The sequence below is a fragment of the Saccharibacillus qingshengii genome (assembly GCF_013185195.1).
In the GTDB taxonomy this organism is placed as follows: Bacteria; Bacillota; Bacilli; order Paenibacillales; family Paenibacillaceae; genus Saccharibacillus; species Saccharibacillus qingshengii.
Genome location: NZ_JAAZWC010000002.1, coordinates 230686 through 288356 on the forward strand (window position 1 = coordinate 230686; position 57671 = coordinate 288356).

Sequence of the window (57671 nt, forward strand, 5' to 3'; positions counted from 1 at the left end):
TTGTACGGAAAATGGCAGGTAACGGTTTAAGAGCCGGGCCTGCGCGATTCGTACGGATTGCATAAGAGAAGGAGCTGGACAGACATGAGCAGTACACAAGGCGGAGGTCTTCCGCCGCGTTCGGGCGGAAGCCGCAGTGCAAAGCCGGCAGAAGCGCCGACCGTCCGCCGCAGTGCGGGAGGTTCGGGCGGCAGCGGAGGAAACGGCGGAGGCCGACCTGGGGGCAAAAAGAAAAAAAGCGGAGCCAAGCGCTTCTGGACAATATTCGTTGTGCTTCTGATTCTGCTGGTCGTCGCAGCCGGTCTGTATTTCGGATGGGTCTATCAGAAGTCCAAAGCGATCGGCACGGGCGGCGAACCGGCAAAACCGGCTGATTCGCAGCCGATTGCCATGGCGCTGCTCGGTACCGATTTTCGGACGGAGACGGATTCGCATCTGACCGACGTGGTCATGGTGGCGGTCATGAATCCGAAAACGAATACGGCCACGGTAGTTTCTCTTCCAAGAGACACGCGTGTCGAACTGGAAGGATACAAAGTTCGCAAAGTCAACGCCTACTACCCGGCTTTCCTGGCTCAGGAAAAGCAGGGAGAAGGCGAAGCCAAAGAGGCCATGCAGCGGATGCTCGGCAAGTATTTCGATATTCCGATCGATTACGTAACGGTCGTCAACTTCCAAAGTCTGCGCGATATCGTAGACGCCCTCGGCGGCGTACAGGTGGATGTCATGATGGACATGTGCTACAAAGACACGGTGGACGAGACGGATATCAATCTCAAAGCCGGTCCGCAGACGCTCGATGGCAAAGACGCGCTCGATTACGTCCGCTACCGGAAAACCAACTGCAGCCCGCCTACGGCGCCTTCCGACGACTTCAGCCGAAATCAGCGCCAGCAGCAGGTGATCGGCGCAATTATGGACAAAGTACAGTCGTTCAATGTGCTGATCAAGTCCGGCTCCCTGATCGATGCGGTAGCGGACAATACGGATACCGATCTGGAAAATAAACAAATTCTTAATCTGGTCAAAACCTATTGGGATATCCCCAAAGAAAATATCACGTTCCCCAAAGTAACAGGAACCTGGAAAAGTCCGTTCGTCCATATCAGCGACTCCGAACTTGCGGCGGCGAAGCAGGCTCTGCAGGACGAACTGGCCGGCAATCACCAGCCTGCTGCGGCCACGGCGGCGCCGTGATTGAATGAGGTTTTCCCGATGTGATATAATCGGGGAAGCAAGACGTTTATTGAATCATTCCGATCAGATGCCGTATAGGAGGCCAGATGATGTCCGAAGCCGTTACGCAGTTGACCGAAACTTTGTTCAACCAGCTTCAGAGCGAGACGTTTGCCCTGTTGGCCACTGTAGACGCCGAAACGAACGGTCCGACCTCGACGGCCATTTCCTGGCTGTACGCCTCGAATCCGGGGACTCTCCGTTTTGCGGTCGACCACCGTTCGCGTCTGGTCCACAATATTTTGAACAATCCGAAGGTGACGCTTACGATTTTCGGAGGCGAAAAAGTGTATGCCGTCAACGGAGCCGCGAAGGTCGCCCAAGACCCGCTGCGCGATGTTCCGTTCAAAATGTGCTGTTTCGATGTCGAAGTCGAAGCGGTGCGCAATGCCCTGTTTTATGGAGCGCATCTGTCTTCACCACCCGAATATACCCGTTCGCTCGACCGCTATGCCGCCGAACTGCTCGACGGACAGGTCATGAGCGCCATGAAAAAAGCCTAGCGGTTCGCCGCGGGCTTTTTTTACTCTTTTTTCTTGTTGAAAGGGGGTGGTCGACGGTTTCGATCGGCTCGTTTGAATCGCATTGCGATTCGGGGAAACTTGCGTTCCATTAAGCCTCGGGAGGGATTTCTCGTGAAAAAGCTCTTTGTTCTCGACACCAACGTTCTGCTGCATGATCCCCGCTCCATTTTTTCGTTTCAGGAACATGAAGTGGTGATTCCGGCTACGGTACTGGAAGAAATCGATTCGAAAAAAAGGCTGGCCGACGAAATTGGACGCAATGCCCGAAGTGTATCACGGGAGCTGGACGCGCTGCGCGAACGCGGGCATCTGCATGACGGAGTGGCGCTCGAATCGGGCGGAATTCTCCGGGTTGAACTCAATCACCGCAGCTTCCAGAGCATGCAGGAAAAGTTCGGCGAAATGACGAACGACAACCGCATCCTGGCCGTTGCGCTTAATTATCATAATGAACAGCAGGGTTTACCCGAAAGAGAGGCCAAGCTCGTCGTGATGGTCAGCAAAGACGTTCTCGTTCGCGTCAAAGCCGACGTACTCGGTGTGCTGGCGCAGGATTATATGACGGACCGGGCGGCGGATCCCGACTCGCTGTATCCGGGTTACATGACGCTGCAGGTACCGGATGAAAAAGTGGACCATTTTTACCGGGATAAATATTTGTTCCTCTCCGAAGCCGGAAGCGAAGCCCAAAAACTCTATCCGAACGAATTTGCGATTCTGAAAGACGAAGCGGGCGGCAAATCGGCGCTGGTCAAAGTGAATGCCGAAGCGAAACGGCTTGAACCGCTTTTTCAAGGACATGATCCTGTCTGGGGAATTACGGCTCGCAACGCCCAGCAGCGCATGGCGCTCGAACTGCTGCTGTCGGATGATATTCCGCTCGTCACGATTACCGGCAAAGCGGGCACGGGCAAGACGCTGCTGGCGCTCGCCGCGGCCCTGATGAAAGTCGAAGACGAGCGCAAATACAAAAAGCTGCTCGTCGCGCGTCCCGTCGTTCCAATGGGCAAAGATATCGGCTACCTGCCGGGCGAAAAAGAAGAAAAGCTTCGTCCGTGGATGCAGCCGATCTACGATAATCTGGAGTTTTTGTTCGATACCAAAAGCGCGGGAGACATCGACAAAATCCTTATGGGGCTCGGCAGCATTCAGGTCGAAGCACTGACTTATATCCGCGGACGTTCGATTCCTTCGCAGTTCATCATTATCGACGAAGCGCAGAATCTTTCCCGGCATGAAGTCAAGACGATTATCTCGCGCGCCGGAGAAGGCAGCAAAATGGTCCTCGTCGGCGATCCCGAGCAGATCGATCATCCTTATCTGGACGCGGCGAGCAACGGACTGACCTATGTGGTGGAACAGTTCAAATCGCAGAAGCTTGCCGGACATATCCATCTGGAAAAAGGCGAACGTTCCAAGCTGGCCCAACTGGCAGCCGATCTTCTCTAAACCGAATACGTACAGTAGATTTTGCGGGAATCCGGGTTTTGCTACCGGATTCTTTTTTTGGTTAGAAAAAGGATCGTTTGCTACAATAGGGAAAGCAGGAAACGGAGGGAACAGACTTTGAAGCGAAAAAATCATTTCGTGCTGTTCGGCATATTGCTGCTTGCCCTGATCAATTTGTCGCCGTCTTTGCCGGAGACCTCCATATCGCGATCGCAGCGGGAGCCGGATGGCGAGTCGGCGGCGCTGCGCGGAGGAAAATCGGAACAACCGCTGCGCGAGATCGAAGTCTATACGATGATGGGAACGGAAGAGTTCAAAGCGCTGCAGGCCGTGAACGAAGAATACCAGAGAAGAGCCGGTACGGTGGTCACTTTGGTCAATATCGCACCGGAGCAGGCGTACAAGACGTATCGTACCGCTTATGCATCGGGACGCGAACCCGATGTGCTGATGCTCGATGGCAGCTGGGTCGCGGACCTGGCTTCCGAAGGCAGACTGCTGCCTGCCGATCTATATGAAACGGGCGTTACGTCGGCGGCCGATTCTCTTCCGCTGCCTGCGGCTTCGGTAGAATGGAACGGTTATCGCTGGGCAGTGCCGCTCGATCTCGATCCCTACGGCGCCGTCTGGAGTCCCGAACGATTTACCGGAGAATCCGGCAGACTCCCGGCAGACGACAAGAGCTGGCAGAGTTGGGAGAAAGGCCTGTCCGAAGAAAAGGCTTCGCCGGACGGGATTGCCGGGCCTCAGCCGATCCTTGGGCTTCCCTCGGGAGATGTACGTGCTTTTGCCGCCCTCTTGGCTTTATGGGAAAGTGCCCTGCAGGGAGAAGAAGGCCCCCGGATAGAACGTGCCCTGCAGCGGGCGGAAGCGCTTCGCGGGAGGACCTATTTGAATGATGCGTCCGTGACAGAAGGACATCTGCCTTCGGAACTTCGGGCCAAAGTCGAGTCCGGCGAACTGGATCTGGCTGTCGATCGATTGTCCAGACTGGGCGCCGAGGATTCGCCGGAGTCGCGCGTTGTTCCTCTGACCTCCGCCGCACATACGGCCGTACTGCGCTGCTTCGGCATTTCGGCGAATACGGAACATGCCCGGGAAGCTTCGCTCTGGATCGCTTACCTCGCCGGACATGAAGCGCAAAGCGGCTGGTATGCCGCTACCGGACGTCTGCCCGTTCTGCGTTCGGTTTACGACGGGTCCGCCAGTGCAGAACTGCTGCGCTGGCTGCCCAACCCTGCGGCCGAACGTTCGGCGGGCGCGGAAGCCGGAGCGGCAAACCCCAAAAAGGCGCCTGCACGGGAAATCGCCTGGAGCCGTTCGCTCGACCGGTTCTATGAAGGGAAACTTGGCGCGGGTCAGCTTGCCGCTTATTTACAGCCGTAATGCCGTCGTCCCCTTCCTCCTTTTTCCGAAAAAAAACTCTGCCGCATGCGGCAGAGTTTTTTTTCGGAAAAGAGGCGAAGCGGATAAACCTTTCGGTCAGAGAAGCAGCTGCAGGACGATTTGGAGATGGCCGTCGACCATTTCGACCTCGCGCACTTCAACCGGAGCCACCTGTTGGGGATAGAATCCCAGATCGTATTTCTGCTCCAATTCTTTGCGGGTGCTGCCCGGCAGTTCCAGACCGTTAAATACCAGATTGTCCACGTGGAACAGAACCGCATTCTGGGGCTCGGTTTCCAGGGTGTATCGGCCTTCGATCCGCAGCGACAAACGGTCCCGTTTGCCTTCGGCAATCACCCGTCCGTTTTCGAAAGTGAAAGAAAAATTTTCGAAATCGGCATTGCGCGAGCGCAGAAAGTCGTTGAGTTCGGTATCGGTCAGTTTGATTGTATAGCGCGTACCGAGTCCGGACACTTTCATTTTTCCGCTTTTTTGCAGAAAATCAGGGAGTTCGTTGCTGGCTGCGGCAAGCTCGGCGAAATATTCGTCCACTTCGTACAGGCCTACATTGTTCCAATACACATTCAATTCTTCGGCAAGCCGGTTCAGACTGCTTGGATCATCGCTGGCCAGAAGGCCGGAATCGATATCTTTCTGCAGAGTGCGCAGACGAAGCCGCTGCTCTTCGATGCCGAGCCTGACTTCTTCCAGACGCGCCGAGTTCGCCGCAAGATCGCCGCGCCGGGCTTCCAGCGTATCCGTATCTTTGCGAAAACCGAGCAGCAGTTCCTCGTCGTGCCGAACCGCAAGGCGGTAATAAGCGAAGAGCCGGTTGAAATCTCCCAGAGATCTTGCATTGAGCAGGGACAAGAAGATCGGCCGCTGGCTCTGCATGTACTGGGCGCGGACTATACTGCCGCTGCGCTCCCTGTTCTCTGCAATCCGGCTTTCCAACTGCTTGATTTCAACGTTCAGAAGTTCGCCCTGACGGGCCAGTTCCTGCTGTTCGCCGACGATCCGTTCGGTGTCCCGCTCCAGTTCGTTCAGCGACAACGTATCCTGCAGCAGCTTGCGCTGCTCGGGCGTCCATTCTTCGGCGGAGGTTTGCGCCAGGGCGGAGCCGGCGGCGGAAACGAACACAAGCAATGCCGCAAGCAGACTTAGGTAGACACGTTTCGACACCGCATATTCCCCGCTTCCCTTATTTTTCTGGTTTATTTTCAAACTTTCGTGTCCGGCATTTTCGGAATTCTTTCCCTGTGCTAAAATGAAACTCCCCAAGCTGTATCAAAAGCGGCGGGGCAGCGAGAAAAGTGGATAAATCGACTGCTTTTTTCGGCGATAACGCAGAATCAGGTTTGATTTAATTATAAGGCTTTGAAGCCGCGAACGTAAACCATAGGGCCATGGAGGAATAAACGTGAATATCGAAGTGATCGGAGGCGGCGCATTGGGGCTTCTTTTTGCCGCCGGAGCCGCTCTCGGAGGAGCGGATACCGTCTTGTATGCCCGAACGGACGCACAGGCAAGAACGATTGCCGACCGGGGCATCTCCTGGAGTCAAGGCGGGCAGGAAGAAACGCAGCGGCGGATCCGCACAAATCTTGAAGCCCGGCCGATAAGCGCCTTCGGCGGATCGGGTCGCGGGAAGTGCGAAGAACGCTGGATCCTCCTGGCCGTCAAACAAAAAGATCTCAGTCCTTCGTTCATCGCCCGTTTGACTTCCGGCGTGTACGAAGGTGACCGAGTGCTCTGCCTGCAAAACGGGATCGGACATCTGGAGCGGCTGGCCGAAGCGCTGCCTCAAGCGGCGATCTATGCGGCGATTACGACAGAAGGGGCGCGCCGGCCGGAACCGGATACCGTGGTGCGCGCCGGTTTGGGCTCGACCGTATTCGGGATACCGGGTTCTCCGGCAGAGCCGGGAGAGTATCGGAACGAGGCGGAGAAAAAGTTGGCGGAGACTTTCCAAGCGGGAGGATTGGCGCTCTCGGCGTCGAATGAAATCGAAACCGCCATTTACAGAAAATTGGTTATCAATGCCGTAATCAATCCGTTGACCGCCATATGGCGAATCGAAAACGGACGGCTGCCGGAGAGTTTGGTCCGCATCGACTTCATGCGCAAACTGTTCGACGAGACGCTTGGGGTGTACAGCGCGGCAGGAGTTCCTGCATCGGAAGAATGGTGGGAAGAACTTCTCGGCGTCTGCCGCTCGACCGCGCTCAACCGGTCTTCGATGCTGGAAGATGTATCCCGGGGAAGAGAGACGGAAGCGAAATGGATCGGCGGAGGAATCGCTGCACTTGCCCGGCGTTCGGGAACCGAAGCGCCCCTGAACGAAATGTTGGTCCATATGATTGAAGGCATGCGCTGAAACCGTTGATGCCCGGATACGGCGGCTTACGCTGCAAAACTTTGCCGGAAAAGGAGACTTGGTATGCTCGAAACGGTATCCGCTTTTCTGATTACACTCTGCGTGCTGCCTTTTTTGCCGTTTGTGCTCGTGTATGGCGCAGGTCTGCTGCGCAAAGAGAAAAGAGGGCTCTCGTTTCGCCGGGCCATGGATCTGACCACGCCTTTTCTGATCATTGCCGTATCTGCTTTGTACAACTATATTTTTGGTTCTTCTTTTGGTTTTTATCTGATTATGCTGATTTTGATCGTGCTTGCCGGACTGCTCGGCAGTATGCAGAACCGCAAACGCGGCCGCGTGGAACCCGGCCGTTTGTTCAAAGGTCTTTGGCGAATGTCTTTTCTGATATTGGTTCCTTTGTACCTGATTCTCGGAATAAGCGGATTTATTGTACATTTCGTAAATACCTAACATGAATATGGTACATAGTCGGCTAAATCGCTTAAAAAGAGCTTTGTTATAGGGTTTTGACCGGCGGTCAAGACAGAAAATATGACAGAAAACGATTTAAATCTGAAAAAAACCGTAAGATTCTGAAAAAAGGTTATAGATTTTTTTTGCGGTGGGGGGTATAATCAATAAAAAAATTAATCTTTTTTTAGGGGGAAAGTTGCAGGATGAAAAAGAAAAGCTGGATGTTGCTTCTTACGCTGGTTCTTGTAATCGGCACGGTTCTCGCAGGCTGCGGAAGCGCCGACGAGAAAACGACCACGGACACGGGTACAAAGACCGAGACCGGCACGACCGATGAAGGAACGGCCACTGAGCCCGCGGCTGATGCAAACTTGGCGGCTGACCAGACTCTGCACCTGAACCTCAGTGCAGAACCGCCGACACTTGATCCGGCACAAGCACAAGACAGCCAGGCCAATACGGCACTGCGCTTCATGTATGAAGGTCTCGCTACAATCGGCGAAGACGGTCAACCGAAAGAAGGAGCAGCCGAAAGCTGGGAAGTCTCCGAAGACGGCCTGACTTACACATTCAAAATGCGTCAAGGCGCAACTTGGAGCAACGGCGATCCTGTAACAGCGAACGACTTCGTATACGCTTGGGAGCGCGCGCTGAGCCCGGAAACTGTTCCGGCTCCGGTATACGCGTACCAACTGTACTACATCAAAGGTGCTGAAGAATTCAACACCGGCAAAACAAAAGACTTCTCGACTGTAGGCGTTCAAGCGGTCGACGAAAACACACTGAAAGTTACCCTCACGAACCCGACTCCTTACTTCTTGGGTCTGACTTCGTTCTACACGTACTATCCGGTTCACAAAGCAACGGTTGAAGCCGGCGAAGCTTGGGCAACAGATCCAGCTACAATGGTTACAAACGGACCGTTCACACTGACGACATGGACTCCGGGTTCGGAACTGTCCTGGACGAAAAACGACAAGTATTGGGACGCAGCGAACATCAAGCTGACTAACGTTACCGCTACTGTCGTAAACAGCGGCGCTACCGAAACCGCTTCGTACCAAGGCGGCGAAATCGATTATGCCGGCGCACCTACCGGCGAAATCCCAACCGACCAAATTCAACCGCTCTCCGAGCAGTTGAAAGACGAGTTCAAACTGACAGACATCGCTTCGACGTACTACTACGAGTTCAACACCAAAGAAAAACCGTTCAACAATGCTAAGATCCGTAAAGCCTTTGCAATGGCTATTGATCGTCAATCGCTGATCGACAACGTAACCAAAGCAGGTCAAACACCGGCTTACGGTTTCGTACCGACTTCGATTGCCGGACTGAACAACCAATCGTTCCGCGACGAGCATCCGGACAGCGAATACTTCAAGGAAGATATGGCACAAGCCAAAACTATGCTTGAAGAAGGCATGAAAGAAGAAGGGTACACTACACTTCCTCCAATCACGCTGCTCTACAACACAAGCGAAAACCACCAAAAGCTGGCTCTGGCCGTAGCTGATATGTGGAAAAAGAACCTTGGCGTAGAGATCCAAACGAAAAACGAAGAATGGTCCGTATTCCTGGAAAGCAGAAAAACAGGCAACTTCCAAGTTGCACGTGCAGGCTGGTCGGCCGACTATAACGATCCGATGACTTACATGGATATGTTCGTAAGCGGCGGTGGCAATAACAACACGGGTTATGCAGACAAAGCTTACGACGCTCTGATCGACGGCGCTTACAAAGGCGGTAACGATCCGGAGAAACGTATGCAGGATATGGCTGCAGCCGAAAAACTGCTTATCCAAGACAACATGGTTATCATGCCTGTCTACTACTACACGCAAGCATCGCTCACCAAGCCTTACCTGAAAGGTGTAACGACTGACTTCTCCGGCGCAATCAACTTCACACGCGCTTACCTGGAAGAACACTAGGATTCACGGTTAGAAGCGATTATGACCAAAGCTAAATAAAGGCTCGGGATATATGTGGGTTCCCATATATATCCCGATTTTTTTGCATGTTCGTCAAACTTCCATTTTTGCTCTTGCTTAACCAGTAAATAGGGTTGAATATAATGGATATGCAACTATACATTTCGAATCACATTTTAAGCAGGATCAGAATGAAGGAGGAGAGGTTCGCAAATGGCACGGTATGTAACCAGCAAACTTCTATATACGCTGCTCTCGCTGTTTATTTTGATAACAGCGACATTTTTCTTGATGAAAGCCATCCCGGGCGATCCGTTTATGTCCGAAAAAGAAGTGCCTGCTCCAATCCGCGCGCGTCTTGAAGCGCAGTACGGTCTCGATAAGCCTCTTATGACCCAGTACGTCAATTATTTGGGCAATATCGTTCAGGGCGACCTGGGTATCTCCATGAAAAAACTCAATCAGGAAGTGTCCCATATCATCGGCCAGACATTCGGCGTTTCGCTGCGCCTGGGTCTGATTGCCGTGGTTGTGTCGACCATTGTCGGCGTGGCGCTCGGCCTGCTGGCCGCTTTGTATCACCGCAAGTTTATAGACAGTACGGTTATGGTTCTGGCTGTCGTAGGCATTGCGGTACCGAGCTTCGTGCTTGCTTCACTCCTGCAGTACGCATTGGGCCTGAAGCTCGGTTGGTTCCCGATTACCGGTCTCAAGTCTTCGCTGGGGTATGTGCTGCCGGTTATCGCTCTTTCGGCGAACCCGATTGCCTATATCGCGCGTCTGACCCGTTCGAGCATGCTTGAAGTGCTGCACGCCGATTACATCAAAACGGCCAAAGCCAAAGGTTTGAAATGGCCGGCCATTCTCTGGAAACACGTAATCCGCAACGGCATTCTGCCGGTCGTCACTTATGTAGGTCCGATGACAGCCAACGTAATTACGGGCTCGGTTGTCGTGGAACGGATCTTCGGCATCGGCGGGATCGGCAAAGTATTCGTAGACAGTATCTCAAACCGCGATTATACGATGATTATGGGGATTACGCTGTTCTACGGCATTATCCTGATGTTGGCACGCTTCATTACCGATATCGTTTACGTCCTCGTTGATCCGCGTATCAAACTCACATCGGGCAAGGAGGGCTAATCAAGTGTCTAACGAAAACAAACTAAATAAACAGCCTCTTCCCGCTTTGACGGCGGCGGATTTCGAGTCTGTTAATGTCAATGAACGCGAATCGGAAGTCATCAAACGCGAGAGCCTGACGGCTTGGCGCGATACCTGGGAACGTCTGCGCAGCAACAAGGTCGCCATGAGCGGACTGGTTGCGCTGGTCGTCATCATTATTGCTTCCATCTTCGGACCTTGGATCGCTTATTGGGTACACGGCTACGATTACCAGACAACCGATCTGATGGCAACCAACAAAAAGCCTTCGGCACTGCACTGGTTCGGTACGGACGATCTGGGCCGGGATATGTTTGTCAGAACCTGGTCGGGTGCCCGCATCTCCTTGATCGTCGGCGTCGCTGCGGCGCTGATCGACCTGCTGATCGGCGTTATCTACGGCGGCATCATGGGCTACTTCGGCGGCCGCGTCGATACGATCATGAACAAATTTTCCGAGATTCTGTATGCTATTCCTTACCTGCTCGTTACAATCCTGCTGCTCGTCGTATTCAAGCCAAGTTTGGGCACGATCATTCTGGCGCTGACGATTACGGGTTGGATCAATATGTCGTGGATTGTCCGCGGCGAGATCATGAAATTGAAAAACCGCGAATACGTATTGGCTTCCCGTTCCATGGGTGCCGGTACGGGCAGACTGCTGTTCCGTCACCTGCTGCCTAACGCAAGCGGCCCGATCATCGTAACGCTGACGCTGTCGGTTCCGAACGCGATCTTCGCCGAGTCGTTCCTGAGCTTCCTCGGTCTGGGCGTACAAGCTCCGATCTCCTCGCTGGGTTCGATGGTCGAGAACGCGCTTACCGGCTGGATGTTCTATCCTTGGCGGATGCTGTTCCCGGCAATTCTGATCAGTGTGATCATGCTGGCGTTCAACCTGCTCGGAGACGGACTGCGCGATGCGCTGGATCCTTCGCTTAAAAACAAATAACTCGCAGATTTCAAAGTAAAGGAGGCGTCAGCCATGAAAGCAGAACTCGGCAAAAACCTGATCGAGGTTGAAGGTCTGAAGAAATATTTTAATGTAGGAAGCGGCAAAGTGCTCAAAGCGGTCGACAACCTGAACTTCTTTATCCGCGAAGGCGAAACGCTTGGCATGGTCGGCGAATCCGGCTGCGGAAAATCGACGGCGGGACGCACCATTCTCCGGCTGTACGAGCCTACTGCGGGAAGCGTGAAATTCAACGGTACGGACATCTACAAACTTTCCCCGAACAAAATGAAAGCCATGCGCCGCGACATGCAGATGATCTTCCAGGATCCTTATGCTTCGCTGAATCCGCGCTTCACGGTATCGGATATTATCGGAGAAGCCCTGGATATCCACAAAATGGCGGGCAGCGGCGGCGAACGCAAAAAGCGGATCGAAGAACTGCTCGATCTGGTCGGGCTGAATACCGACCATGCGACGCGTTATCCGCACGAATTCTCGGGCGGCCAGCGCCAGCGGATCGGGATTGCCCGCGCGCTTGCGGTCAACCCGAAATTTATCATCTGCGACGAACCGATCTCGGCGCTTGACGTTTCGATCCAGGCGCAGGTTGTCAACTTGCTGCAGGAACTTCAGGAACGTCTCGGCCTGACCTACCTGTTCATCGCGCACGATCTGTCGATGGTCAAGCACATCAGCGACCGGGTAGCGGTTATGTATTACGGCAAAATGGTCGAGTTGGCGGACAGCGAAGAACTGTACAGCAATCCGATTCACCCGTACACCAAGTCGCTGCTGTCCGCGATTCCGATCGCGGATCCGGAAATCGAGTCGCAGAAAAAGCGGATTCTGCTGTCGGCCGAAGGCGGCGGCCCGATCCGTTCGGCGGGCGAGGCTTCCGAAGAGAGCACGCTGGTCGAAGTATCCCCGGGACACTGGGTTGCAACTCCGTACTGAACCTTATCATCAAGCGAAAAGGCTTTGAAGGGAACGATTGAACGTTCGATCTTCCCTCCAATGCCGGACTTCCTCCGTGTTCAACCGGAAGAAGGTCGCCGTCTTTCCGAAGCGAACCAGGCTCGGGAAGGCGGCGTTTTGCTTTTTGCGGCATCGGGCTTTATGTCGGATCGGATGAAAGTTATTTTGACGGTTTGAGAACGATTGGGTACAATCAAGAAGGGTTTAAGCAGAACGCAGACAGGAGGCAAGGCCAGACATGAATGTCATTCCGCAGGCGCTTCGCAAGGGTTCGGCCTTGGGAGAAGATTATGTGCGCGATCAACACGCGCGTGAATTATACGAATACGATTTAGAAGACGTCCAGGCGCTTCAGCGGAGGGCCGAATGGTTGGATGCTCCGCACAGGCCGCAGGCCGACCGTCAGGCGCTTGTCGAAGTGCTGGGCGCCTATAATGCCAAATACAATGACCACTCCGCCGTAAGCCGCTCGCTGGAGAAGCTTCGAAGCGTGGAGACGCTTGTCGTGGTGGGCGGCCAGCAGAGCGGATTGTTTACCGGTTCACTGCTTGTCGTCTATAAAGCGGCGACGATAGTCCATGCGGCAAGAGCCGCTTCGGAACGTCTCGGACGCGAGGTCGTACCGGTGTTCTGGATTGCGGGCGAAGATCACGACTGGGATGAAGCGGATCATACGTATGTGCTGACGCCCGAACTTGAAGTTCGGCGTCTGCGTATGGAAGCCTGGCATGACGGACGTTCGTCGGTCAGTGAAGTTGCCGTGCCAACCGAGAAGTGGACAGAAGCCATCGCGGAATTGGAACAGCATCTTGCCGATTCGGCATTCAAAAGCGAGATTTTGGAGCTGCTGCGAAAAGAACTGCCTCATTCATTCAGCCTGAGCGAAGGGTTCGCCCGTTTGATCGGCCGGCTGTTCGGTCATTACGGCCTGGTGCTGGTCGATTCGGCCGATCCGGAGCTGCGCCGGGTGGAGAGCCCGATGTTCCGGCAGCTGATCGAACAAAACGACGAATTCGAAGCCGCTTATCTCAAAGCGGCGGACCGTATTGAAGAAGCGGGCTATGAGCAGCAGGCGCAGGCCGTCGAAGGTGCGGCGAACCTGTTCTATATCCACGAAGGCCAGCGGCTGCTGCTGTATAAGCAGGGCGACAAGTTCGCCGACCGCCGCGGCACCGTTATTTTTTCCAAGGAAGAACTGCTGGAACGTCTGGAGCGATGTCCGGCCTGTTTCAGCAATAACGTCTTGACCCGTCCCTTGATGCAGGATTATTTATTCCCGGTGCTGCAGGCGGTACTGGGGCTCGGCGAAGTGGCTTATTGGGCCGGAACCAAAGACGGATTCGAAGCGGCCGGTATGCAGATGCCGATTCTGCTGCCGCGCATGTCGTTTACGCTGCTCGATCCGACCACCCAAAAGCATATGGAACTGTACAACCTCAGCTTTGAAGATGTGATGGAACGGTTCGACAGCCGCAAAGAAGCCTGGCTGGCCGAGCAGGACAAGCTGGGTACGGATGAGTTGTTCGAGCGGACAAAAGCCGATTTCCAGCAGCTTTACGCACCTGTCATCGAGCGGATCGGCGAACTTCAGCCCGGTTTGGCCGCTCTCGGCGAAACCAATCGCAGCCGGATCGTCGAGCAGATTTCCTTTTTGCAGGAGAAGACCCGCCAGACGATCGCCCGGCAGAACGAAGCGGAACTGCGCCGCTGGGACCGCATCTACAAGACGCTGTTTCCGCTGGATCGGCCGCAAGAACGCGTGTACACGGTCTTTTATATGCTCAACCGTTACGGAATGGACTGGATCGATTCGCTGATGAAGATCGAACCGGATCTGAAGGGCGGACACCGCATTATCGAAGCCTGAACGGACTGAAGCCGCAGATCGGCGGAAACACACAATCGGAGCGGAGGAATTTATATGAGTTCGTTGGCCAAACAAAACAGTATCATCGCAGATATCAATCTGGCACCGGAAGGGCGCCTGAAGATCGACTGGGTATCGGCGCATATGCCGGTACTGAACCGGATTCGGGAACAATTTGAGCGCGAACAGCCTTTTAAAGGACTGAAAGTGTCGGTATGCCTGCATTTGGAAGCAAAAACGGCGTATCTGGCCAAAGTCATTCAGGCGGGCGGAGCGGAAGTGACCATTACCGGCAGCAATCCGCTGTCGACCCAAGACGATGTCTGCGCCGCGCTGGTGGAAGACGGCATTACCGTATACGCCAAATACCAGCCGGCTCCCCGCGAACTCAAAGCCCTGAATATCAAAGCGCTGGAAGCCAAACCGGATCTTATCATCGACGACGGCGGAGACCTTGCGACTATTCTGCACGGAGAACGTCCGGATCTGCTGGCCACGATCCGCGGCGGCGCGGAGGAAACGACCACCGGTATTATCAAACTGCGTTCGCTCGAAAACGAAGGCACGCTCAAACTGCCGATGATCGGCGTCAATGACGCTTTTTGCAAATCGCTGTTCGACAACCGTTACGGAACAGGCCAATCGGCCTGGGACGGAATCATGCGTACGACCAATCTCATGGTGGCCGGCAAAACGGTGGTTGTGGTCGGCTACGGCTGGTGCGGCAAAGGGATGGCGATGCGGGCGCGGGGACTGGGTGCCAACGTCATCGTCACCGAAATCGATCCGATCAAAGCGGTAGAAGCGCATATGGAAGGGTTCCGTGTAATGTCGATGCTGGAAGCGGCGCCGCTCGGCGACTTCTTTATTACCGTGACCGGAAACAAGGCGGTAATTGCGGGCGAACATTTCGACGTCATGAAAGACGGAGCCATTCTCTCGAATGCCGGACACTTCGATGTGGAAGTCAGCAAGCCGGATATGGAAGAACGGTCCGAGTCGATCCGTACGGTACGCAAGAATATCGAAGAGTATCAGTTTAAGGACGGACGCAAGATGTATCTGCTGGCCGAAGGCCGTCTGGTCAATCTGGGCGCGGCAGACGGACATCCGGCCGAGATCATGGATATGACTTTCGCGCTTCAGGCGCTGTCGCTGCGTTACGTCAATGAACATTACGAAGAAATCGGCCCCCATATGATCAAGCTGCCGTACGAACTGGACGAGCAGGTTGCCCGCTACAAATTGGAGAGCCTGGGGATCCGGATCGACGAATTGAGCGATATGCAGAAGACTTATCTGCAAAGCTGGAACGTATAAGGTTTCGTTTTAAGAAAGCGGCAGGCCGTTTATCCCGGACAGATCGGGAGAAATCGGCCTGTTTTTTTGCGGAAAAGGGAGAATAGAACCGGAAAAAACGCAAAATCGGGCGAAAAAACGTGAAATTTGCAGAAGGACTTTGATTTCGTACGTCGAATCTATTATGCTGTAAGTGGTGGAAAGTGGTATGAAGTGGAGGAATACGGGCGAGGAGTGGGTCAAGCGATGTTTATGGGCGAATACAAACATAACATCGATGACAAAGGCCGTCTGATCATGCCGGCCAAATTCCGTGAAAAGCTGGGCACGGCCTGCATCGTTACGCGGGGACTCGACCAGTGCCTTTTTGTTTACTCCGAGCAGGAATGGGAACTTCTTGAACGCAAGCTGGCTAATCTGCCCTTGATGAAAGCCGACGCGCGCGCCTTTACCCGTTTTTTCTTCTCGGGAGCGGCGGAATGCGAATGGGACAAACAAGGACGGGCCCAACTGCCCGCCAATTTGCGGGAGTATGCGCAGTTGGACAAAGAATGCGTCGTGATTGGCGCAGGAAGCCGGGTAGAGATTTGGAGCCGGGACAATTGGGACCGCTACTATAAGCAGTCGGAAGAGTCTTTCGGCGAGATTGCGGAGAAGCTTTCCGATTTCGACATCGACTTTTAACAGGAATATCCAATAATTCGACAAGGTACGTTTGGGGGATACGAGATTGTTTCATCACATTACAGTGCTTAAGGAAGAAGCGGTCGAAGGCTTGAATATCAAGCCGGACGGCATTTATGTCGACTGCACGCTGGGCGGAGCCGGACACAGTTCGCTGATCGCTTCCAAGCTTGGCGAAGGCGGCAGACTGATTGCGCTGGACCAGGACGATTGGGCGCTTGATCACGCACGCGAGAAGCTGTCTGCCTACGCGGATCGCGTAACGCTCGTCAAGACCAACTTCCGCGAGCTGGAAAATGCGCTGCGCGAAGCGGGCGTTCCGCAAGACGAAGACGGCATACCGAAAGTCGACGGCTTTTTGTTCGACCTCGGCGTATCTTCGCCGCAGTTTGACGAAGGTTCCCGGGGATTCAGCTACAATCACGAAGCTCCGCTCGATATGAGAATGGACCAGTCGTCGGAACTGACGGCAAGAACGATCATCAACGAATGGCCGGAAGAAGAAATTACCCGCATTTTGTACCGCTACGGCGAAGAGAAGTTTTCCCGCCGGATCGCAGGCAAAATCGGACAGCATCGCGCCAAGCAGCCGATCGAGACGACGACCGAGCTTGCGGAGATTATCAAGGAAGGCATTCCGGCCGCGGCCAGAAGAACAGGCGGCCATCCGGCCAAACGGAGCTTCCAGGCGCTTCGCATCGCGGTAAACGATGAGCTCTCCGCGTTCGAAGATGCGCTGCATGCCGCGGTTCGCTGCACAGCGATGGGCGGGCGGATCAGCGTCATTACTTTCCATTCGCTCGAAGACCGGATCTGTAAACAGATTTTGCTGGGTTATACGGGCAAAAACGTCGCTCCGCCGGGCTTCCCGGTCGAAGTGTACGAAGGTCCCAACAGTATCAAGTTAATCAACCGCAAACCTGCGCTGCCGACCGAAGAGGAGATCGAGCAAAATCCACGGGCGCGTTCGGCCAAGCTGCGGGTAGCGGAGAAAACGAAATAATTCCAGGAAGAGGAGATTGATCAATGGCACAGACACGCGGAAATCTGGCAATCCGGGAACAGGAGAAGCAGCAGACCTCACAGCAGTACCGGCAAAAGACGACGGTTGTGACCCGCCGGGTCGAGCTCCCAATGCGGGAAAAAATGCTTTATTTGACCAGTGTTCTTATTGCGGTCGCTCTGTGCAGCATCGTCGCTTGGCGGTATGTACATATCTACGATCTGAACCATCAAATCGCAACGGTTCAGAGCGAGACGAATCAGATCAAAAAAGATATCGCACAAGCGGAACGGGACAAGCAGGTGCTGCGTCAGGCGATCGTGCCTACGGCGCTTGCCCAGGGCCTTATTCAGGCGACGGACCACGAACCGATCTTTGTCGACCGCCGCAGCGGTGAAGAAACCAAGCCGGACGCGAACAATTAGACGTGGATAGGAAAAGCTGCGGCGCCGCTTGGCGTCCGGCCCCGCGCCAAGGCGCGGAAGGAAACGGGCAGGAGGTTCCAACGCCATGCTGACAAAAAGAGTGAAAATGCGTACGCTTTTAATCGGAGGGGTAGTCACCCTCTTTTTTCTCGTTCTGGTCGGCCGGATCTTTTTTCTTCAGGTCGTGCAGGGGAATTTCTGGCATGCCACAGCCGTGGAGCAGTGGTCGGCTTCCAAAGTGCTGCGTGCGGAACGGGGAGCCATTACGGATCGCAACGGCAAAGAACTGGCTGTCGATTCGCCTGCTTATTCGGTCGTGGTAGAACCCAATATCATCAATCAGCGCGGCACGGCAGATGAAGTGGTTGAGATTCTGCACGATAAGCTGGGCGTAGACGAATCCAAGCTGCGTGAGCTCGTGTCGCGCACCTATGAGAAAGACAGCGAGGAAGGCAGCTACAAAAAAGGCGATTACAGCGTATGGGTCGAAGTCCGTCCTCAAGGCTGGAAGATCGACGGAGATCTCAAAGCCGAGATCGAAACGGAGATTGTCTCGCTGCGCAAAGAAAAAGGGTTGAACAAAACAGCCGATATCGGCATCGTATTCGACGATCAGATCAAGCGCTTCTATCCGCAGCATACGCTGGCGGCAAACGTGCTCGGTTTCGTCGACAACGACGGCAAGCCGAAATACGGCATTGAGTCCTATTTCGAGAAAGACCTGCAGGGCATCGACGGGAAAATAGCGTACCAAAGAGATGCCAAAGGCGTCGAGCTGCCGGATGCCAAAAGCAAAATCGTAGCGCCGAAAGACGGGACTTCCATCCAACTGACGATCGACAGTACGATCCAGTATTATGCGGAGCAGGCAGCGAAGAAAGTTTTTGAGAAATACCAGCCTAAAAGCGTATCTGTCATCGCTGCCGATCCGAACACTATGGATATTTTGGCAATGGTCAATATGCCGACATTCGATCCGAATAGTTACTCGGACACGAAAGCGCTGGAAGATTTCAACAACCTAGCTGTAACCGCCATGTACGAGCCTGGATCGACATTCAAGATCGTGACGTTGTCCGCAGCTGTACAGGAAGGGAAATTCGATCCCAATGCGCAGTATGAGTCGGGAGCCATCAAGATCGGCAATCGAACTATACATGATGTCAGCCGCGGCTTAGGAACTATTTCTTATCTTGAAGGTTTGAAGCGCTCGAGTAACGTTGCTTTTGTCAAGCTGGGGATGCAGATGGTCGGAACTAAAAAATTAACCGAATATATCAAAAATTTCGGTTTTGGCGAAAAAACGGATATTGAGCTTCCCGGCGAATTGGCCGGTACGATGGATGTGACAGAAAAAAGCCCTGCAGGCGATCAGGCTTCAATCACATTTGGACATAATGTTGCTGTTACACCTATTCAACAAATTGCAGCTATTTCCGCTGTTGCAAACGGAGGTCATCTGCTTAAACCGCATATCATCAAATCGAAAAGCAATCCTTTGACCGGCGAAGTACAGAAGATGAACGATGTGGTTAAAGTACGGGACGTGATTACACCGGAAACGGCGAGAGCCGTCAGCGGTTATCTGGAGCAGGTAGTATCGGACCTGGATCATGGAACAGGACGTAATGCATATATTCCGGGATATCGTGTCGCAGGTAAAACAGGGACGGCAGAAAAAACAGGTACAGGCAATACAAACGGGAATCAGAGTAATTATGATAAAACACGCTCTGTTGTTTCATTTGTGGGGTATGCACCGGCTGACAATCCCAAAATCGCAATCTTTTTCATGGTTGACGAACCTAATGACGTGCATGCGGGAGGCGGCTCGGTAGCGGCTCCTTATGCCAAAGAAGTTTTGTCGCAAACCCTGGAATACATGGGAGTTCCGAAGAAGTTCTCCGATACCGAAATCCAGAGCGAAAGCGAGAACAAGGAAAGCGGAGACACGCTGCTCAAAGTCACCGCTCCCAATCTGGTCAAAATGAATATTCAAGACGCAAAAGACAAGCTGCTGGACGAAGGTCTCGCCTACGAACAGATTGGCGCCGGCAAGGCGGTACTGGAACAGTATCCGGCTGCAGGCAGCGCCATGTACGCGGGGCAGAAAATTTATTTGTTGACCGAGAACAAGGAAGAGATGAACGTGCCCGATCTGACCGGCTTGTCGCTGCGCGATGCGGTGGATATTCTGGCTCTGCTGGACGTGTCGATCAGCACCAAAGGATCGGGCTACGTAGCTTCGCAAAAGCTGACCAAAGATACCGAAGGCAACCGGGTCGTCGTTCTGGCGCTCAAGTCGGCGGAATCTACGGTAACCGGGAAAGACGATCCGGATTTTGAAGATCTCACGATCGGCGGCGAGGCGGTAGCCGAGGATCCGGATACCGATGCCGAGACCACGGAACCGCAGGTCGAAGGCGGAACGGTGGCTCCGGTCGATCCGGCACCGGAAAGCGACGCCGCCCCGCTCAACTAAGGCGACAGCACAGCCCGGGCCTGCCATTGGCAGGCTCGGGCGTTTTGCGGCCCGGGCATGAAGAGATCCGATCGACAACGACTACAATTACAAAGGAGAGAGCAAAATGATGCGACTGCAGGAATTGGCGGCCCAGCTGCTGACCGCCCGATTGATAGGCAGCGGGGAAACGGAATGTACAGGAATCGAGATCGACTCGCGAAAGGTCGCCGCAGGCGATCTCTTCATTTGTCTGCCTGGATTTACGGTGGACGGACACGATTATGCGAAGCAGGCCGAAGAACGCGGGGCGGCGGCTCTTGTGGTTGAGCGGAAACTTGATACGGATCTGCCCCAACTGCTCGTACGCGACAGCCGGACAGCCATGGCCGTACTGGCCAATGTGTTCTTCGATGAACCGAGCCGCAGAATGCGGATGATCGGCGTGACCGGAACAAACGGCAAAACGACCACAACCTATCTGATCGAACGGATCATGCAGGACCATGGAGTCAAAACGGGCTTGATCGGCACGATCCAGATGCGTTACGACGGTGAAACGTTCCCGATGTCGGGCACTACGCCGGAATCGCTTGGGCTGCAGCGCTCCCTGGCGGATATGGCCGGACGCGGAGTGGAATGCTGCATCATGGAAGTTTCTTCGCATGCTCTGGAACAGGGCCGCGTCAAAGGTACGGATTACCGTACGGCGGTCTTTACCAACCTCACCCAGGATCATCTGGATTATCATCATTCCATGGAAGAATACCGGGCCGCCAAAGGACTGTTTTTCTCCCGGTTGGGCAATGCACTGCCGACCGATTCGTCGCAGCGCAAATATGCCGTGCTGAATGTGGACGATGAAGCTTCGGCGGAATATGCCAAAGTAACGGCGGCCGAAGTGGTGACTTACGGCGTCGAGCGCGACTGCGATGTGCGGGCTTCGGCGATCAAGATCACAGCGCAGGGCACTTTCTTCCATGTCGATACATTCAGGGGTTCCGCGGACATTCAACTGCGGATGGTCGGCAAGTTTAATGTATACAATGCGCTGGCGGCCGTAACGGCAGCCTTGATCGAAGGCGTGGAACTGCCGGACATCAAAAACAGTCTGGAAGCGGTAGCCGGCGTCGCCGGACGCGTCGAGGCCGTAGATGCCGGACAGCCTTTCGCCATTATCGTGGATTACGCCCATACGCCGGACGGACTGGAAAATGTACTGCGCACCGTAGTCGAGTTCGCGGAGAAGCGGGTGCTGTGCGTATTTGGATGCGGCGGCGACCGCGATCGGACCAAGCGTCCGATTATGGGCCGTATTGCCGTCAAATACACCGATCTGGCTTTTGTGACTTCGGATAATCCGCGTACGGAAGATCCCGATGCCATTCTGCGGGATATCGAAGCGGGACTGCTGGAAGACGGAGTGGATCCGAGCCGTTATACGCTGGTCGTGGACCGGGCGGAAGCGATCCGCCAGGCCGTAGCGGAAGCGCAGCCCGGCGATGTGGTTCTGATTGCGGGCAAAGGCCATGAAACGTACCAGTTGGTCGGCAAACAAGTGCTGGACTTCGACGATCGGATCGTCGCGGCGGAAGCGGTAAGGGGAGTCGCGAAGTGATCGAACGGACACTCGGCCAGATCGCCGACATGTGTGGAGGGCGTCTGATCGGAACCGCCTCCGCGCAGGAACCCATCCAGGGAGTCGTGATCGACTCCCGAAAGCTCGTCGAACGCTGTCTGTTCGTTCCGCTGGGCGGAGCGAACGTGGACGGTCATGAATTTGTAGAAGGCGCCTTGCAGGCCGGAGCGGTAGCATCCTTTTGGCAAAAAGACCGCGCAAATGCTCCGGCAGGAAACCTGATCGAAGTGGACGATGTGCTGGAAGCCCTTCAGACGCTCGCCGGCGCCTATCTGCAGGCCAGCGGCGCCAAAGTTGTCGGCATTACCGGCAGCAACGGAAAGACCACGACCAAAGACATGGTGTTTTCGCTGCTGAACACTTCGCTGCGCGTGCATAAAACGCAGGGGAACTTCAATAATCATCTGGGTCTGCCGCTTACGCTGCTGCAGATGCCGGAAGATACGCAGGTTGTCGTTCTGGAAATGGGCATGAGCGATCTGGGCGAGATTGCGAAACTCGCGCAAATCGCGCCGCCGGATGTAGCGATCGTTACGAACATCGGCGAGTCGCATCTGCTGAATCTCGGCAGCCGCGAGAATATTGCGCGCGCGAAGCTGGAGATCGCTTCGGGAGCCAAGCCCGGCGCCCTGCTGATCTACAACGGGGACGAGCCGCTGATTCCTCCGATTCTGGAAGAACTCGCAGACAGCCTGCCGGCAGGCCTGCGGACGTTCACTTTCGGTCTGGGAGCAGACAATGACGATTATCCACTTGGCCTGATGCAGGTGAGCGGCGGGATGACTTTCTCGGCCCACAGCGAAGAAGACATCGGGTTCTCGCTGCCCGTGCCGGGCAGTCATAACGTAACCAATGCTCTGGCTGCCCTGGCGGCGGCGCGCGAATTCGGTATCGACGCTTCTCGGATGCAAGAAGGCCTGGCCCATCTGCAGCTGACGGGAATGCGTATCGAGCGCTTGACGAGCGTGTCGGGGCTGACCATTTTGAACGATGCCTACAATTCCAGCCCGACTTCGGCACGTGCAGCGATCGACGTGCTTCAGGGACTTGCCGGCTGCGCTTCGAAAGTGCTGGTACTTGGCGATATGCTCGAACTTGGACCGGAAGAACAGGCGTACCATCGCGAAATCGGCCGTTATGCCGCACGGGCGGGATTCGACGCGATCTACGCCTACGGCCCGCTGTCGGCGTATGCCGCGGAAGGCGCACGGGAAACGCCGACAGCGGGCAGCGTTTATGCGTTTACGGACAAAGCGGCAATGATCGCACATCTGCAGGCTTCGCTGAAGCCCGAAGATGCGGTGCTTTTCAAAGCTTCGCGGGGAATGCGGCTGGAAGAAGCGGCTTATGCGCTGCGTGACGCGACTTTGACCGGGGAAAACGGAGCTTGAGCGGATTATGGACTTACAACTGCTCTTTCTGACCGCCGCCGTTTCTTTTGTTCTTGCCCTGCTGGCCGGGCCTTTGTGCATTCCGCTGCTGCAGCGTCTGAAGTTCGGGCAGCAGGTACGCGGGGAAGGACCGCAGGCCCATCTCAAAAAGGCGGGTACGCCGACTATGGGCGGAATCGTCATTCTGCTTGCTTTTACACTGGCGTTCGCCAAGTTTTCCGTCGTCAATACCGAGTTTTATGTCGTGCTGACGGCAACGTTGGGGTTTGGACTGATTGGCCTGCTGGACGATTGGTTCAAAATTGCCAAAAGGCGCTCCATGGGCCTGACGTCGCTGCAAAAACTGGCCGGCCAGCTTTTTTTCTCGGCGATTGTCTGTGCGCTTCTGATCCGTTCGGGGCACGGCACGGGCTTGTCGGTTCCGGGAACTTCGATCGTTTTTGATGGAGGAGCCGGGTTCTACTATCCGTTTATCGTCATCATGCTGCTGGCCATTTCCAATGCGGTCAACTTTACTGACGGTGTAGATGGCCTGCTGTCTTCGGTCAGCGCACCCGCGTTCGGCGCTTATGCGCTGATCGCGATGCAGGCGACACAGTTTCCCGCGGCGCTTGGATCTTCCGCAATGGCCGGAGCGGTCCTTGGTTTTCTGGTTTATAACGCGCATCCGGCCAAAGTGTTTATGGGCGACACAGGCTCGCTCGGGATCGGCGGAGCGCTTGGCGCCGTAGCGATTCTGACGAAGCAGGAGCTGCTGTTTCTGCTGATCGGCGGAGTCTTCGTGATCGAGATGCTGTCCGTCGTTCTCCAGGTACTCTCGTTCAAAACGCGCGGCAAACGGATATTCAAAATGAGTCCGATTCATCATCACTATGAGCTGTCCGGCTGGTCGGAGTGGCGGATTGTCGCCGTTTTCTTCGGCGTCTCCCTGATTCTGGCCGCGCTCGGACTGTATCTCGGCAAGGGGTTGTAGAGACATGGAACATCCAGAAAAGTACGCGAACCGCGAAGTCGTCGTGCTGGGCTTGGCCCGCAGCGGCGTATCCGCAGCCAAAACGATGCACGCTTTCGGCGCGAAAGTGACGGTTAATGACCGGAAAACCCGCGAAGAAAGTCCCGAAGCGTCCGTATTGGAAGAAATGGGCATCCCGGTGATCTGCGGCGGTCATCCCGACGATCTGATTCATCCCGGGGTTTCCCTGGTAATTAAGAATCCGGGCATTCCTTATTCTTCGCCTCCCGTGGCTGCGGCTCTTGAGCTCGGGATCGAAGTCGTAACCGAAGTCGAAGTGGCTTACCACCTGTCGGCCGCTCCGATGATCGGCATCACCGGTTCGAACGGCAAAACGACGACGACAACCTGGATCGGCACCATGCTGGAAGCGGCGGGATTGAAGCCGATCGTAGCCGGCAATATCGGCACGCCGCTCTGCGACGCTTCGCTCGAAGCGGATGCCGACAATTGGCTGGTCGTCGAACTCAGCAGCTTTCAGCTCAAAGGAACGCGCGACTTCGCGCCGAGAATCGCCTGCCTGCTGAACGTGGCGGAAACGCATCTGGACTACCACGGTTCGATGGAAGATTACTCTTCTTCCAAAGCGAAGATTTTTGCGAACCAGACGCCGGAAGATACGAGTATCGTCAACTGGGACGACCCGTTCTGCCGCGAATTGGTGCCTTATCTCAAAGGAAGCGTGCTTCCTTTCTCGATGACGGAAGAATTGGTGCTTGAAGGCGTGTATGCGAGCCCCGCTTATCCGGGGAACGGGGAATCCGATTCGGTCGACCGCCATATCGTGTATCGCGATGCCGCGGGAATCGTGCACAACATTGTCCGCACGTCCGAGATCTCTATTCTGGGCACCTACAACGTGGCCAATGCCATGGCGGCTTGTGCCGCGGCGATTGCGGCGGGCGTCAGCCCTTCTGCGCTCCGAGAGCCCCTTGTGTCTTTCCGTGGAGTCGAGCATCGCCTGGAAGCATTGGGAGAAGTGGACGGGATTTTCTATTACAACAATTCGAAAGCGACCAATTCCATAGCGACGCTGTCGGCGTTGGCCGAGTTCGAACGGCCCGTTGTGCTGATTGCGGGCGGACTCGACCGGGGTTCCGATTACGAAGAGCTTCTGCCGGGCCTGCAGTCGAAAGTAAAAGCGCTGGTGACGCTCGGAGAGACTCGTGAAGTCATCGCGGGCGTTGCGCGCCGGGCGGGGCTGGAAAAGGTGGCGATCGTCGAACCGGAGGCCGATGCGGCGGATACGCTCCGGACCGCCGTACGCGAAGCGCAGCGCTTGGCGGAAGCCGGAGACGCGGTACTGCTGTCTCCGTCCTGCGCAAGCTGGGACATGTTCGCTTCGTTCGAAGAGCGGGGCCGAGTGTTCAAAGAAGCGGTTCGTTCGACATCCGAATAGACGGGGAGGATATCGTATGCGCGTCGTATTGACCGGCGGCGGGACGGGGGGACATATCTATCCCGCTCTCGCTATCGCCGAACAGTTGAAAGCAGACAAACCCGATATCGAGTTTCTGTATATCGGAGGCAAACGGGGATTGGAAAACACGATCGTACCCGAGTCGGGCATTCCGTTCGAAACGCTCGACATCACGGGATTTCGCCGGAGTCTCTCGGCCGACAATATCAAGACGGTGCTGCGCTTTCTGCGCGGTGTCCAGGCGTCGTCGGAACTGCTCGAGAAATTCAAGCCGGACGTTGTCGTCGGAACCGGCGGTTATGTCTGCGGACCTGTCGTGTATGCGGCGCATAAGCTGCGCATTCCGACACTCATTCATGAACAAAACGCGATTCCCGGACTGACCAACCGCTTCCTGAGCCGCTATGTGAGTACGGTGGCGGTCAGCTTTGACGGGACGCAGCACCAGTTCCCAAAAGCCAAGCGGATCATGTACAGCGGCAATCCGAGAGCGACGACGGTGCACCGGGCGGATGCGGCCGAAGGATTCCGTCTGCTGGGCCTGCCTCAAGGGACGCCGGTTGTGCTCGTAGTGGGCGGCAGCATCGGAGCAAAAGCGATCAACGAAGCCATGCTGCAGATGGTACCCGATATCATGCGGATGCCGGATGTGCATTTTGTCTATGTGACGGGCAAACGCTATTACGAAGAAGCGGTACGAAGCCTGGACGAAGCGCCTTGGGTAACGCCGTCCAATCTTCATGTGCTGCCTTATGTGGAGCGGATGCCGGAAGTGCTGGCGGCGTCGATGCTTGTGGTCAGCCGGGCGGGCGCTTCATTTTTGGCGGAAGTGACTTCGCTCGGGATTCCGGCGGTGCTGATTCCTTCGCCCAATGTGACCAACAACCACCAGGAAGTTAACGCAAGGGCGCTGGAGGAAGACGGGGCCGCGATCGTGATCTTGGAGCCGGAGCTGAACGGAACTTCCTTGTTCGCCGCCGTGGAAGCGGTCGTGCGCGACGAATACCTGTGCAGCGGAATGGGCGAACGGTCCAGAAAATTGGGCAAACCGGATTCGGCGCAGGTTATTGCCGCCGAGCTCCGCAAGCTTGCCGTCCGGGCGCAGGCGATTCGCCGGGGGATGCTGTGAGCCGTCTTGTCTTTGCCATAGGGCGCGGCACGTGTATAATGAACGTAACACAAAATTCCTTCGTTCCATGGACGTTGCGAATTCCGCGTACTGCGCAATTAACCGTTCTGCTCCGATCTTTGTTTGTCGAAGAAAAGGAGACCGGGCGGCCGGATGGAGAATGGCCATGCTTAAAGTAGTCAAACCGAACGAACAGGAAGAGCAGGAAAGTCGCAGACCGCGCCGCCGGGGACGATGGAAACTTTGGTTCGTCCTTATTCTGCTGCTGGCGGCCATACTTAGCGTCGTCTTTTTCCAATCTCCGCTTAGCCGTATCCAGCAGATCGAAGTCGAAGGCAATGTGTATGTCGACCGTTCGGCGGTGATCGAGGCGGCGGGCCTGCGTATCGGAGGACAATTCTTCGCGTCAAGCTCGTCGAATGTCGAGCAGCGAATCGTGTCGAATTTGAGAGCGGTCGAGGGCGCGACGGTGAAAAAGCGGTTTCCCGGGAAGATTCTGCTTACCGTCGACGAATACGATCCGGTGGCTTACGAACTGCTGGAAGACGGCAGCATTCAGGCGCTGCTCGGCAGCGGTGCCGAGATTCCGCTTCGGGATCAGGGACTGCCCGCGGAGAAGCCCATGCTGACCGAATGGGCAGGGAAAGAAGAGCAGAAAGCCGCACTCTGCCGCGCTTTGGCTTCGGTGCCGGACAGTCTGCTGTCCGATTTGTCGGAGATTATGCCGTTTTCGACTCCTTCTTTCCCGGACAAAATCAAGGTGTATACCCGTTCGCGCTTTGAAGTGGAGACTACCATCTCCCTGCTAAAAGACAAGCTCGAAATTCTGGGCGGTATTACGGAAACCCAGAGCCCAGGCAAGATCAAACTGCTCGAAGCCGACGACTTTACTCCATTCATCCAGTCGGAAACCGAAGAGGAAGGCGGAGAGACTCCTTAACCTCCGCTACTCCCCTGACTTAAAAGATGCTATAATGTGTGCTGTATTCTCTCAAAAAGATATACAAGCGCACAAAAAAAATTCAAAACGAAAGAGGGAAAGTTTAAGCCGCGTTGAATTAATGTATAGTAGATACGCAAAATACCCGGCTTTAAACGAACCATGTGAATAATTTTGTAAACGGGAGGTGCCAAGGGCTTGAGCAACAATGACATCATTGTTAGTTTGGACATCGGTACATCCAAAGTTCGTGCTATTATTGGGGAAATAAGCAACGGAACCTTTAATATTATTGGAGTTGGATCGGCCGATTCGGAAGGAATCCGAAAAGGCGCCATAGTTGACGTCGATCAAACCGTGCAGTCGATTCGCGACGCCGTGGAACATGCCGAACGGATGGTCGGCATTCAAATAACGGAAGTTTATGTCGGCATATCGGGCAGTCATATCGGATTACAGGCCAGCCGAGGCGTTGTAACCGTCTCGAACGAAGACCGAGAAATCGGGGAAGATGACATCGAGCGGGTCACCAAAGCCGCCGAAGTTATAGCTCTTCCGCCGGAACGTGAAATCATCGATGTCGTTGCCAAGCAGTTCGTGGTTGACGGCTTGGAGGGAATTCAGGATCCGCGGGGCATGATCGGATCCCGCTTGGAGGTGGAAGCTACGATTGTCACCGGCGCAAAGACGGCTATACATAATCTTTTGCGCTGCGTGGAGAAAGCCGACCTCAAGGTGAAAGAACTGGTGCTGATTTCCCTCGGGGCCGGCCAGCTGGCGCTTACCAAGGACGAAAAAACGATGCGGACGGCTTTGATCGATATCGGAGCCGGCCAGGCGACGATTTCCGTCTTCGAAAGCGGTCATCTTGCAGCCGTCTCGACGCTTCCGGTCGGAGGCGAATACGTAACAAACGATATCGCATACGGTCTGCGTACGGTAACCGACCAGGCCGAAAAGGTAAAACTGAAATACGGATGCGCCATGATGGCGGACGCTGCGGCGGACGTTGTATTCAAGGTCAACCGGATTGGAAGCACAATCGAGAAAGAATATACGCAGGAAGACCTGGCGGCGATCATTGAACCCCGGGTGCAAGAAATCTTCCAGCTTATTCATCAAGAAATACACCGCATGGGCTACCGGGACATCTCCGGCGGCTATGTGTTGAGCGGCGGAACGGTTGCCATGCCGGGCGTCCTGCAAGTTGCCCAAAGCGAACTGACGGCTTCTGTGCGTCTTGCCGTGCCGGATTATATCGGCGTGCGGGACCCTGCCTTCACAAGCGGGATCGGCATTTTGTACAGCGTCATTCGGAAGAACCGCGGCAGAGGAAATGCAGCGCCGGGCAAGAAACCCGTCAATCGTCCTAAATCCAATCCCGCGCCGGAGACGGCTCAGAAAACCGGTTTCCTAGAAAAGCTCAAAAACATGTTTAGCGAATTTATATGAGGAACACAAAAAAGAGCCCATCCAAGGAAAACGAGGGGGAGATGGAGGACTATGTTGGAATTCGATTTCGAAATGGAAAGCCTTGCACGCATTAAAGTCATCGGCGTAGGCGGCGGAGGTAGCAATGCCGTCAACCGAATGATCGAAAATGGCGTCAAAGGCGTTGAATTTATTACCGTCAATACGGATGCTCAAGCGCTTCACCTGTCCAAGTCCGAACACAAACTTCAGATCGGCGATAAACTGACCCGCGGTCTTGGCGCAGGCGCCAATCCGGAAGTCGGCAAGAAAGCCGCTGAAGAATCCCGCGAACTGATCAGCAACACGCTGAAAGGCGCGGATATGGTCTTCGTTACGGCAGGCATGGGCGGTGGTACCGGAACGGGAGCCGCTCCGGTCATTGCCGAAATCGCACGCGAATGCGGCGCTCTGACGGTAGGGGTCGTTACGCGGCCGTTTACGTTCGAAGGACGCAAGCGCGCGGCACAAGCGGAACTCGGAATCGAAGCCCTCAAGGAAAAGGTCGATACGCTGATCGTTATTCCGAACGACCGTCTGCTTGAGATCGTCGATAAAAAGACGCCGATGCTGGAAGCTTTCCGGGAAGCCGACAACGTGCTGCGTCAGGCCGTGCAAGGTATTTCCGACCTGATCGCCGTTCCGGGCCTGATCAACCTTGACTTTGCGGACGTCAAAACGATCATGACCGAGCGCGGCTCGGCACTGATGGGCATCGGCGAAGCGTCGGGCGAGAACCGCGCGGCCGATGCGGCACGCAAAGCGATCATGAGCCCGCTGCTGGAAACGTCCATCGAAGGCGCAAGAGGCGTCATCATGAACATTACCGGCGGTTCGAATCTGTCGCTGTATGAAGTCAATGAAGCGGCCGAGATTGTCATCGAAGCTTCCGATCCGGAAGTGAATATGATCTTCGGTGCGATTATCGAAGAAGATATGAAGGACGAGATCAAAGTTACGGTGATCGCAACCGGATTCGAGCACAAGCCGTCTCCGATGAAACCGATCGTACGCAAGCCCGTGGTGCAGCAGCCGGAGAATACGACCGACCGCTCGCAGCCGCAAAGACCGGCATTTGATCCTCAATCGGGAACGGATCAGTTGGATATTCCTACCTTCCTGCGGAACCGTTCGCGTCAGAACAACGATTAACCTAACCTCATTATCGATCAAGGTAACAGTACCTTTTCAACACTAAAGGTAAGGTTACGCTCCTCTGAATCACACCTAAAGCGTGTGCGTTTCAGGAAACCGTAAACCTCGGATTAAGAGTTGAAAGGGTACCAGCTGCGATTATGGAAGATCCGCTTTCGCTACACGGAAGCGGATCTTTTTTTAACACCAGAGCCCGGATATCAACACGCCGGGATCGAGCAAGGAGGAACCGAACGCAATGACCCTTATACGAGAACCTTTTGTGCGCCGGACGGCGGAAAACGGGGCGGAAATATTCGATATCGAGCCTTGGCGGCATTTCCAGAACGTGAGCGCGGGATTCACGGGGCGCGAAGGCGGAGTAAGCGAAGGCATTTACGGACAGTTGAACTGTGCGCTGCATGTCGGCGACAATCCGGCTCACGTGGCCAAAAATCGGGCTCGGGTAGCGGAGGCTGCCGGATTTCGATTCGAAGATTGGACAAGCGGCGAGCAGGTGCATTTGGCCGAGATCGCGATTGTAACGGAAAAAGACCGCGGACGCGGACGTCTGGACCGGGAAAGCGCGTTTCCGGATACGGACGGACTGCTTACGAATGTTCCCGGCGTGCTGCTGACTTCGTTTTACGCCGACTGTACGCCGCTTTATTTTTACGATCCGGTCCGGCAGGTGGCAGGTCTGGCCCATGCCGGCTGGAAAGGCACGGTTGCGGAAATCGCTGGGCGGATGACGGAGAAGATGACCGAGCATTACGGCAGCCGGCCTGCAGACATTCTGGCCGCTATCGGTCCTTGTATCGGTGAAAGCCGCTACGAAGTGGACGAGACGGTATTGGACCGGGTACGGGTTTTGCTTGAAAAGGAGCCGGGTAATGATTCTTGTTCGCTCTCTGACTTTTCGAAAGATCGCGGAGGCGGCAAAGCGCTGCTGAACTTGAAAGAATTGAACCGACACCTTATGATAAGATCAGGAATACGTCCGGAAAGCATCGCATGCACCAGCTGGTGCACAAGCAGCCGGACCGATCTGTTCTTTTCGCATCGCCAGGAAAAAGGACGGACCGGACGGATGGCAAGCTGGATTGGGCTGAAAGAAGGAGGCACGCTCCGGTGACATTGGAACAACGGATCGCGCATGTCAACCAAACGGTGTCGGCTGCCTGTGAACGTGCAGGACGGTCGCCCGAAGAGATCCATATTGTAGCGGTCACGAAATACGTTTCGACTGAAAAAACGGCGAACGTGTTCGACAGCGGAATCCGGCATATCGGCGAGAACCGCTGGCAGAACGCCAAACCGAAATGGGAAGCGCTCGGCAGCCGGGGAGTCTGGCACTTTATCGGACAGCTGCAGAGCAATAAAGTGAAAGACGTCATCGGGAAATTCGCCTATATTCATTCCTTGGATCGTCTGTCTTTGGCCAAAGAGCTGGAACGACAAGCCGCGGCAGCCGATATAACGGTAAAGGCTTTCGTCCAGGTCAACATATCGGGCGAAGACTCCAAGTCCGGCATGCCTCCCGAGGATGTGTACGATTTTGTTCGGGAGCTGCGGGAGTATCCGCATCTGGACATCGTCGGTCTGATGACGATGGCTCCGCTGGACTCGGATGCCGAGGGAGCGCGTCCGGTATTCCGCGGTCTGCGGGAGCTGCGTGACGAACTCAATGCCCGCGAGGCGACGGCGAAACCGATTGAACATTTGTCGATGGGGATGTCGGGCGATTTCGAAGTGGCGATCGAGGAAGGGGCGACTTGGCTCCGACTGGGATCGATTCTGGTAGGAAAAGAGGAGGATTGAAGATGGGCGTCATGAACCGTTTTATGAATTTTCTCGGCCTGCAGGAAGAAGAAGAGATCGTGGAGCGTGAGAAAGTGACCGAGGCGGAAGACCCAGCGTACGACTCGGCCTCCAATTACGAACCGCGCAAAAATGCAAAAGCAAACAACGTCGTCAGTATTCATGCGCAAAAAAGCGTGAAAGTGATTCTGGTAGAGCCGCGCACCTACGACGATGCGCAGCAAATTGCGGATCATCTGCGTGCGCATCGTTCGGTTGTCGTCAATCTGCAGCAGGTCCGCCGCGACCATGCCAAGCGGATTATCGATTTCCTGGGCGGTACCGTCTATGCGATCAACGGCAACATTTCCAAAGTCGGCGGAGACATTTTCCTGTGTACGCCGGATACGGTTGAAGTCGAAGGCACCATTGCGGACCTGATCCGCGAAGATCACGAATTCAATAATCAAATGAGGTGACAGCAGCTTGGTAGAATTTCTGATTCAGATTTATAACTTTATTCCGTTGCTTTTCCAGATTTATTCCTGGGTCCTCATCATTTATATCCTGATGTCCTGGGTGCCGAACGTTCGCGAAAGCCAAGTCGGCGTTATTCTGGGCAAGATTGCGGAACCGTATCTCTCTATCTTCCGCCGCTTTATTCCGCCGATCGGCGGAATGCTCGATATCTCCCCGATCGTCGCTTTCTTCGTCCTCCAGTTCGTTCAGCGCGGCGTCATGTATCTGTTCCTGCTGCTAATCCAAGCGGTTGCGTAAGCGGACAGGCTGAGTGGAAGGAGTCGAAGGCATGACCAAAAAGCTGTACGAACATGTTCATCCCGACGAACGCGAATTCGTCGACCGCGCCAATGAATGGCTGGAAGGGGCGGCCCGTTATCACGAAACGAAGCTGACCGACTTTCTCGATCCGCGCCAGCTGCAAATTTTGTCGATGCTGGTCGGCGGCGAGCCGGATGTCTCGATTCGCCTTGAAGGCGGCAGTCCGAACGCCGAACGCCGGCGGGCGCTTATTGCGCCCGATTACCGGGAGCTCGAAGACGAGGATATGAAGCTGGCGGTGCTCTCCATTACGCCGGCAGACACCAAATTCACGGAACTCGGACATGGCGATTATATGGGCTCGGTGCTGGGACTCGGTATGAAGCGTGCCAAGATCGGCGATATTCATCCGCGCGAAGACGGCTGCCACATTGTGGTCGCCGCCGAGATCGCGGATTTTCTTAATCTGGAGCTGCGGCAGGTGCATCGGGTGAACGTATTTACCGAACTGCTGCCTGCCGCTTCGCTGTTGGCTTCGGAATCGCAATTGGCGGAAATGGAACTCACGGTCGCGTCTCCTCGTCTCGACGGCATAGCCAGCGATGTCTACCGAATGAGCCGGGCGAAGATTCTGGCTCCGATTAAAGCGGGACGCTGCCGGGTAAACTGGAAAGTGGAGGAAGACCCCTCCAAAACGCTGCGTGAAGGAGATACCGTCTCGCTTCAGGGCTTTGGACGTTTCCGGGTGCTTGAGGTAGGCGATCTGACGAAAAAAGGCCGGTATCGGATCCGGGTCGGCAAATTCGTATAGAATTTGTGTAGAGCCGACAAGGTTTCTTGCAGGAATTCACGTTTCGGCGTCGAAATTCCGATAAAACGATAAGGGACTGCAGCAGGCGGTCCTCTGCACGAACCGGATACAGCCGGCCGTTCGCCGAGGGGTTGGCGGCGTGCTCAATACACTTGGAGGTGCACAACATGGCATTAACACCGCTGGATATACATAACAAAGAATTCAGCCGGCGTCTTCGCGGATACGATGAGGATGAAGTCAACGAGTTTCTGGATCAGGTGATCAAAGACTACGAGAGCGTCATTCGCGAGAACAAAGATCTTCTGCACCGCATGACGTCGATGGAAGAGCGTCTCAACCATTTCATGAACCTGGAAGACACACTGAGCAAGACGATCATCGTGGCGCAGGAAGCGGCGGACGAAGTGCGCGGCAACGCCAAGAAGGAAGCCCAGCTGATCGTAAAAGAAGCGGAGAAAAACGCCGACCGCATTATCAACGAATCGTTGGTCAAATCGCGCAAAGTTGCCGTGGAGATGGAAGAGCTCAAAAAGCAGGCTTCGATCTACCGTACCCGTTTCCGGACACTGATCGAAGCGCAGCTTGAACTGCTCGCCCAGGACGGTTGGGACGCACTGGACCGCCAGAGCCGCGAGCTTGACCGCGAGATGGAGCAGGCCCAGGCCGAACGCCGGCGGACAAGCGAATCGTACTGAGTTGAACAGCCGCCCGAGACGCGTGTCAGCTATTGACAACGTTCGCCGATAGCGCTATAAATAAAGAACGCCGCTGCGGCGTTCAAGACGCAGTATCCCGATTCAATCCATAATCATGACTCAAATTCAACGATGGGAACAGTACGTGATGCCATTCGTTCTCCAGAGAGCCGGGCCTTCAAGAGCTGCAAGCCGGTGTACGAAGCATTAGCCGAAGATCGTCCCGGAGAAGTACGTCCGAATCCTTTGGCCGATAGTGGGCAGGAGAGAGTAGGCCGTATCGGATGCCGACCGTTACAGCGGCCCCGCGTTATTGGACGCGGAAGACAAGGTGTCGCTCTGCTGCGCGATGCCCGAAAAGCGGCGTGCTCCGGCGTTTTTCGGACAGACTGTGCAGGCAGGCGAAACAAGGGTGGTAACGCGAGCAGGCCTCGTCCCTTTACGGGGGCGGGGCTTTATTTGTTTTTAAGACCCTTTATGTTATTTTTACGAGCATTCATTCCCTATACAGAAGGAGCCGACAGACATGCAAAGAGTCGATGTGAAAGAAAAAGCGCGTGCGCGCGACCTGCGGGTATTGAACCGTTGGAATGAAGAGAATACGTTCAAGCAGTCGATCGAAAACCGCGAAGGCAAGCCGAACTTTGTCTTCTACGAAGGGCCGCCGACCGCAAACGGAGTTCCGCATATCGGACACGTGCTGGGGCGCGTTATCAAGGACTTCGTCGGCCGCTACCAGACGATGAAAGGTTTCCATGTTGTCCGCAAAGCAGGCTGGGATACACACGGTCTGCCGGTCGAACTGGGCGTGGAGAAACAGCTCGGCATCTCCGGCAAGCACGATATCGAAGAGTACGGCGTCGAGAAGTTTATCAAAAAGTGCAAAGAGAGCGTGTTTACGTACGAAAAGCAGTGGCGCGAGCTGACCGAAGCGATCGGCTACTGGACGGATCTCGATAACCCGTACATCACGCTGGATAACAAATATATCGAAAGTGTCTGGAACCTGCTCGGTACGATCCATGACAAAGGCCTGCTGTACCGCGGACACCGCGTCAGCCCGTATTGTCCTTCGTGTCAGACGACGCTGAGCTCGCACGAAGTGGCGCAGGGCTATGAAGACGTCAAAGATCTGAGCGCGACTGCCAAGTTCAAGCTGGAAAACGGCGAGTTCATACTGGCTTGGACGACGACGCCGTGGACGCTGCCTTCGAATATGGCGTTGGCCGTTAATCCGAGCATGACTTATGTCAAAGTGAAGCAGGAAGGCGACGTGCTGATCCTGGCGAAAAACTTGACGGGCAGCGTGCTCAAAGGCGAGTTCGAGACGCTGTCCGAGCTGCAGGGTTCCGAGCTGGTCGGTCTGAGCTACGATGCGCCGTTCCACTACTTCACGCCTGAAAAAGGACATATCGTTCTTGGCGCAGACTTCGTCACGGATTCGAGCGGTACGGGGATCGTGCATTTGGCGCCTGCTTTCGGCGAAGACGATTACCGCGTCTGCCGCGAGAATGGGATCAGCTTCATCAACCTGGTTGATTCGCAGGGCCGCTTCGTCGATGAAGTGACCGATTTTGCCGGACGTTTCGTCAAAGACGGCGAGACCGATATCGAGATCGTCAAATGGTTGTCCGAAAAAGGGCGCCTGTACAGCAAAGAAAAATATGAGCACAGCTATCCGTTCTGCTGGAGATGTCACACGCCGCTGCTGTATTATGCAACGGACAGCTGGTTTATCCGCACAACGGCGGTCAAAGACAAACTGGTCGAGAACAACAAAGGTGTCAAATGGTATCCGGAACATGTACGCGATGGCCGTTTCGGCAAATTCCTCGACGATCTGATCGACTGGAACATCAGCCGCAACCGCTACTGGGGCACGCCGCTCAACGTTTGGGTATGCGAAGAAACGGGCAAGGAATACGCGCCGAAGAGTATCGCCGATCTGCGCGAGCGCGCCGTGGACTTCGTGCCGGAAGACATCGAGCTGCACAAGCCTTACGTGGACGCGATCAAGCTGAAGTCCCCGTTTGCCGAAGGCGCGGTCATGACCCGTACATCCGAAGTGATCGACGTCTGGTTCGACAGCGGTTCGATGCCGTTCGCGCAGCAGCATTATCCGTTCGAAAACGAAGAAGCGTTCAAAGCGCAGTATCCGGCCGACATGATCGTCGAAGGGATCGACCAGACGCGCGGTTGGTTCTACAGCCTGCTTGCGGTATCGACTATGATCACCGGCGAAGCGCCGTACAAATCCGTTATGGCGACGGGGCATATCCTGGACGAGAACGGCCAGAAGATGTCCAAGTCCAAAGGCAACGTCGTCGATCCGTGGGAAGTGCTCGAAGAATATGGCATGGACGCGTTCCGCTGGGTGATGCTGGCCGACAGCGCACCGTGGAACACGAAGCGCTTTTCCAAAAGCGTCGTGGGCGAAGCCAAGTCCAAAGTCGTCGACACGATCGTCAACACGCATGCGTTCCTGACGCTGTACGCGGACATCGACGGGTTCGATCCGGCGGAGCATCCTTTTGCAGTGCCGACCGGACGCCTGGATCGCTGGATCTTGTCCCGCCTGCACAGCCTGGTAGCGGCCGCGAACGAAGCGCTTGCCGATAACGACTTCCTGAGCGCTGCCAAAGGCATCGAAGAATTCGTCGACGGCTTGAGCAACTGGTATATCCGCCGTTCGCGCGACCGGTTCTGGGGCAGCGGCTTGACGGACGATAAGCTCGACGCGTACCGCACGCTGACCGAAGTGCTCTCGACGCTCGCGCGCCTGATCGCTCCGTTCATGCCGGTGCTGGCCGAAGATCTGTACGGCAACTTGGGCGGCCAAACGAGCGTGCATCTGGCGGATTATCCGACGGCCGACGCTTCGCTGATCGACGAAGACCTGGAGCGCGATATGAAGACATCGCAGCAGATCGTGGAACTGGCCCGCAACGTGCGCAACGAGAACAGCCTCAAGACGCGCCAGCCGCTGTCCGAGCTGATCGTCTCGATGGACCGCGAGTTCGACCTGACCGATTACGCGGAGATCGTCAAGGACGAGATCAACGTGAAGCAGATCCGGATCGAGAGCGGAGACAGCGACTTCGTCGACTACACGCTCAAGCTGAACCTCAAAGTGGCAGGCAAAAAGTACGGCAAAAACGTCGGCTTCCTGCAAAACCACTTCAAAGGCATGACGGCGCAGGAGACGCGTGCGGTCGTGGACAGCGGACACTTCAATATCACGTCGCCGGAAGGCGAAGAACTTCAAGTGACGGGCGAAGAGCTGCTGATCGAGAAAAAAGCGAAAGAAGGATTCGCGTCCGCGTCCGGCTACGGCCTGACGGTGGCGCTGAACACTGACGTGACGCCGGAACTCGAACAGGAAGGTTGGGTTCGCGAGATCGTCCGGGCTGTGCAGGATACGCGCAAAAAGCTCGACCTCAAAGTCGAACAGCGAGTGGATCTTACGCTCGACGTGGACGCCGAACTGCAGGCTGCGCTTGAAGCGTTCGACTCCGTGCTGCGCGAGAACGTGCTCGTGGACGGCGTATCGTTCGGTTCGGAAGACGACATGGAGAGAATGACGCTGGGCGGCAAAGAAGTCGGCATCAAGATTCGCTGAGACTGAAGGCAAACCGCTCGTCGCCAGACGTTTGTAAAGACTGCGGAAGGCCCCCGCGGACACCGTCCTTATCGACGGTCGACCGCGGGGCCTTGTTCTGCCCGGCCCGTGCGATAGACGCTTTCTTCGGCGCTGTGCTACAATAGACGGGCCGGAAAGGAAGCTTTTGTCGTCCGCCGGTCCCAACTTGAAGGTATGAGGTGACGGATTAACGTGATTTATTATGTGATCGCGCTTGTAGCTTTTCTGATCGACCAAGGCACTAAATATTTGGTAGCTACGCGCATGGAGGTTAAAGAGCAAATTCCGATTATAGGCGACTTCTTTATCCTGACTTCGCACCGGAACAAAGGCGCTGCATTTGGCATTCTGCAGGAGCAGCAGTGGTTCTTTATCATTGTGACGCTTGTGGTCGTTGCCGGTATTGTCTGGTATCTCCAGCGTGTCAAACATGCCAAGGGTTCGGCGCGTCTGCTGCCTGTCGCACTCAGCCTTGTACTCGGCGGCGCACTCGGCAATTTCCTGGACCGTCTTCGCATGGGCGAAGTCGTGGATTTTTTCCTGTTCAACTTCGGCAGTTACAGCTTCCCGATCTTCAATGTTGCGGATGCCTGCATCGTAGTCGGCGTTGCCCTCATCATTATCGACACCCTGCTCGACGCCAAACGCCCGAACGAAACGCAGTCTACGGACAAGCTTGAAGAACGTACGGAGGAATAAACATGGATAACAAGCAATCTGCGGATCTTTCCGCTTCGGCTGAAGAAAACGCGCCGGAAGAAGAAAGTCTGCAATGGAACGTATCTGCCGAATCTCAAAAGCAGCGCCTTGACAAATACGTCACCGAAGCGATGGGCGACGAAGTTTCCCGTTCGCAGATCCAGCTCTGGATCGATCAGGGGCATGTAACCGTAAATGGAAAAATCGCCAAAGCCAATCACAAGCTTACGGAAGGCGAGACCGTTGAAGTTCGTATTCCGGCTCCCGAGTCCGTCGATATCGTGCCGGAAGACATTCCGCTCGAAGTCGTGTACGAGGACTCCGATGTGATCGTCGTGAACAAACCTCGCGGGATGGTTGTGCATCCTGCGGTCGGCCATTCGTCGGGTACGCTGGTGAATGCCTTGATGTTCCACTGCAAAGACCTGTCGGGCATCAACGGGGAGGTTCGTCCCGGTATCGTGCACCGTATCGACAAAGATACCAGCGGCCTGCTGATGGCCGCCAAGAACGACAAAGCCCATACTTCTTTGGCCGACCAGCTCAAAGAACACTCGGTCAGCCGGATTTACCGGGCTTTGGTTCACGGCAACATCGGGCACGATCACGGCACGGTCGACGCCAATCTGGCCCGAGACCCGCATGATCGCAAGATGTTTACCGTCGTCTCAAGCGGCGGCAAGCATGCGATCACGCATTTTAACGTGATGGAACGCTTCGGCGATTACACGCTGCTCGAGCTGAAACTCGAAACCGGACGCACCCACCAGATCCGTGCGCATATGAAGTTTATCGGTCATCCTCTCGTAGGGGATCCGATGTACGGCCGCACCGGCGGTTTGAAGCTGCAGGGCCAGGCCCTGCATGCGGCATCGCTCGGCTTCACGCATCCGGCGTCGGGAGAACGGCTTGAGTTCTCCGCTCCGATCCCTGCGGACCTCGAAGAGCTTCTGATCCATCTGCGCAGCCGCTGAGCTTTAAGCCTTGTCTTTAGGCTCTTGACGATTCGCGAAGCGGAGCCCGTCTGCCGCTCTTGGCGCACCGCGAAGCGAAGCCTATCTCTTGCTCTGCCGTTCGCTTCTGAATCAGACGAACCCAGGGCCATGCCCACCCAATGCTTGCTCTCCGCAAAGAGGGCAAGTATTTTTTCGCCCTTCCATCCCGAAGCGTCTCCCAACCGCCTCCCTGCGCAAAAACACCAATTTTCCGCCACATAATCCATGTTCCCCAAGCCGCGATTGCGGCATCATGGAACTTAGATCATACTGTCCAAGGAGCTGAACTTAACCATGAGTATCGAAGAATATCAAAACACATTTGTCCAGCAGGTATTCGCCGACCGAATCGGCGGAGCGAACTACGGCAAGGACACCAACATCTATAAATTCGAAAAGATCAAACGTGCCAAAGCGGCTGCGCGCCAGGCATTTCCCGATGTCGAACTGATCGATATGGGCGTCGGCGAACCGGACGAGATGGCCGATGCCGGTATCGTAGCCAAACTCGCGGAAGAAGCGGCCAAGCCCGAGAACCGCGGTTATGCCGATAACGGCATCCCGGAATTCAAAGCGGCTGCCGCGCAGTACCTGGCCGACGTGTTCAAGGTCGAAGGCATCGATCCGACAACCGAAATCGTCCACTCGATCGGCTCCAAGCCGGCGCTTGCCATGCTGCCGTCCGTGTTCATCAATCCGGGCGACGTAGCGATCCTGACCGTTCCGGGTTATCCGGTTCTCGGTACGCATACGAAATATGTAGGCGGCGAAGTGTACAATGTACAGCTGACCCAAGAAAACGGCTTCCTGCCTAATCTGGACGAGATTCCGGCCGATATCGCGAAGCGTGCCAAACTGCTGTACCTGAACTACCCGAACAACCCGACCGGCGCAAGCGCAACGGTAGAGTTTTTCACGAAAGTCGTTGAATGGGCCAAAGCGAACGAAGTCATCGTCGTACACGATGCTCCTTATGCGGCTTTGACGTACGACGGCCTCAAGCCGCTCAGTTTCCTGAGCGTACCGGGCGCCAAAGACGTAGGGATCGAGCTGCATTCCCTGTCCAAGTCGTACAACATGACCGGCTGGAGAATCGGCTTCGTTGCCGGCAACCCGCTGATCGTCAAAGCGTTCAGCGACGTGAAGGACAACAACGATTCCGGACAGTTTATCGCGATCCAGAAAGCGGCCGCTTACGGACTCGCCAACCCGTCGATCACGGAAGCCATCGCCGAGAAATATTCGCGCCGCCACGATATGCTGGTTGGTGCGTTGAATGAACTGGGCTTCACCGCAGCGAAGCCTAAAGGTTCGTTCTTCCTGTATGTACAGACGCCGAAAGGTATCCAGGGCGGCGAAACGTTCGGCAGCGGCGAAGCCTTCTCACAGTTCCTGATTCGCGAAAAACTCATCTCCACCGTGCCTTGGGACGATGCGGGTTCGTTCGTGCGCTTCTCTGTCACGTTTGAAGCCAAAGGCCTGGACGAAGAAAAGCGCGTTATTGAAGAAATCAAACGCCGCTTGAGCGATGTGCAGTTCGAATTTTAATCGGCTGCTTTCCGTTTGATCGGTAATTGTTGCGTATGAAAAAGCCGCCGTGATTGTCCCGGCGGCTTTTTGGCCTATTCTTTTGGGGCAACGCCCGTTTGTTGGGTGCGGATCCGCTCAGTCGATCTTGAACCGCTCCACTTCGCCCTGCAGCTGCTCGGCGAGCAGAGCCAGGGAAGCGGAAGATTGTCCGATCTGTTCCATCGAAGCAAGCTGTTCTTCGGCAGCAGCCGCGATTTCATGGGTACCGGACTGGTTGGCTTCGGCGGCTTTGGAAATCTCGCGTACGGCTTGTGCGACTTCTTCGGCATGGCCGGCGACTTCGATGACCTGTTTGTTCATGCCGCCGAGATCGCCCGACACTTCTTCGGATGCCGTCTTAAGCCGGCGCAGATTGTCTGCGGTTCTTTCTGCGGTCTCAAGACCTCCCGTTACGGAAGAACGGATCTTGACGAACGTTTCCAGCGAAGCCTGAATATCCGACACGATATCTTGAATCAAGCCTTCGATCGTTTTGGCCGAGTCGGCCGACTGCTGCGCGAGTTTCTTGACTTCGTTGGCGACGACCGTAAAGCCCAGTCCGGCTTCGCCGGCGCGCGCCGCTTCGATCGAAGCATTCAAAGCGAGCAGATTGGTCTGCGAAGCGATCTCGTCGATCGTATGCAGGATACCGGTAATCGTCTGCGATTTGGCGGAGAGACCCGAGATCACTTCGCCGCCTTCGCGTACGGACACATCGATTTCCCGGATCCGATCAAGCGTCTGGTCAACAAGCAGGTCGCCTTCTTCAGCCATTTCGGCCGAACTGCGGGAAGCTTGGGCCAGACGTTCCGAGCTGGTACGCAGTTCGGACAGCCATTCGAATACTTGGGCCAGGCGACGGGAACTGTCGGCTACGCTGTCGCTCTGCCGTTCGCTGCCCGCGGCGAAGCCTTCGATAGATTCCGTAATCTGCCGGGTTGCTTTGCCTGTGTGTTCGGCGCTGGCACTAAGTTCTTCCGAAGAAGCCGCTACGTCCGAGACGGAACCGTTAATCGAGCGAACAAGTCCTCCAAGCGACACGTTCATGCTCTGGAACGAAGCGGCCAGCTGGCCGATTTCGTCCCGGCTGGAATCGCTGATCGTTCCGGTCAGATCGCCGGAGCTGATCGCTTCTGCGGCGCGTGCGACTTTCTTCAGACGCCGTGCGATAGACTGCGTCATCAGCCAGATGATCGCTCCGCCTACGACCAGGGATACGATCAGAACGCTCAGGAGCCGGTAGAAGATCGGCTGGGCGGCTTCCTGAATTTCGTTTTCGTAATAGCTGCCCCAGATGATCCAGCCGCTGAGTTCGTTCTTTTCGTACACCAGCGCTTTGGACTCGGACTTGAACAGATAGCTGAATGTACCGGAGTTTTCTTTTTCTTCGGACAGCCGGGTCGAAATCTCGTCCTGGTCTCCGGTTGCATAAGTCGGATGGGAGAGGTAGGTGCCGCTCTCCGTCGTGATAAAAGCATAACCTTCTTTGCCGATATGCATCGTTTGCGTCGTTTGGAGCAGGGAATCGATCGAGATATCGATCCCGACTACGCCGCTGCCGTCATTCATCCGCTTGGCGATTGTGATTCCTGTTTTTCCGCTGGAAGCCGAGACATAAGGTTCCGTCACGACAGCTTGGCCGGGATTCTCCATGGCCTGGCTGTACCAACCGCGCGTACGGGGATCGTAGTCGGCGGGAAGGTTGACGTAGCTGGAAGCCGAACCGATATATACGCCGGTTTACGAACCGGCGTAAGCCAGATCTACGTCGCTCTGCGTCAAGTCGTAATTTTCAAGCGGCGCGTTGACGGCCCCCGTCTTGAATCCTCCCGTTTTGAACGCATCGGCCGTGACGGTTGCTGCCAGATAATTCACAGCGTCGACTCGGGCCTGTACATCGCGTTCGACAATGGCACTCATCGTTTTTACACTGGAAGTCGCATTGGCCATAAATTCGCTGCTAAGCGCGGTTTTTGCGGATTGATAGGACAGTACCGCGGATACCAGAAGCGATACAATCAGAATGGTCGTGAAAAAAAGTAATAATTTGCTGCCTAATGATAAGGAAAAACGCTTGCTTTTGAACCTGTTCATTTTTGGTTCACTCCTATCTACACATAATCTATATATCGGTTAAGCGCATCAAGAATTCCAGCAAACGTTTTCGGAAAAAGCCCGGGAGAGGAGAAGAAAAAAACCTGTTGCATAAATACAACATTTAAATGTATAATTATAAGAAACAAACAACTGCGTTTATGAGCCCTGCGCATACGTTGACCCAAACCTGCGCATGGAAAGCACACCTGCGTCGCAATCGTGCACGCGGCGTGCAGCGGATGAAGGCAAAGGCGGGTGGTTGACAGGAGATGAACCTTCTGTCATAATTCATTGCAACAGAGGCGCTGACGGCGCCCCAATGAATAGCACCTTTAATTCAGTCCCGTGAGACTGGCAAGGTAATGTGAACGACGATTCACCAGGAATGCGTCCGCCGAGAGCGGATTAGCTTTTTGGCACGCTTCGTCGCATCAATGTGTCGATTTCGACTCCTTGCCCGCTCGGGCAAGGAGTCTTTTTGCATATACGCAGAAAGAAACCGACGTTCACGGGGCCGAAGGGTGACACCAACCTTTTGCCTAAGGAGGCGCACACATGAACGAAAATCACGTCATTATGGATGAAGCCGCCATTCGCCGGGCACTGACCCGGATCGCCCACGAAATTCTGGAAAAAAACAAAGGGATCGAAGGGTGCGTGCTGATCGGCATCAAGACGCGCGGCGTACCGCTGGCCAAGCGGATCGCCAAACGAATCTTCGAAATCGAGGGAACGCCGGTCGCCTGCGGAGAGATCGATATCAGCTCATACCGCGACGACCGCAAAAGCGGCGAACCGACAATGAACTGCCAAGAGCTGTTCGGAGCGGAAAATGTCTCGATCGAAGGTAAAAAAGTGATTTTGTTCGACGACGTGCTCTACACGGGCCGCACGATCCGCGCCGCCATGGACGCCCTGATGGACTGCGGACGGCCGCAGATGATCCAGCTCGCCGTACTCGCCGACCGCGGGCACCGCGAACTGCCGATCCGCGCCGACTATGTCGGCAAGAACGTGCCGACCTCGCGGACGGAAGAAATCGAAGTGTTCCTGAGCGAAATCGACGGAGCCGAAGAAGTTCGGATCGGCAGCCGCCGGGAGGTGCTCGCATGATCGCCTATCATCCTTCGCTCCGAGATCGCCAGCTGCTCGGCCTCAAAGACATGGGAGCCGCCGAACTGCAATCGATCCTCAAACGGGCCGCTTACTGGGAAGCTCATGAAGAAAAACGCATTCCGGTGCTGGAGCACCGTTTTATCGCCAATATGTTTTTCGAGAACAGCACGCGCACCCGCTTCTCGTTCGAAATGGCGCAAAAAAGACTCGGTTCGCAGGTGCTGAACTTCGCAGCCGCCGCTTCGAGCGTCGAAAAAGGCGAGTCGGTCTACGATACGGTCCGCACGCTTGAAAGCATGGGCATCGACGCCGGCGTAATCCGGCTGAAGCCGATCGGTGTGCTCGAAGAACTCGCCAAGCACGTCAAGGTGCCGCTGATCAACGCCGGAGACGGCAACAACGAACATCCGACGCAGGCGCTGCTCGATCTGTACACGATGCAGAAACAGTTCGGCGAGATTCGCGGCCTGACCGTCTCGATCGTGGGCGACATCAAGCACAGCCGCGTAGCCCGCTCGAATCTATGGGCGCTCAAAGCGCTCGGCGCGAACGTGAAGTTCTGCGCCCCCCACAGCATGCAGGCTGCGGAACTCGAAGAACATGCGCCTTATGTGACGATGGATGAAGCATTGGATGCGGATGTGGTCATGATGCTGCGGGTACAGCTGGAGCGGCATGCCGAAGGCGTGCTGAAGTCGGCCGACGAATACCGCGCGCAGTACGGTTTGACGACGCAGCGGGCCGCCAAGATGAAGCCGCACGCGATTATCATGCATCCGGCTCCGGTGAACCGCGACGTCGAGATCGACAGCGAACTGGTGGAAGCGCCGAACTCGCGGATCTTCCCGCAGATGCAAAACGGCGTACCGATCCGCATGGCGGTCGTCGAACGGGCGCTGCGTTAAGCGGACCCGGCAGAACGGCGAACGGACAGATAATGGACGGAACAGGCAGACGCAAAATGAAAAGCGAGAACGGAACCGGGGGGAATTGGACCATGATGAATTATTCGAACGTGGATGTATGGATTCAGAACGCAAGCGTATTGAATGAGGATGGGCAGCTGCAGCGGAGCGACATTCTGATTCAGGGCGGAAAAGTGCTGGCCATTCTGTCTTCCGGCTGGTATCAATCGGCGGACGACCGAATGATCGAGAACGAGAACGAAGAGATGCTCGTATACGACGCCGAAGGCAAGCTTGTCACGCCGGGCTTGATCGATATGCACGTGCATCTGCGCGAACCGGGCTTCGAGCACAAAGAAACGATCGAGAGCGGCGCGCGTTCCGCGGCGCAGGGCGGATTCACGACGATCGCCTGCATGCCGAACACCAAGCCGGTCACCGATAACCCGGAGACGGTCAAGCTGGTGCTGGATAAAGCCAAAGAAGCGAATCTGGTCAACGTGCTGCCGTACGCGGCGATCACGAAGAATGAACTGGGCCGCGAGCTGACGGATTTTGAAGCATTGAAAGCGGCGGGCGCGATCGGCTTCACCGACGACGGCGTAGGCGTACAGAACGCGCAGATGATGAAAGACGCCATGACTAAGGCCGCCGCGCTCGGCATGCCGGTGATCGCCCACTGCGAAGACGATTCGCTGGTGGAAGGCTTGTACGTGTCCGAAGGCGAATTTGCGAAAAAACATGGCATCAAAGGCATCCCGAACGAATCCGAAGCGATCCATGTCGGCCGGGACGTCCTGCTGGCCGAAGCGACAGGCGTGCATTACCATGTCTGCCACGTCAGCACCGAACAGTCGATTCGCCTGATCCGCCTCGCCAAATCGATCGGCGTGAACGTGACCGCCGAAGTGTGCCCGCACCATCTGGTGCTGTCCGACGAAGATATTCCGGGTATGGACGCCAACTGGAAAATGAACCCGCCGCTGCGCACCCCGCGCGACGTCGCGGCCTGCATCGAAGCGCTTGAAGACGGCACGATCGATATTCTCGTAACCGACCATGCGCCGCACAGCGCGGAAGAGAAAGCCAAAGGCATGCTGCTCGCACCGTTCGGCATCGTCGGCTTCGAGACCGCCTTCCCGCTGCTGTATACGGAATTCGTGAAGACCGGCCGCTGGACACTGGACTTCCTTGTCCGCCGCATGACCCAAGACCCGGCCCGCGTATTCGGTCTGGACGCCGGCAAACTGCAGGTCGGTGCGACTGCGGATCTCGCCGTCATCGACCTCGAACTCGAGAAGGCCGTCGATCCCGACCAGTTCGCGACCAAAGGCCGCAACACGCCTTTCACCGGCCGCGCGCTGTCCGGCTGGCCCGTCATGACCCTGGTCGCCGGCCGCCTTGTGTTCGGCGCCGAGCTGGCCCAGAGCGTGAACGGCTGACCCGCGCTCTTTGCCCGAGCCGTCCAGAAGCCATAGCTTCGGTGACGCTCCCGATCTTGAACGCCTTTCCCGAGCCGTCCAGAAGCTATAGCTTCGCCGACGCTCCCGATCTTGAGTCCCTTTATCTTAAGTTTTTAAGTCTTTGACCTTACCGTAACGCCTACACCCAAAGGGAGCGGAGGGCTGAAGAGGAGATTGAGAAGCGCAGCGTTCGCATTTGAAATCCGCTTTTCTACCGACAGCTGCTTTAATTCCAATCGGAAGAAAAACGGATTTCAACAGCGATCGAAAGCCCTCTTCAGCCCGCAGCGTCTCCCACCCACCCTACATTATTTTCCAAAAACCGAGGAGGATTCACACCCATGCAGGCAAAACTTCTGCTCGAAGACGGCACGCTCTTCACCGGCCGCTCGTTCGGCGCCCAAGGCGACACAACCGGCGAGGTCGTGTTCAATACAGGCATCACCGGATACCAGGAAGTGCTGTCCGATCCGTCGTACTGCAACCAGATCGTGACGATGACCTACCCGCTGATCGGCAACTACGGCATTACCCGCGACGACTTCGAATCGGTCCGTCCGTTCGTGAACGGCTTCGTCGTGCGGCGCTACGAGCCGGTGCCGAGCAACTGGCGCGCCGAGTACACGCTCGACGAGCTGCTCAAAGAGCACGGCATCGTCGGCATCAGCGATATCGATACCCGCATGCTGACCCGCATCCTGCGCAACCACGGCACGATGCGCGGCATTTTGACCGCGGGCAGCAAGTCCGTCGAAGAGCTGCAGGAAATGCTGCAATCTTCCGAATTGGTCACCAATCAGGTAGAGAAAACGTCTACGCAGCATGTGTATAACAGCCCCGGCAAAGGCGAGCGGATCGTCGTCATCGACTACGGCGCCAAAAGCGGCATCGTCCGCGAACTGAGCGCCCGCGGCTGCGACATCGTCGTTGTGCCGCAGGACACGACGGCCGAACAGATCCGCCGCATGAACCCGGATGGCATCCAACTGTCCAACGGCCCCGGCGACCCGAAAGACGTCCCGCAGGCGGTGGAGACGATCAAGCAGCTGCTCGGCGAATATCCGATCTTCGGAATCTGCCTCGGCCATCAGCTGCTGGCGCTGGCCGGCGGAGCGGATACCGAGAAGCTGAAGTTCGGTCATCGCGGCGGCAACCACCCGGTCAAGGAACTCGAGAGCGGCCGCTGCTACATCACGTCGCAGAACCACGGCTACACGGTTAAGGAAGAATCGCTGGTCGGCACCGATTTTGAGATTACGCATATCAACAACAACGACAAGACGATCGAAGGTCTGCGGCATACGAAATTCCCGGCGTTTTCCGTGCAGTATCACCCGGAAGCGGCACCCGGTCCGTTTGACAGCAGCTACCTGTTCGACCGCTTTATCGAGACCATCCATGAATTCAAGAAAAGCAGTCCCAAGCAGCCGCGACAAGCCGCAATGATGGCCGCGATGAGAGGAGCACGTTAATTATGCCGAAAAACGACAAACTCAAAAAAATTCTGGTGATCGGCTCGGGCCCGATCGTGATCGGTCAGGCGGCCGAGTTCGATTACGCCGGTACCCAGGCGTGCCAGGCTCTCCGTGAAGAAGGCGTGGAAGTCGTCCTGATCAACAGCAACCCGGCTACGATCATGACCGACACGAACATGGCCGACAAAGTCTACATTGAACCGATCACGCTCGAATTCGTGACGCAGATCATTCGCCACGAACGTCCGGACGGCCTGCTCCCGACGCTCGGCGGCCAGACCGGCCTGAACATGGCGGTCGAATTGGCGCGCGCCGGCGTGCTGGAGAGCGAGAACGTCAAGCTGCTCGGCACCCAATTGGAATCGATCGAAAAAGCGGAAGACCGCGATTTGTTCCGCGACCTGATGCGCGAGCTGGAACAGCCGGTTCCGGACAGCGTTATCGTGACGACGCTCAACGAAGCGCTTGATTTCGCGGGCGAGATCGGCTATCCGATCATCGTGCGTCCGGCCTACACGCTGGGCGGAACCGGCGGCGGCATCTGCGTGGACGAAGAAGAACTGCGCGAGATCGTCGTATCCGGCCTGCGCTACAGCCCGATCGGGCAGTGCCTGGTCGAACGCAGCATCGCCGGCATGAAGGAAGTCGAATACGAAGTGATGCGCGACGCCAACGATAACTGCATCGTCGTCTGCAACATGGAGAACTTCGATCCGGTCGGCGTACATACCGGCGACAGCATCGTCGTCGCGCCGAGCCAGACGCTGTCCGACCGCGAATATCAAATGCTGCGTTCCGCGTCGCTGAAGATTATCCGCGCGCTGAACATCGAAGGCGGCTGCAACGTGCAGTTCGCGCTCGATCCGCACAGCTTCCAATATTATGTCATCGAAGTGAATCCGCGGGTCAGCCGCTCGTCGGCGCTCGCTTCCAAAGCGACCGGATACCCGATCGCGAAGATGGCTTCCAAGATCGCGCTCGGCTACACGCTGGACGAGCTGATGAACCCGGTCACCGGGCAGACGTACGCCTGCTTCGAGCCGGCGCTCGACTACATCGTATCGAAAATCCCGCGCTGGCCGTTCGACAAGTTCATGCACGCCAACCGCAAACTCGGCACGCAGATGAAAGCAACCGGCGAAGTCATGGCAATTGGCCGTACGTTCGAAGAGTCGATTCAAAAAGCGGTCCGTTCGCTGGAGATCGGCACGCACCGCCTGCTCGTCAAAGGCGCCGACGCGCTGAGCGAAGAGGTTCTGAACAGCCGTCTGGAAAAACCCGACGACGAGCGCATGTTCCTCATCGCCGAAGCGTTCCGCCGCGGCTATACGCTGGAGACGATCCAGGATCTGACCAAAGTCGACTGGTGGTTCCTCGACAAGATCGAGCGCATCGTCGTGTTCGAGACGGTGCTGGCCGAGACCGATGAATTGTCGGACGAGCTGCTGACCGAAGCGAAGCGTATGGGCTTCACCGACCGCGCGATCGCCGAACTGCGTGCGCAGGGACATGAAGGCGGAAGATTGACCAAGGAAGCGGACGTTCGCGCTTACCGCAAAGAGATCGGGCTCGTTCCGGTCTACAAGATGGTCGATACGTGCGCGGCCGAATTCGAATCGGAAACGCCGTACTACTACTCGACGTACGAGCAGGAGAACGAAGTGACGCAGACGGACAAAGAGAAGATCATCGTGCTCGGTTCCGGCCCGATCCGCATCGGCCAGGGTATCGAGTTCGACTACTCGACCGTGCATGCCGTCTGGGCGATCCGCAAAGCCGGTTACGAAGCAATCATCATCAACAACAACCCGGAGACGGTCTCGACCGACTTCAACACGTCCGACCGTCTGTACTTCGAGCCGCTCTTCTTCGAAGACGTCATGAACGTCATCGAACAGGAGAAACCGATCGGCGTCATCGTCCAGTTCGGCGGCCAGACGGCGATCAATCTCGCGAAGCCGCTGCAGGACGCGGGCGTCAAGATTCTCGGTACGTCGCTCGACAGTATCGACGAAGCGGAAGACCGCAAGCGGTTCGAAGCGATGCTGTCGCGTCTTGATATCGCGCAGCCGAAAGGCAAAACGGTCACTTCGGTCGACCAGGCCGTCGAAACGGCGGAAGGCCTTGGCTATCCGGTACTCGTTCGTCCGTCCTACGTCCTTGGCGGCCGCGCGATGGAGATCGTGTACTCCGACGAAGAGCTGCTCAGCTACATGAAAGAAGCGGTGGACATCAATCCGGAGCATCCGGTTCTGATCGACCGTTACATGCTCGGCAAGGAAGTCGAAGTCGACGCGATCTGCGACGGCGAGACGGTGCTTGTACCGGGCATCATGGAACATATCGAACGCGCGGGCGTTCACTCCGGCGACTCGATCGCGGTGTACCCGCCGCAGCATCTGTCCAAAGAACTGCAGGAGAAAGTCGTCGACATCACGATTCGTATCGCGAAAGAGCTCAAGACGATCGGCCTGCTCAATATCCAGTTCGTTATCTTCAAAAATGAAGTTTACGTCATTGAAGTGAATCCGCGTTCGTCGCGTACGGTACCGTTCCTGAGCAAAGTCACGGATATCCCGATGGCGAACCTCGCGACGCAGGCCATTCTCGGCGTCAAGCTGGCAGATCTGAACTACAAAGAAGGCCTGTGGCCGGAAAGCAATCAAGTCGCGGTCAAAGTGCCGGTGTTCTCGTTCGCCAAGCTGCGCCGCGTCGAGCCGACGCTCGGACCGGAAATGAAGTCGACAGGCGAAGTCATGGGCCGCGACAAACATTACGCCAAAGCGCTGTACAAAGGTCTGGTCGGCGCAGGCATGAAGATTCCGTCCACCGGATCGATCATCGTTACCGTCGCCGAAAAAGACAAAGCCGAAGCGGTCAAGCTGATGGAAGGCTTCTACACGCTGGGCTACTCGATCATGGCGACCGGAGGCACGGCCCAAGCGCTCGAAGACGCAGGCATTCCGGTCACGCGTGTCAACAAGCTGAGTGAAGGCGAGCCGAACATTCTGGACAAAATCCGCAGCGGAGAAGCGAACTTCGTGTTCAATACGCTGACCAAAGGCAAAACGCCGGCGCGCGACGGATTCCGTATTCGCCGCGAAGCGGTCGAGAACGGCGTAGTCTGCATGACTTCGCTCGACACGGTCGCGGCGCTGCTGGACATGCTGGAGACGGTCAGCTTTACGTCCCGCGCGATGCCTGTCGGTGCGCAGAGCCTGTAATATCCACAACCTATATTCGAACGGCTGCCCGCATGCTTGGGGCGACGGCACGACCGACGAAAGGCGCCATGCAGATTCTGCGGGCGCCTCTCGTCTGCGCGCTGTGCCGATGCGCTCCAAGTATCAAGTACGGCAGTCTAACGAAATCTGCACGACCGGATTAACCGGAACCCAACTACGGAGGTATTCCATGACTTCGACACCTACTTCGCGGATGGCCCAGCGCCTGATGATCGCACTCGACTATCCGGACGACCGAGCGGCACGGGAACTGATCCGAAGCCTGGAAGGCATTCCCTGCTATATGAAAGTGGGCATGCAGCTGTTTTATCAAGCGGGACCGCAGTTTGTGCATGAGCTGAAAGAGCGGGGGTACTCGGTTTTTCTCGATCTCAAAATGCATGACATCCCGAATACGGTCAAAGGCGGCGCCAACAGTATCACGAAGCTTGGCGTCGACATGTTTAACGTCCACGCCGCAGGCGGCTCGGCTATGATGGCGGCGGCCATGCAGGGCGTGGAAGAAGCTTTGGCGGCGGATTCGTCGCTCAGCCGGCCGCTCGTGATCGCGGTCACGCAGCTGACGAGCACCAATCTGGGCACGATGAACGAAGAGATCGGCATCCCGGGCAGTATCGAAGAAGCGGTTATCCGCTACGCGAAGCTTGCGTCCGGCGCCGGTCTGGACGGAGTCGTCGCAAGTCCGCTCGAAGCGAAGGGCATCAAGGATGCCTGTGGAACGCATTTCCGCACGGTCACGCCGGGCATCCGGCCCGCGGGCAGCGCGGCGGACGATCAGTCGCGCACCAAGACGCCGGGCGAAGCGATTGCCGGCGGCAGCGACTATATCGTCGTCGGCCGGCCGATCACCGCCGCAGCCGACCCGAGAGAAGCGGCTATTCGAATATTGGAGGAGATGACACAATGACGACTCATACGGCAACGGAAGCGAAAATTGCGGCAGACCTGCTGAACATCGGCGCGGTGGCGCTGAGCCCCGACGAACCTTTTACCTGGACATCGGGCATCAAGTCTCCGATCTACTGCGACAACCGCCTGACGATGGCGTACCCGGAAGTGCGCGAGCGGATCGCGGACGCTTTCGCCGAATTGATCCGAACCGAATACCCGGACGTGGAAGTTATCGCCGGAACGGCGACGGCCGGTATTCCCCACGCGGCGTGGGTAGCGCAGAAACTGAACCTGCCGATGGCCTACATTCGCGACAAAGCCAAAGGCCACGGCAAACAGAATCAGATCGAAGGACTGATCAAAGCGGGGCAGAAGGTCGTCGTGATCGAGGATCTGATCTCCACCGGCGGAAGCTCGCTCAAAGCGGCGCTGGCCGTGCGCGAAGCCGGAGCGGAGCCGCTTGCCGTACTCGCGATTTTCAGCTATCAGCTCGACCGCGCCGTATCGGCTTTTGCCGAAGCAAAGGTGCCGCTTGCGACGCTGTCCAACTATACGGCGCTGATGCAGACGGCATTGGAACTTGGCACGATTCAGGAAAGCCAGGTCGAACTGCTTAAGTCCTGGCGTGAAGATCCGTCGGCGTTCGGGCGCGGATAACAAGCACATAAAATCTCTTCCACGCTTTTGCCGGAATTCCAGGACGGAATTCCGGCTTTTTGTTTGTTTTGTTTCTTTTCGCCTAGACGCAGTTTCCCGAATACGTTAAGCTTGTTTCAAGAATGGATCATAAAAAACCCCCAACCCGGTTGGGAATCCGCGATAGTCCGAAGCCAAACATTAACATTGCACCCATACGCGAAAGAAAATATACGGAAATGTAAACGTAACCCATCCGCCGAACACGGCGTTCATACAAGCGGGATGTAATCCCATACAACGAGAGGGGCGGGGTTTATGCGTAAAAGGATCAGAGCTCCGCGGGCGGGCGTCTTGTCCATTTTTGCGGCTCTGCTCGTACTTCCGGGCTGTTTTTCCGAAAGCGATCCCCCGAAGCGGGCAGAACAGGCGGTCGAACAGGCTCCCGGAGGACCGGCCGAGCAGGGAAGCGAAACGGATACACTGAGGATCGGCATATTAAGCGGCGAGAAAGGCGACCGGTATTACCGCGAAACCTACACCGATATTTACGAATATATGTATCCCGATATGCGGATCGAGATTGTGCCTGCAGTCGATACGTCGCGCTACCGTTATCTCGATCCGGATTCGAAGCCGTACCATTCGGAAGCACCGCTGCACGAACTCGGGAAGCTGACGGAAGGCAAGGCTCCGGTCGACGTGCTGATTCTTGATTCCGAGACGCTACGCAAAGCCATCGATCGGGGCTGGACACAGCCGCTGGCTCCTTTTATGCAGCAGACGGGCGAGACGGAGCAGGCCTTCGCGCCGGCCGTGATCGACGGACTCAAAGATCTAGGGGGAGGCACCCTGCACGCGCTGGCGCCGGATTATGCATCTACGGCCCTGTATTACAACGTCGACTGGTTCGAGCGCAATGGGGTTAAGCTCCCCGCCGACGGCATGACTTGGGACGAAGCTTTTGCGCGGGCCCGGGCGGCCAGCGGCGAAGACGACAAAGGCGGTCATGTGTACGGCTTGTCGTTTACCCAGACACTGGCGGAAGATCCGCTCTGGGGAATTCGGGGATATACCGATCCGCTGGGGTTGACCACCTTTGATCTCGAACAGTCGGAAATGACCGTGGATACGCCCGAATGGGAAAAAGTCTGGACAGATCTTGCGGCAATGGTGCAGCAAAAAGCGATTCCGATTGGCATGCAGTCGGTATCGGACTCCGGCGGCTACGATCCGTTCGGAGGCGATCTGTTTCTTGGCGGGAAAACGGCCATGACGATAGCGGACAGCAGCTATGCGTCCGATCTGCAGACGGCGGCGCGCAATGCGGAGCGGATCGAAGGCTTTGAACCGTTCAACTGGGAAACCGTGACTCTGCCGGTACATACAGGACATGAAGGCATCGGAGCAGGCGTTAAATTGGGCGATACGTTCTCGGTCTCGGCGACCAGCCGCCACCAGCAAGAAGCCTGGGCATTTATTCGGTTCGTAACGGGCGAGCGGATGCAGGCGATGGAGCTGCACGATCCGTACCGGATGCCCAGCCGGCTCAGTGCGATCGCATCGGAAGCGGAGAAGAACGGATATCGAAGCGAGGCGTTTACGCAGCTTCGTCCGGCTGCGCCGATTGCCGAGCGGGAAGAACAGGCCGTGGAACAGAATCCGCAGCTTTGGCAGATCGGAGACACGGGAAGATCTTTGTTTCAGCGGGTACTCGAAGGAGAACTGCCGGCGAAAAGGGCGCTCGAGCAGTGGGAAAATGACGGTCGCCGTTTCTTGAAAGGGCCGTTTACGGAAGACGGAACGCTGGCGTTCGGAGGCCCTTTTTCGACGGCTTACCGGCTCGATCCTTGGACCTGAATGAAAAAGCCTTGACTTTGTATCGTGTAAAGGGTACACTATTCAATGTTGCTGTTGAGAACACAGCACGTTGAACATGTCGCGGGGTGGAGCAGCTCGGTAGCTCGTCGGGCTCATAACCCGAAGGTCGCAGGTTCAAATCCTGCCCCCGCAATTCAGGCAAGGCTGTCCCGGCTCGGTCTTCCGGCCGCAACCGGAACCAGGGCCCTTAGCTCAGTTGGTTAGAGCTACCGGCTCATAACCGGTTGGTCACAGGTTCGAGTCCTGTAGGGCCCATTATGGCAAAGACGCCCCTTACTCTTCGGAGTAAGGGGCGTCTTTGCGTTTGCCTATTGTTTTCATTTTGATTTCATTCTGGGCTTTTTCAAGCCGGGATCGGTCCGAAGAACCCCGGATCCGGGAAGAAAAAGAACGAATTTGATCCTTTGGCGGCAGATCCGGCGATAAATTTTCAAAAGAGGCCCGTTTTTTGCTTGCTTGGCGAAAAAATGGGGGACTATATTCCGATATACAAGGTACGGGTCAAGACTGATGGCTGCTCGGCAGCCGAGGAGAAGGAAATCATGGGAAAAAAGTCCGGGAGATGGACTCAAGGGATCAAATTGTCTACAGTCGTCGGATTACTGTCGGCTTTTATCCTGCTGTCATCCGCGATCATGGGATCATTGGTCAATTATCTGAACGGCCGGGACGCTTTGGCGGCGCAGACGCTCCGGCTCAATCAATACCATGCGGGCGAATTGGCCCGGATCGGCGGGACGGCGATTCGGAACATGCAGAATTCGCTGCAGGAAACAGCCGATTATGCGACGGATAATCCTGCGGCACCGGAAATGAACCGCCGAAAACTGGAGTACTTCCGCAAATCGAACGGATTTTTCAATTCATTGATCGTGATTGACGAAAAAGCCATTTTGACTTATAACACCCCCGACCTGGGCCTGACCGGCCAAAAGATCGATACTCCCCAAATCGTAAAAGCGCTCTCTTTGAAAAAGCCTTATCTGTCTTCTCCCTATATCGCACCGACCGGACGTTACCTGGTGACGGTCAGCCAGCCTTTGTTTGCCCGGGACGGAAGTTATCACGGCATTCTGGCCGGATCGATTTATCTGGAAGAAGAGAATCGGTTGGGCGAAATCCTCGGTACGCAAAGCGAAAAAGAAGACGGTTCCTATTTTTATGTGATCGACAAAGAAGGAGAATATGTCTACCATCCCGACGAGCGAAAGATCGGAGAGCTGGTGTCGGATGAAGCCATTCGGGAGCTGTACGCCCAGGGACAAAGCGGGACGGAGCAGATCCATGCCAAAAACGACAAACTGTATCTGGCCGGCTATGCGTTTATCCCGCAGACCGAGTGGTGCGTCGTGTTCCAAACACCTTACGCCAACGTCGTGGATTTTGCCAAGCAGGCGACTTTTCAGAGCAGTCTGTATATGCTTCCGGCCGTGATCGTGGTCCTGCTGCTTACTTTGTTCGTATCGCGCAAGCTGTCGATGCCGCTGCATACGCTGGCCCGGTATATCGAGAGTCTCGCCAATCGCAGAGCGCCGGACGTCGTGCCCGATGTAGGGGATTGGAATTACGAAACGAAAATGCTCAAAAAAGCGATTCTGCTGGCCGAACAAAAAAGCCGCGAAGCGGAAAACGATCTGCTGCGGGAAGCCAACCACGATCATCTAACCGGATTGTTGAACCGCCGGACGCTGGAAAGTTTGACGGAAGAGCGGATTCAGCAGGAAGACAAGTTTTCGGTTGTGTTTCTCGATATCGATCATTTTAAATCGATTAACGATACGTACGGTCATCAAAAAGGCGACGAAGTCCTGCGAGAGATGGGACGGATTCTGACGGAGCAGGTGGGCGGGGATCACAGCTGTTTCCGCTACGGAGGCGAAGAATTCGTTCTGCTGCTGTCCGACCTTGGCGAAGAAGAAGCTTTGGAGTTGGCCGAGCATATACGCACGACCGTTGAAAGCTGTCCGATGCCGGTATCCAAGCGGATTACGATTTCTTTGGGGGTCGCTTTTCACAAAGGAGAGCCTACGCCGGCCAAACTGTTCCGCAAAGCCGACTTCGCTTTGTACCAAGCCAAGGAGACCGGGCGCAACCGAAGCGTTCTTGCCGTATAGCCCAAATGCCAAAAAGCCTGCCGGGGTCCAGCCCCGGACAGGCTTTTTGGCACTTGGGCGAAAAACCGGTTAAAGCCCGGCAAACACCAGGTTCCGCAGCTTCCGTGTCACAGGCAGCGTGCCGGCGTCTCTTTTTTGGACCATGAACAGGAAAGTGAGCTTGTCGAGCGGGCTGTTGGCAAAGTAGGCGCCGAGCCATCCGTCCCATCCGTATTCGCCCTGGCTGCCGAGCAGTCCGGCTTGGCCGGGATCGGTCATGATCCGCATCTGGCTGCCGTAGCTGTGGCCTGCGAGCGAATGCCAGCCTTTGAAGCTTGCCTGCTGGCGCTCATTCAAGGCTGCCGAAGTCATCTGCCGGACGGTTCTCGGTTTCAGCAGACGGGCGCTGCCAAGCGAACCTTCGTTCATCAGCATAGTGGTGAATTTGGCGGCATCGTCGATCGTGGAGCACAGTCCGGCTCCGCCCGATTCGAAAGCCGGTTCCCGGTTCATCCGGTGAATAATGCCGAGGTGATCGTCTTCGTACGGT

47 protein-coding genes and 2 tRNA genes (1 of these 49 running past the window's edge) are annotated in these 57671 nt (G+C 55.9%); 45 read left to right on the forward strand and 4 right to left on the reverse strand.

What is annotated here, in order from left to right:
• Positions 1 to 84 precede the first annotated feature (84 nt).
• The 4 genes from HRQ60_RS02895 to HRQ60_RS02910 all read left to right on the forward strand — a co-directional run bounded on the left by HRQ60_RS02895 (position 85) and on the right by HRQ60_RS02910 (position 4595).
• Entirely contained in the window at positions 85 to 1197 is a 1113-nt protein-coding gene (locus HRQ60_RS02895; protein WP_172194128.1) for an LCP family protein, read from the forward strand.
• A gap of 89 nt (positions 1198 to 1286) precedes the next feature.
• Positions 1287 to 1739, forward strand: coding sequence for a pyridoxamine 5'-phosphate oxidase family protein (locus tag HRQ60_RS02900; protein WP_172194230.1), 453 nt, complete (start codon positions 1287 to 1289; stop codon positions 1737 to 1739).
• Positions 1740 to 1871: 132 nt separating this feature from the next.
• On the forward strand, positions 1872 to 3209 hold the full coding sequence (locus tag HRQ60_RS02905) for a PhoH family protein (protein ID WP_172194129.1): 1338 nt from the start codon (positions 1872 to 1874) through the stop codon (positions 3207 to 3209).
• A gap of 117 nt (positions 3210 to 3326) precedes the next feature.
• The gene (locus tag HRQ60_RS02910; RefSeq protein WP_172194130.1) at positions 3327 to 4595 is read left to right on the forward strand and encodes an ABC transporter substrate-binding protein; all 1269 of its coding nucleotides are present in this window, start codon (positions 3327 to 3329) and stop codon (positions 4593 to 4595) included.
• A 96-nt stretch (positions 4596 to 4691) separates the two neighbouring features.
• Here the strand turns inward: HRQ60_RS02910 and HRQ60_RS02915 are convergent, their stop codons facing one another.
• Positions 4692 to 5777 carry a hypothetical protein gene (locus HRQ60_RS02915; RefSeq protein ID WP_172194131.1) on the reverse strand — a complete coding sequence of 362 codons (1086 nt, stop codon included), beginning with the start codon at positions 5775 to 5777 and terminating at the stop codon, positions 4692 to 4694.
• A 238-nt stretch (positions 5778 to 6015) separates the two neighbouring features.
• Here HRQ60_RS02915 and HRQ60_RS02920 point away from each other — a divergent pair, with 238 nt between their 5' ends.
• From HRQ60_RS02920 to HRQ60_RS03065, 30 genes are all read left to right on the forward strand, one after another.
• Positions 6016 to 6972, forward strand: coding sequence for a 2-dehydropantoate 2-reductase (locus HRQ60_RS02920; RefSeq protein ID WP_172194132.1), 957 nt, complete (start codon positions 6016 to 6018; stop codon positions 6970 to 6972).
• A gap of 63 nt (positions 6973 to 7035) precedes the next feature.
• Positions 7036 to 7422, forward strand: a complete 387-nt coding sequence (locus HRQ60_RS02925; protein ID WP_172194133.1) for a DUF3397 domain-containing protein — start codon at positions 7036 to 7038, stop codon at positions 7420 to 7422.
• A 206-nt stretch (positions 7423 to 7628) separates the two neighbouring features.
• A complete protein-coding gene (locus HRQ60_RS02930) occupies positions 7629 to 9359 on the forward strand; it encodes a peptide ABC transporter substrate-binding protein (RefSeq protein WP_172194134.1) in 1731 nt (576 codons plus the stop codon).
• Positions 9360 to 9572: 213 nt separating this feature from the next.
• Positions 9573 to 10505: an ABC transporter permease gene (locus tag HRQ60_RS02935; RefSeq protein WP_172194135.1), complete on the forward strand. Its 933-nt coding sequence runs from the start codon at positions 9573 to 9575 to the stop codon at positions 10503 to 10505.
• A 4-nt stretch (positions 10506 to 10509) separates the two neighbouring features.
• Complete coding sequence (locus tag HRQ60_RS02940) at positions 10510 to 11475, forward strand: ABC transporter permease (RefSeq protein WP_343044597.1); 966 nt, start codon at positions 10510 to 10512, stop codon at positions 11473 to 11475.
• A gap of 33 nt (positions 11476 to 11508) precedes the next feature.
• Positions 11509 to 12432: an ABC transporter ATP-binding protein gene (locus tag HRQ60_RS02945; protein ID WP_172194136.1), complete on the forward strand. Its 924-nt coding sequence runs from the start codon at positions 11509 to 11511 to the stop codon at positions 12430 to 12432.
• A 259-nt stretch (positions 12433 to 12691) separates the two neighbouring features.
• On the forward strand, positions 12692 to 14320 hold the full coding sequence (gene bshC / locus HRQ60_RS02950) for a bacillithiol biosynthesis cysteine-adding enzyme BshC (protein ID WP_172194137.1): 1629 nt from the start codon (positions 12692 to 12694) through the stop codon (positions 14318 to 14320).
• A gap of 54 nt (positions 14321 to 14374) precedes the next feature.
• Positions 14375 to 15640, forward strand: a complete 1266-nt coding sequence (locus HRQ60_RS02955) for an adenosylhomocysteinase (protein ID WP_172194138.1) — start codon at positions 14375 to 14377, stop codon at positions 15638 to 15640.
• 225 nt (positions 15641 to 15865) lie between these two features.
• Positions 15866 to 16303 (forward strand): division/cell wall cluster transcriptional repressor MraZ, encoded by a 438-nt coding sequence (mraZ, locus tag HRQ60_RS02960; RefSeq protein ID WP_172194139.1) that lies wholly within the window; start codon positions 15866 to 15868, stop codon positions 16301 to 16303.
• Positions 16304 to 16349: 46 nt separating this feature from the next.
• Positions 16350 to 17306 (forward strand): 16S rRNA (cytosine(1402)-N(4))-methyltransferase RsmH, encoded by a 957-nt coding sequence (rsmH, locus tag HRQ60_RS02965; protein ID WP_172194140.1) that lies wholly within the window; start codon positions 16350 to 16352, stop codon positions 17304 to 17306.
• 23 nt (positions 17307 to 17329) lie between these two features.
• A complete protein-coding gene (locus tag HRQ60_RS02970; protein WP_172194141.1) occupies positions 17330 to 17731 on the forward strand; it encodes a hypothetical protein in 402 nt (133 codons plus the stop codon).
• Positions 17732 to 17816: 85 nt separating this feature from the next.
• Positions 17817 to 20213, forward strand: a complete 2397-nt coding sequence (locus HRQ60_RS02975; RefSeq protein ID WP_172194142.1) for a penicillin-binding transpeptidase domain-containing protein — start codon at positions 17817 to 17819, stop codon at positions 20211 to 20213.
• A gap of 109 nt (positions 20214 to 20322) precedes the next feature.
• Complete coding sequence (locus HRQ60_RS02980) at positions 20323 to 21810, forward strand: UDP-N-acetylmuramoyl-L-alanyl-D-glutamate--2,6-diaminopimelate ligase (protein ID WP_172194232.1); 1488 nt, start codon at positions 20323 to 20325, stop codon at positions 21808 to 21810.
• Positions 21810 to 23222: a UDP-N-acetylmuramoyl-tripeptide--D-alanyl-D-alanine ligase gene (locus HRQ60_RS02985; RefSeq protein WP_172194233.1), complete on the forward strand. Its 1413-nt coding sequence runs from the start codon at positions 21810 to 21812 to the stop codon at positions 23220 to 23222. The genes HRQ60_RS02980 and HRQ60_RS02985 overlap by 1 nt, the downstream gene beginning before the upstream one ends.
• Positions 23223 to 23229: 7 nt before the next feature.
• On the forward strand, positions 23230 to 24195 hold the full coding sequence (gene mraY, locus HRQ60_RS02990; protein WP_172194143.1) for a phospho-N-acetylmuramoyl-pentapeptide-transferase: 966 nt from the start codon (positions 23230 to 23232) through the stop codon (positions 24193 to 24195).
• Between the two features lie 4 nt (positions 24196 to 24199).
• Positions 24200 to 25633, forward strand: a complete 1434-nt coding sequence (gene murD, locus HRQ60_RS02995; RefSeq protein ID WP_172194144.1) for a UDP-N-acetylmuramoyl-L-alanine--D-glutamate ligase — start codon at positions 24200 to 24202, stop codon at positions 25631 to 25633.
• A gap of 16 nt (positions 25634 to 25649) precedes the next feature.
• The gene (gene murG / locus HRQ60_RS03000; protein ID WP_172194145.1) at positions 25650 to 26783 is read left to right on the forward strand and encodes an undecaprenyldiphospho-muramoylpentapeptide beta-N-acetylglucosaminyltransferase; all 1134 of its coding nucleotides are present in this window, start codon (positions 25650 to 25652) and stop codon (positions 26781 to 26783) included.
• Positions 26784 to 26949: 166 nt separating this feature from the next.
• Complete coding sequence (locus HRQ60_RS03005) at positions 26950 to 27723, forward strand: cell division protein FtsQ/DivIB (RefSeq protein ID WP_172194146.1); 774 nt, start codon at positions 26950 to 26952, stop codon at positions 27721 to 27723.
• 198 nt (positions 27724 to 27921) lie between these two features.
• The gene (gene ftsA / locus HRQ60_RS03010) at positions 27922 to 29175 is read left to right on the forward strand and encodes a cell division protein FtsA (RefSeq protein WP_172194147.1); all 1254 of its coding nucleotides are present in this window, start codon (positions 27922 to 27924) and stop codon (positions 29173 to 29175) included.
• Positions 29176 to 29226: 51 nt separating this feature from the next.
• On the forward strand, positions 29227 to 30345 hold the full coding sequence (gene ftsZ / locus HRQ60_RS03015) for a cell division protein FtsZ (RefSeq protein WP_172194148.1): 1119 nt from the start codon (positions 29227 to 29229) through the stop codon (positions 30343 to 30345).
• Positions 30346 to 30586: 241 nt separating this feature from the next.
• A complete protein-coding gene (pgeF, locus tag HRQ60_RS03020; RefSeq protein ID WP_172194149.1) occupies positions 30587 to 31462 on the forward strand; it encodes a peptidoglycan editing factor PgeF in 876 nt (291 codons plus the stop codon).
• Positions 31459 to 32148 carry a YggS family pyridoxal phosphate-dependent enzyme gene (locus tag HRQ60_RS03025; RefSeq protein WP_172194150.1) on the forward strand — a complete coding sequence of 230 codons (690 nt, stop codon included), beginning with the start codon at positions 31459 to 31461 and terminating at the stop codon, positions 32146 to 32148. Before pgeF ends, HRQ60_RS03025 begins: the two co-directional genes overlap by 4 nt.
• Positions 32149 to 32150: 2 nt before the next feature.
• The gene (locus HRQ60_RS03030) at positions 32151 to 32606 is read left to right on the forward strand and encodes a cell division protein SepF (protein WP_172194151.1); all 456 of its coding nucleotides are present in this window, start codon (positions 32151 to 32153) and stop codon (positions 32604 to 32606) included.
• Between the two features lie 7 nt (positions 32607 to 32613).
• A complete protein-coding gene (locus tag HRQ60_RS03035; protein ID WP_172194152.1) occupies positions 32614 to 32904 on the forward strand; it encodes a YggT family protein in 291 nt (96 codons plus the stop codon).
• Positions 32905 to 32935: 31 nt separating this feature from the next.
• On the forward strand, positions 32936 to 33718 hold the full coding sequence (locus tag HRQ60_RS03040) for a YlmH family RNA-binding protein (RefSeq protein WP_172194153.1): 783 nt from the start codon (positions 32936 to 32938) through the stop codon (positions 33716 to 33718).
• A gap of 167 nt (positions 33719 to 33885) precedes the next feature.
• Complete coding sequence (locus tag HRQ60_RS03045; protein WP_172194154.1) at positions 33886 to 34416, forward strand: DivIVA domain-containing protein; 531 nt, start codon at positions 33886 to 33888, stop codon at positions 34414 to 34416.
• 526 nt (positions 34417 to 34942) lie between these two features.
• Positions 34943 to 38035 (forward strand): isoleucine--tRNA ligase, encoded by a 3093-nt coding sequence (gene ileS, locus HRQ60_RS03050; protein WP_172194155.1) that lies wholly within the window; start codon positions 34943 to 34945, stop codon positions 38033 to 38035.
• Positions 38036 to 38248: 213 nt separating this feature from the next.
• Positions 38249 to 38755: a signal peptidase II gene (lspA, locus tag HRQ60_RS03055; protein ID WP_172194156.1), complete on the forward strand. Its 507-nt coding sequence runs from the start codon at positions 38249 to 38251 to the stop codon at positions 38753 to 38755.
• 2 nt (positions 38756 to 38757) lie between these two features.
• Positions 38758 to 39729: an RluA family pseudouridine synthase gene (locus HRQ60_RS03060; protein WP_172194157.1), complete on the forward strand. Its 972-nt coding sequence runs from the start codon at positions 38758 to 38760 to the stop codon at positions 39727 to 39729.
• A 315-nt stretch (positions 39730 to 40044) separates the two neighbouring features.
• Positions 40045 to 41298, forward strand: coding sequence for an LL-diaminopimelate aminotransferase (locus HRQ60_RS03065; RefSeq protein ID WP_172194158.1), 1254 nt, complete (start codon positions 40045 to 40047; stop codon positions 41296 to 41298).
• A 117-nt stretch (positions 41299 to 41415) separates the two neighbouring features.
• Here the strand turns inward: HRQ60_RS03065 and HRQ60_RS03070 are convergent, their stop codons facing one another.
• Together HRQ60_RS03070 and HRQ60_RS03075 are read right to left on the reverse strand one after the other, a co-directional pair.
• Positions 41416 to 43047, reverse strand: coding sequence for a methyl-accepting chemotaxis protein (locus HRQ60_RS03070; RefSeq protein WP_343044600.1), 1632 nt, complete (start codon positions 43045 to 43047; stop codon positions 41416 to 41418).
• A gap of 12 nt (positions 43048 to 43059) precedes the next feature.
• On the reverse strand, positions 43060 to 43413 hold the full coding sequence (locus tag HRQ60_RS03075) for a hypothetical protein (RefSeq protein ID WP_172194160.1): 354 nt from the start codon (positions 43411 to 43413) through the stop codon (positions 43060 to 43062).
• Between the two features lie 558 nt (positions 43414 to 43971).
• On the opposite strand from HRQ60_RS03075, the gene pyrR reads away from it, so the two are divergent.
• The 11 genes from pyrR (at position 43972) to HRQ60_RS03130 (ending at position 57142) form a co-directional block, all read left to right on the forward strand.
• A complete protein-coding gene (gene pyrR, locus HRQ60_RS03080) occupies positions 43972 to 44529 on the forward strand; it encodes a bifunctional pyr operon transcriptional regulator/uracil phosphoribosyltransferase PyrR (RefSeq protein ID WP_172194161.1) in 558 nt (185 codons plus the stop codon).
• Positions 44526 to 45437 carry an aspartate carbamoyltransferase catalytic subunit gene (locus tag HRQ60_RS03085; RefSeq protein WP_172194162.1) on the forward strand — a complete coding sequence of 304 codons (912 nt, stop codon included), beginning with the start codon at positions 44526 to 44528 and terminating at the stop codon, positions 45435 to 45437. The genes pyrR and HRQ60_RS03085 overlap by 4 nt, the downstream gene beginning before the upstream one ends.
• Before the next feature lie 92 nt (positions 45438 to 45529).
• Positions 45530 to 46879: a dihydroorotase gene (locus HRQ60_RS03090; protein WP_172194163.1), complete on the forward strand. Its 1350-nt coding sequence runs from the start codon at positions 45530 to 45532 to the stop codon at positions 46877 to 46879.
• A 362-nt stretch (positions 46880 to 47241) separates the two neighbouring features.
• Positions 47242 to 48372, forward strand: a complete 1131-nt coding sequence (carA, locus tag HRQ60_RS03095; RefSeq protein ID WP_172194164.1) for a glutamine-hydrolyzing carbamoyl-phosphate synthase small subunit — start codon at positions 47242 to 47244, stop codon at positions 48370 to 48372.
• A 2-nt stretch (positions 48373 to 48374) separates the two neighbouring features.
• A complete protein-coding gene (gene carB / locus HRQ60_RS03100) occupies positions 48375 to 51599 on the forward strand; it encodes a carbamoyl-phosphate synthase large subunit (protein WP_172194165.1) in 3225 nt (1074 codons plus the stop codon).
• 190 nt (positions 51600 to 51789) lie between these two features.
• Positions 51790 to 52527: an orotidine-5'-phosphate decarboxylase gene (gene pyrF / locus HRQ60_RS03105; protein ID WP_281358027.1), complete on the forward strand. Its 738-nt coding sequence runs from the start codon at positions 51790 to 51792 to the stop codon at positions 52525 to 52527.
• Positions 52524 to 53168, forward strand: a complete 645-nt coding sequence (gene pyrE, locus HRQ60_RS03110) for an orotate phosphoribosyltransferase (protein ID WP_172194166.1) — start codon at positions 52524 to 52526, stop codon at positions 53166 to 53168. Before pyrF ends, pyrE begins: the two co-directional genes overlap by 4 nt.
• 297 nt (positions 53169 to 53465) lie before the next feature.
• Complete coding sequence (locus HRQ60_RS03115; protein ID WP_172194167.1) at positions 53466 to 55007, forward strand: ABC transporter substrate-binding protein; 1542 nt, start codon at positions 53466 to 53468, stop codon at positions 55005 to 55007.
• Between the two features lie 80 nt (positions 55008 to 55087).
• Positions 55088 to 55161, forward strand: a tRNA-Met gene (locus HRQ60_RS03120).
• 48 nt (positions 55162 to 55209) lie between these two features.
• Positions 55210 to 55283 (forward strand) — tRNA-Ile (locus tag HRQ60_RS03125).
• Between the two features lie 287 nt (positions 55284 to 55570).
• Positions 55571 to 57142: a sensor domain-containing diguanylate cyclase gene (locus HRQ60_RS03130; RefSeq protein WP_172194168.1), complete on the forward strand. Its 1572-nt coding sequence runs from the start codon at positions 55571 to 55573 to the stop codon at positions 57140 to 57142.
• A 69-nt stretch (positions 57143 to 57211) separates the two neighbouring features.
• Here the strand turns inward: HRQ60_RS03130 and HRQ60_RS03135 are convergent, their stop codons facing one another.
• On the reverse strand, positions 57212 to 57671 hold the 3' end of the coding sequence (locus HRQ60_RS03135; protein ID WP_172194169.1) for a serine hydrolase domain-containing protein. Its footprint extends 716 nt past the window's final position; the window shows 460 of its 1176 coding nt (coding positions 717–1176); its start codon lies beyond the right edge, outside the window; it ends in the stop codon at positions 57212 to 57214.

Excerpts from the sequence above, each read along its gene's own strand:
- HRQ60_RS03075 (WP_172194160.1), bottom strand. The coding sequence starts at position 43,413 with ATGAACAGGTTCAAAAGCAAGCGTTTTTCCTTATCATTAGGCAGCAAA.
- HRQ60_RS03130 (WP_172194168.1), top strand. The coding sequence starts at position 55,571 with ATGGGAAAAAAGTCCGGGAGATGGACTCAAGGGATCAAATTGTCTACA.
- pgeF (WP_172194149.1), top strand. The coding sequence starts at position 30,587 with ATGACCCTTATACGAGAACCTTTTGTGCGCCGGACGGCGGAAAACGGG.
- HRQ60_RS03040 (WP_172194153.1), top strand. The coding sequence starts at position 32,936 with ATGACCAAAAAGCTGTACGAACATGTTCATCCCGACGAACGCGAATTC.
- ileS (WP_172194155.1), top strand. The coding sequence starts at position 34,943 with ATGCAAAGAGTCGATGTGAAAGAAAAAGCGCGTGCGCGCGACCTGCGG.
- murG (WP_172194145.1), top strand. The coding sequence starts at position 25,650 with ATGCGCGTCGTATTGACCGGCGGCGGGACGGGGGGACATATCTATCCC.
- carB (WP_172194165.1), top strand. The coding sequence starts at position 48,375 with ATGCCGAAAAACGACAAACTCAAAAAAATTCTGGTGATCGGCTCGGGC.
- HRQ60_RS03005 (WP_172194146.1), top strand. The coding sequence starts at position 26,950 with ATGCTTAAAGTAGTCAAACCGAACGAACAGGAAGAGCAGGAAAGTCGC.
- murD (WP_172194144.1), top strand. The coding sequence starts at position 24,200 with ATGGAACATCCAGAAAAGTACGCGAACCGCGAAGTCGTCGTGCTGGGC.
- HRQ60_RS02945 (WP_172194136.1), top strand. The coding sequence starts at position 11,509 with ATGAAAGCAGAACTCGGCAAAAACCTGATCGAGGTTGAAGGTCTGAAG.
- HRQ60_RS03085 (WP_172194162.1), top strand. The coding sequence starts at position 44,526 with ATGATCGCCTATCATCCTTCGCTCCGAGATCGCCAGCTGCTCGGCCTC.
- HRQ60_RS03045 (WP_172194154.1), top strand. The coding sequence starts at position 33,886 with ATGGCATTAACACCGCTGGATATACATAACAAAGAATTCAGCCGGCGT.
- HRQ60_RS02980 (WP_172194232.1), top strand. The coding sequence starts at position 20,323 with ATGCGACTGCAGGAATTGGCGGCCCAGCTGCTGACCGCCCGATTGATA.
- HRQ60_RS02975 (WP_172194142.1), top strand. The coding sequence starts at position 17,817 with ATGCTGACAAAAAGAGTGAAAATGCGTACGCTTTTAATCGGAGGGGTA.
- pyrF (WP_281358027.1), top strand. The coding sequence starts at position 51,790 with ATGACTTCGACACCTACTTCGCGGATGGCCCAGCGCCTGATGATCGCA.
- HRQ60_RS02930 (WP_172194134.1), top strand. The coding sequence starts at position 7,629 with ATGAAAAAGAAAAGCTGGATGTTGCTTCTTACGCTGGTTCTTGTAATC.
- HRQ60_RS02900 (WP_172194230.1), top strand. The coding sequence starts at position 1,287 with ATGTCCGAAGCCGTTACGCAGTTGACCGAAACTTTGTTCAACCAGCTT.
- HRQ60_RS02895 (WP_172194128.1), top strand. The coding sequence starts at position 85 with ATGAGCAGTACACAAGGCGGAGGTCTTCCGCCGCGTTCGGGCGGAAGC.
- HRQ60_RS03060 (WP_172194157.1), top strand. The coding sequence starts at position 38,758 with ATGGATAACAAGCAATCTGCGGATCTTTCCGCTTCGGCTGAAGAAAAC.
- HRQ60_RS03065 (WP_172194158.1), top strand. The coding sequence starts at position 40,045 with ATGAGTATCGAAGAATATCAAAACACATTTGTCCAGCAGGTATTCGCC.
- pyrE (WP_172194166.1), top strand. The coding sequence starts at position 52,524 with ATGACGACTCATACGGCAACGGAAGCGAAAATTGCGGCAGACCTGCTG.
- carA (WP_172194164.1), top strand. The coding sequence starts at position 47,242 with ATGCAGGCAAAACTTCTGCTCGAAGACGGCACGCTCTTCACCGGCCGC.
- bshC (WP_172194137.1), top strand. The coding sequence starts at position 12,692 with ATGAATGTCATTCCGCAGGCGCTTCGCAAGGGTTCGGCCTTGGGAGAA.
- HRQ60_RS02970 (WP_172194141.1), top strand. The coding sequence starts at position 17,330 with ATGGCACAGACACGCGGAAATCTGGCAATCCGGGAACAGGAGAAGCAG.
- mraY (WP_172194143.1), top strand. The coding sequence starts at position 23,230 with ATGGACTTACAACTGCTCTTTCTGACCGCCGCCGTTTCTTTTGTTCTT.
- pyrR (WP_172194161.1), top strand. The coding sequence starts at position 43,972 with ATGAACGAAAATCACGTCATTATGGATGAAGCCGCCATTCGCCGGGCA.
- HRQ60_RS02955 (WP_172194138.1), top strand. The coding sequence starts at position 14,375 with ATGAGTTCGTTGGCCAAACAAAACAGTATCATCGCAGATATCAATCTG.
- ftsZ (WP_172194148.1), top strand. The coding sequence starts at position 29,227 with ATGTTGGAATTCGATTTCGAAATGGAAAGCCTTGCACGCATTAAAGTC.
- HRQ60_RS03090 (WP_172194163.1), top strand. The coding sequence starts at position 45,530 with ATGATGAATTATTCGAACGTGGATGTATGGATTCAGAACGCAAGCGTA.
- HRQ60_RS03030 (WP_172194151.1), top strand. The coding sequence starts at position 32,151 with ATGGGCGTCATGAACCGTTTTATGAATTTTCTCGGCCTGCAGGAAGAA.
- HRQ60_RS03115 (WP_172194167.1), top strand. The coding sequence starts at position 53,466 with ATGCGTAAAAGGATCAGAGCTCCGCGGGCGGGCGTCTTGTCCATTTTT.
- HRQ60_RS02935 (WP_172194135.1), top strand. The coding sequence starts at position 9,573 with ATGGCACGGTATGTAACCAGCAAACTTCTATATACGCTGCTCTCGCTG.
- mraZ (WP_172194139.1), top strand. The coding sequence starts at position 15,866 with ATGTTTATGGGCGAATACAAACATAACATCGATGACAAAGGCCGTCTG.
- HRQ60_RS02925 (WP_172194133.1), top strand. The coding sequence starts at position 7,036 with ATGCTCGAAACGGTATCCGCTTTTCTGATTACACTCTGCGTGCTGCCT.